We start from the raw sequence: 57,671 nt of genomic DNA on the forward strand, positions 1-57,671 counted from the left end.
TCATTGGAACCTTTTGTAGTATCTGCACGTAAATACAGACCTCAGACATTTAAAGATGTTGTTGGGCAAGAAGCCATAACAAACACGCTATTAAATGCTATTGAGAACAATCATTTAGCGCAAGCTTTATTGTTTTGTGGTCCTAGGGGTGTTGGTAAAACCACCTGTGCACGAATATTAGCAAAAAAAATTAACGAGGACGGCAGCCATCAGCAAAAAGATGAAGATTTTGCTTTTAATATTTTTGAGCTAGATGCCGCTTCTAACAATTCTGTTGATGATATTCGAAACTTAACCGATCAAGTTAGGATTCCTCCTCAAGTAGGCAAATACAAGGTATATATTATTGATGAGGTTCATATGCTATCTCAATCTGCTTTTAATGCCTTTTTAAAAACCCTAGAAGAGCCTCCTAAACACGCTATTTTTATTTTGGCGACTACAGAAAAGCACAAAATTATCCCTACTATTTTATCACGTTGTCAAATCTTTGATTTTAAACGTATTACCGTAAAAGATGCTGCTCAATATTTAAAATATATCGCGGACAACCAAGAAATTGAGGCCGATGATGATGCCTTACATATTATTGCTCAAAAAGCGGATGGAGCCATGCGCGATGCGCTTTCTATTTTTGACAGAGTTGTTAGTTTTTCAGGGAAAAAATTAACGCGAAAAGCAGTGACTGAAAATTTAAACGTATTAGATTATGACACGTATTTTTCAGCAACTGATTTTATTCTAGAACACGACATTCCATCCTTGTTAGTTTTATTTAACGATGCACTTGCAAAAGGTTTTGACGGTCACCATTTTATTGCAGGATTAGCTGCTCATTTTAGAGATTTAATGGTTTGTCAACATCCAACGACTATTGCCCTTTTAGAAGTTGGTGAAGAAGCTAAAAAGCAATACCTAGAACAATCAAAAAAGACTTCGAGTTCTTTTTTATTACAAGCTATAGACCTTGCCAATGACTGTGATATAAAATTTAAAACCAGTAAAAATCAGCGGCTTTTAGTTGAACTTACGCTCATGAAATTATCCTCTATCAATTTTGATGGAGAAAAAAAAAATCTGAATTCCTAAATAAGGTATCGCATTATATCATACCGGCTGCGACTTTTAAAAATAGACTGGTATCAAAAAACAGTGCTTCTAATGCTGAACAAGTACTAAGCAGTAAAGAGCTCCCTAACCTAGTCGAAGAAAAATTAGATGCCATTTTATCTCCGGAAGTTAAGACAGATCCTGACACAATAATTTCTACTACAGCAACAGCGCAAAAAATCATCCCTGTACTAAAAAACGACGCTGAAGTAACTGACCCCATAGCAAAGCCTGAAGACAAACCTTCTAAATTAAATATTAATAGCCCTCAAAATCGGGTCTCTGGGTTGTCCTTATCTAGTTTAAAGTTAAAAAAAGAGCATCAACTCAATAAAAAAGAAGCTATTGTTGATGAAAGTAAACTACCAAGATCAAAATTTGCAGAAGAGGATATGCAAAAACATTGGGCCGATTTTGTAAAAATAATTGATGCTGATGGTAGAAAAATATTGGCGTCAAACTTAAACACCGATATTCCAAAATTAAGAGATCAAACTACTATTTGGATAGAACTGCCGAATAGTACCATGAAGAAAGAAATTGAACGAGAACAGTTCGATTTAATGGAATATTTAAGAGCAAAATTAGACAATCACTTTATAAAAATAAAAATTACAGTAAACGAAACTACCGCTAAAAAGTTCGCTTTTACCCCCGAAGAAAAATATGAAAAGCTTAGAGAAAAAAATCCTGCTTTAGATATTTTGAGACGAGAGTTTGATTTAGATCTTTAATTTAATTGAAAATTATACGTTGAAAATGGAAAACGGTCAAGGCTAATCAGAGAAGTTCAATCCCTATTTCAAGTATTTCGTACTTTTAATTTCGAATTTTTTAATCCTTTATGATTTATTGAACTTGCGCTTGAACTTTATATTTAATACTTATTACTTAATACTTTAAAAATGTTAGGCTTAAAATTACCAACAGACCCAAGATGGGTAAATATTGTAGAAAAAAATATTGATGAAATACTAATTGACCATGCCTATTGTGAGCAAAAAGCAGCTTCCACAGCTGTTTCTTTAATTGTTTCTTTTCCTGAATATACTGATTTGGTGCAAGAAATGATAGCACTAGTTCGTGAAGAAATGGGTCATTTTAAAATGGTTCATGACCGCATTCTTGACCGTGGACAAGTCTTGGGCAGAGACCGCAAAGATTTGTATGTTATTGAGTTATTAAAATTCTTTCCAAAAGGAGGAAGTAGAACTACACAGCTGGTTCATCGGCTTTTATACGCAGCCCTCATTGAGGCTAGAAGCTGTGAACGCTTTAGGCTACTTTCGGAAGAATTACAAGATAAAGAACTAGCCGAATTTTACCATAAATTAATGATTAGCGAAGCTGGCCACTACACTATGTTTTTGAAATTTGCCAGACAATATGGTGATCGCCAAGAAGTAGATCAAAAATGGAATGACTTACTGCAATACGAAGCTACGATCATGAAAAATTTAGGTACAACAGGAAGTATTCATGGATAAATAGTTTTATTTGCCGGCATAATACAAGGTTTTAATAATCCCATCTGATAGTCCAATTTTTGGTACGTGAATTATTTTTGAACCACTCCATTTTGCTGCTTGTAAAAATATCTTTGTCGCTGGAATGATAACGTCTGCGCGATCAGGATTTAAACCTAACTCTGAAATTCGCTCCTCATAGGTTAAGCTTTCTAAAAAAGCGTATTGCGCTTTTAACCATAAATAAGAAAGTGACTCGCCTTCTTTACGGCCTGAAATTTTATGCAATTTATTGATATTACCCCCTGAGCCTATGATAGCAATATTGGGGACGTTTTTGACGTGTTCCTTAATCCAATCTTCTAATTTTTGCCAAGTACCCTCGCCGACCATGTTATTTAGCAAACGAACAGTTCCCAGTTTAAAGGATTTTGATATTTTAATTTTTCCTTCCGTAAAAAGTGTAAATTCTGTGCTACCTCCTCCTACATCAATATATAAGTACGATTTGTCTTTTTGCATCAGTTGCTTTAAATCGGTTGACGCAATGATAGCAGCCTCTTTTTTACCATCAATTAAATCTATTTGGATGCCGGCTTCATCTTGAACTCGTTGAATAATTTCTAGTCCGTTATTCGCCTCACGCATAGCTGATGTGGCACAGGCCATATAATTTTCAACACCTGCAACATCCATTAAAAGTTTAAAGGCTTTCATGGTGTCCACAATTCTATTCGCGTTTCTTTCGGATATTTCACCAACCGTAAAAGAATCTTCTCCTAAACGAACGGGCACCCTTACCAAAGCACTTTTTCTAAATTGCGTTACTTTGTTTTTTTCTTCAATAATATTATGGGTCAGTAATCGAATGGCATTAGAACCAATATCAATAGCCGCAAATTTTCTTACTTTCAAATTCTAAAATTTAAGATTCTAATTTAGCTTTGTAATATTCGTATAATGCAAATTGTGACCTTACTTCTGGCCCTTTGATTTTACGGTAGGCATTATCTTGATTTTCACAAAAAAGTCTAGCTTTTAAATTATCACTCCATGAAATCTCAAAAGTATCTATCAATTCTTGCTTTATATCTTCATCGTAAATAGGACAACCTACTTCTACGCGATAGTCGATGTTCCGCGTCATCCAATCGGCAGAAGAAATATAAATCTTTGGCTTTCCATTGTTAGCGAAAATAAATTGACGTGGATGTTCTAAAAATTTATCTACAACACTAATCGCTTCAATATTTTCACTCATTCCTTTCACGCCTGGAATTAAACAACAGATACCTCTAATGATCAATTGTATTTTTACTCCAGCCCTACTTGCAGCATATAGCTTATCTACCATTTTATAAGAAGTAAAGCTATTCATCTTAATTTTTATATAAGCTTCCTTACCTGCTTTTGCATTCGCTATTTCTGTGTCGATCAATTTTTTAAATACATTTTTTGTATAATGCGGTGATACAATTAAATGTTTGTATTTGTTGATTTTATAAGTTGTTTCAAAAAAGTCGAATACCTTATTTAACTCCTTTAAAATATTTTCATTTGCCGTAAACAGGGTAAAATCGGTATAGATTCGTGCCGTAGACTCGTTAAAGTTTCCAGTACTAATAAAACCGTATCGCTTAATATCCGCTCCCTCTTCACGCTCAATTAAACAAATTTTACTATGTACTTTTAAGCCTGGTACTCCAAATTTAAGTTTAACTCCCTCGGCTTGTAATTGTTCGGCATACTCAATATTCGCTTGTTCGTCAAAACGCGCTTGAAGTTCTATCTGAACCGTTACCTGCTTCCCATTTTTTACAGCATTAATTAAGGAAGCTGCAACCTGAGAGTTATTTGCCAAACGGTATACGGTAATTTTTATAGCACGTACTTTAGGATCTAATGCAGCTTCTCTTAGAAATTTAATGATATACGAAAATGTATGATAGGGTGTATATTGTAAGTAATCTTTCTTGGTGATACTTTCAAAAATACTACTCTCTAAACTCAAGCCTTTAACAGGTAAGGGTTTAATTTTGTCGTACAATAAATCTTGTCGGCCTAAGCTAGGAAAATTCATGTAATCACGCCTATTATGATACCTACCTCCAGGAATAACACTATCCGTATCTTCGATTAGCATTTTTTCTTTCAGAAAATTAAGCGTGTCTTTAGAGATACTTTTATCATACACAAAACGAACGGGATCACTTATTTTTCGATGTTCTACACTAGAAGATAACTTTTCGATAAAACTTTTACTTAAATCGTTGTCCATATCAAGCTCTGCATCACGCGTAATTTTAATCATGTGAGCCGAAATAGACGTGTACTCAAACATATTAAATATGTTTGCAAGGCAATAACGAATTAAGTCATCTAAAAGAATAATGTAGCTATTTTCTCCTTCTTTTGGCAATTCTACAAAACGATCAATTCCCTTTGGAATTTCAATTAAGGCATATTTGTTCTCTCCCCTAGTTTGATTATTTTCACCTTTTAAAACCATTTTTATAGCTAAATAAGCCGCAGTGTCCTTTAAATTGGGAAACTCTCTCAAATCGTTTAAAATAATCGTCATTAAAACAGGACTCACTTGATTAATGAAGTAATTCTTTACAAATTGCGCTTGAGACGTATTTAGTTCATCTTCCTTAATGATATGAATATTTTTAGTTTCAAGTTCGTTTTCAATTTCTTTCAAAATCTTTAAACTTTCCGTTTGTTGTTTTATTACGGTGTTGGTTATTTCTTCCAATAGATCTTTAGCAATCTCACCGCCTAAAACACTTTTACCCGTTTTACCAGCATCCACAATTCGCTTTACAGTAGCGTAACGTACTTTGAAAAATTCATCTAAATTGTTAGAAAAAATACCTAAAAAACGAAGTCTCTCAATTAATGGAACCTTTTTATCCGCACTTTCTTGAAGCACTCTCTTATTAAACTGTAACCAGCTAATTTCTCTATTTATGTATTTATTTTTAGTATTAATCATTATCTAAGTTGTTTTGGAACTATCACTGTTTTGGTTTTCCCGTTAGCAATTGTCCCCCAATTATCATGTTCAAAATTTAATACCACTAAACCTGCTGTAGGCAGATTATCGATGGTTTTATGACCCCATTTATTCACAATTTCAGTAAAAGCGTGATTGTGACCAAATATAAGCACGGTATTTAATTTATCATCTAATTTTTTTACAAATTCCACCACTGAATTTCCTGAAAAATCGTAGAGCTCCTTTGTAACATAAAATTTATGAAGTGGCAAGTTTAATACTTTGCTAGTAATCATTGCAGTATGTAATGCGCGATTTGCAGGGCTAGAATAACAGGCATCAATAGGCAGTTGAAGTTGATTAAACTTATGTGCCACTAAATAGGCGTCGGTAATTCCCCTTTCTTGCAAGGGTCTGTCGGCGTCATCCACAGCATAATCCCAAGAAGATTTTCCATGTCGCATTAAAATTAGTGTTTTCATTTCTTTTGTTTTTATACCTTATGAATTAATTCGCTATACGCTATAGTATTACCAAGCCAAACGATTTCAATATCACAACTACTTATTTTAATCTAAAATTCGCCAAGTTTAGTGTTGCCCTCATTTCAAAATCAAGATGAATAATCCGTTTGGAGCTCTTGTGATGCTCAATCATTAAGGGGTACATCCTATTCTTTTGAATAGCGTAGAAAACCATAATGATGAAGGTCATTTCTTAGGATAAACCTTTTAGCAAATTTAAACCGAATACTGGGCATAGCCATATAATATACGTACTTTTTAAGTAAATTTCATCATAAAAAGCACACAACGAGTACTTGAAATTATTTTTGACGCTAGCCTAAGAATCATTTGAACTCCTTTATAAAAAATAGACTATTCAGCACAAGAAACCAGGTGAAAATAATGAGCGTGGTATTTTTCAAAATAGAGTTTCACTAATAAATTTTATAATTGTGAAATTAGTAAGTACTTTTAGTCCGTAAAGTTGCATTTTTAACATTATACCTTTTTTATGGAGTCGATAAGTACTTTTGATATGCTTAAAATTGGTGTGGGACCTTCGAGTTCGCACACCTTAGGACCATGGCGAGCAGCAGAAAAATGGATCAAGGAACTGGAAGCAGCACAATTATTTGATGATGTTACACGTATAAAAATTTATATTTATGGCTCCTTGTCGTTAACAGGAAAAGGTCACGCAACAGATTATGCCATCATGTTAGGTTTGTCTGGTCAAGATCCTGAATACATCCCTATTGAAAATATTGGTCTCATAGTTTCGAGAATAAAGGAGGAAAAACAACTTGAGTTTAATGGTAAAAAAACCATTCCCTTTAATCCAGAAGAAGACATTGTTTTTAAAAGAGAATTTTTGCCCTTTCATGCGAACGGAATGATGTTTGAAGCGACCTTAAATTCTGGGAAAAAGAAGAAAGCGACCTTTTACTCAATCGGTGGTGGTTTTGTGGTCAAAGAGGAACGAAAAAGAGCTAAGAAAAATATTGAATTGTTTAAAACATTTCCGTATCCGGCAACTTCAGGGCTAGAATTACTAGCCCTGTGTGAACTTGAAAACAAGTCTATCGCTGACATTGTCCTTGAAAATGAACGTTCCTTGAGAACAGACCAAGAAATAGATCGCGAATTACATCGCATATGGGATACTATGTTAGAGTGTATGTACACAGGTTGCCATACGGAGGGAACTTTGCCCGGTGGACTTCATGTACGCAGGCGCGCTTTTGATATGCATCAAAAATTAAAAGAAAATAATCCGTATGAAAACCCAGAACAATGGTTAGCTTCCATACGAAAAACAGAAGTTAAATTTAGGCAAATTTTACAATGGGTAAGTTGTTTTGCATTAGCTGTTAATGAAGTTAATGCTTCTTTGGGGCGTGTGGTTACGGCACCTACGAATGGTAGTGCTGGTGTTATCCCCGCGGTATTAATGTATTATTTGGTTATTGAAAACCATGATGCAAATTTTGAGCACATTAAAAAATTCTTGTTGACGTCTGGAGAAATTGGCAGTCTCTTCAAAAAGGGAGCTACCATTTCCGCAGCGATGGGTGGTTGCCAAGCAGAGATCGGTGTTTCTTCCGCTATGGCAGCGGGTGCACTTACAGAATTATTAGGCGGCTCTCCTGAACAAGTGCTTATGGCGGCTGAAATTGCCATGGAACACCACCTAGGTTTAACCTGTGATCCTATTGGCGGACTCGTTCAAATTCCTTGTATTGAACGCAATTCTATGGGTGCCATAAAGGCCATTAATGCGGCAGAACTAGCTTTAGGCTCTGACCCGAAAGATGCTAAAGTACCTTTTGATAAGGTGGTAAAAACCATGTGGGAAACCGCAAAAGATATGAGCTCCAAATACAAAGAAACATCAGAAGGCGGGTTGGCTGTAGGGGTGTTTTTAAGTGACTGCTAATTAATTTAATATAAATTAAGGTCCTTGGCATCGAATTAACTGAACAAAAATGATAGGATCTTAAATTAGTTCATGGACAGGTTTAAAAAATTAACTATCTTGTTTCCTACTTATAAAAAGTATAAAAGTAAAAACTAAATATGCGTATAAAAAAGAGTCTTTCCATACCATTTAAAATTATCAGTACAAGCTTTATAGCCTTACTATCCATTGCTGGTGTAGCGCAATCCGATAAAATTCAACCTATTTTTGAAAACGGCGAAGCACAAGTTGTTGCGGCTTTCGATACGCCCGACACTTGGGTGCGTCATGACCTTTGGGTGGAAACAAGTTTTGATACCGACGGCGATGGCAAACTAGATCGAATGCACGTAGATGTTACACGTCCTGTACAAACAGATTCTGAAGGTTTAAAACTCCCTGTAATTTATGCTACTAGCCCTTATTATGCCGGTACAGCAGGAAATGTAGAGGGCCTTTTTTGGAACGTAAAGCATGAGCTAGGAGAGAAAGCCGAGCCACGTACCCAAGTTGAAGTAGTTCGCAGAGGAGAACGCCCAATTATTTCGAACTCTGAAGTCAAAAATTGGGTGCCTAGAGGCTATATTGTAGTACATTCGTCTTCTCCCGGAACGGGACTTTCACAAGGTGCACCAACCGTTGGTGGCGAAAATGAATCTCTTGCACCTAAAGCCGTAATTGATTGGCTTTGTGGTCGCGGTAAAGGCTATACCACTCCAGACGGTGATGAAGAAGTGACTGCGTATTGGTCTACAGGAAAAGTGGGCATGACAGGAACATCTTATAACGGTACGCTTCCCTTGGCTGCTGCTACTACCGGAGTTGAAGGTTTAGAAGCTATTATCCCAATTGCACCGAATACCTCCTATTACCATTATTATCGTTCCAACGGATTGGTGCGTAGTCCTGGTGGCTATTTAGGTGAAGATATCGATGTATTATATGATTTTATTCACAGTGGAGACGAAAGTAAACGCGCTTACAATAATAAAACCGTTCGGGATACCGAAATGGCTAATGGCATGGACCGAGAGTCCGGTGATTATAATGAATTTTGGGCCGGCCGTGATTATTTGAATCAAATGGGGCCCATGAAAGCAGCCCTCTTAATGTCGCACGGGTTCAACGATTGGAATGTGATGCCAGAGCATAGCTATAGCATTTATAAAGCTGCTAAAGAACAAAAAATTCCGTCACAAATCTATTACCACCAAAATGGTCATGGAGGACCGCCACCAATGAGCATGATGAATCGTTGGTTTACCCGCTATTTACATGGGGTAGATAATGGCGTAGAAAATGATAAAAGAGCTTGGATCGTACGTGAAAATGACGAACAAAGCAACCCAACGGCCTACGATGAATATCCGAACCCAGACGCTGCCCCTGTTACTTTATATGTAAAAAATGGAGCTCCAAATTTTGGAAAACTGACGACCACTGTCAATAAAAATAATAATCCAGAAACTATTTTTGACGATTATACTGTTCCTGCAAACACCATGGCCCAAACAGGAAGTTCAAAAAACAGACTTTTGTTTTTAACGCCAATACTCAAAAATTCTTTGCATATTTCTGGTGTTGCTCAACTAAGTGTAAAGTTGGCGCTTAGCAAGCCCGCTGCTAACTTTTCTGTGTATCTCGTTTCATTGCCCTGGAATACTGATAAGGATGCTAAAATAACTGATAATATCATCACACGTGGTTGGGCGGATCCTCAAAATTACACCTCTATTTCCGAAAGTGAACCTTTAGAACCTGGTAATTTTTATGATCTTTCTTTTGAATTACAACCTGATGATCAGATTATTGCACCGGGTCAACAGATTGGGCTCTTAATTTTTTCTAGCGATAGTGAGTTTACGCTATTACCAGAACCAGGTACAGCACTGACCATCGATACCAACAATACGCAATTAACGCTTCCTATTGTAGGAGGTTTAAAAGCTTTTGAAAACGCTACGAAAGATTAAATTATAATTTTCATATGTATATTTACTTTAAAAAAACAACATACTAATTCTAAACATAACAAAAATGGCAAAAAGTCAAGACGCTAAAAAGAATGTCAAAAAAGAGCCACTTAAAACGGCTAAAGAGAAAAAAGAAGAAAAAAGAGCAAAAAAAAAGAAGTAAGTTTTAAATTTTGTTACAAATCCCTAGCGCCATCGCCTAGGGATTTTTTTTGTTATTTACCTGGGGCCTGAAATTTAAAAATTATTTACTGCAGTTTTCTTTTCTCCGCGTATCGACAATATAAATTATTTTCCAGGTTTCTTGATCCTTAAATAATTGGAAGGAGTTTACCCCACAATGACTAAAAGTATCATTCCGCCAAAATTCATAAGGTGTCCAAGCATTCGCCATATTCCCGTCAATTTGAATATTATACGACATTATTTTCTCTTGAAATGTTGTTGTTTTAGGAATGCTGACGATCGATTTTAAAAATGCACCTATCTTTTGAGGTACTACAATAGCCTTACCCACCGCATCTTCTCCTATTCTTTGCATGACCGTTTCTAGGGCTAAAACACTTTTTATCATCATTGAATCTTGCGCATGAAAACCTTCAAAAAAAAGTTCTATACTAGCCTTAACAGCATCCTTTTCTTTTTGTTGTGCTATGGTAAAACAGCTAAATAAAATACATAAAACCCAAACATATCGCATCTTTTCTACTTTAAGAGTTATCAATAAACAAACTTAAATTCTAATATACCTAAAAAAAATAACAAGAGAAGAAAAAGAGAGTTCTTTAAAACAAATCAATTTCCTTACTTTTAGCATTCGAAATATACACTTCATGTCTGTAGCAAAAAAAGAATACAAAAGAGTAACTGTGAAATCTCTCATTGAGATGAAAAAAAACGGTGAAAAAATATCAATGTTAACCGCTTACGATTATTCGATGGCAAAGATTGTCGATGCGGCCAATGTGGATGTCATTTTAGTGGGGGATTCTGCCAGTAATGTTATGGCTGGCCATGAAACGACACTGCCTATAACCTTAGATCAAATGATTTATCATGCCTCTTCTGTCATAAGAGCTGTTGATAGGGCTCTCGTTGTGGTTGATATTCCTTTTGGTAGTTATCAAAGTGACCCTAAAGAAGCCCTGCGTTCAGCCATTAGAATCATGAAAGAAAGCGGCGGACATGCCGTTAAAGTTGAAGGTGGTATAGAAATTAAAGAATCTGTAAAACGTATTTTAAATGCAGGAATTCCTGTGATGGGGCATTTAGGTTTAACACCACAATCGATTTATAAGTTTGGCACCTACACCGTTAGAGCAAAAGAAGAAGAGGAAGCTAAAAAATTAAAAGCAGATGCATTATTGCTAGAAAAAGCAGGTTGTTTTGCTTTAGTTTTAGAAAAAATACCTGCAAAATTAGCCAAAGAAGTTGCTGAAATGTTAACGATTCCTGTTATTGGTATCGGTGCTGGAAATGGCGTTGACGGTCAGGTACTTGTAGTCCACGATTTAGTGGGCTTAACTCAAGAGTTTAATCCTAGATTTTTACGTAGGTATATGAACTTGTTTGAAGAAATGGAAAAAGCCATATCTGATTACGTTGCCGATGTTAAATCTAAAGATTTTCCGAGTGATGAAGAACAGTATTAATGGGGCAATGAATTCATATCATAATGTATCCATTGGTTTTTTCAAAATATCTACAAAGGATATGATGAAGGATTGTGTTTGCTACTAGTCACGAATCAAAAACCAGAAACCCATCAACGAACAAGCATTTTAATTTGGACGACAAAATAATTTCTACACCCAAAAATCTTCAAGTTATATATGAAGACAATCATTTAATTGCCATCAATAAAAGACCTGGAGATTTAGTTCAAGGGGATAAAACAGGCGATGCGCCATTAAGCGAGGTCGTTAAAGAATATATCAAAATAAAATACAATAAGCCTGGGAATGTGTATTTAGGAGTAACCCATAGGTTAGACAGACCCACTTCGGGCATTGTAATTTTCGCAAAAACCTCCAAAGCTTTACCACGTCTCAATAAATTATTTGCTGATAAAGAAGCAAAAAAAACCTATTGGGCTGTTGTTAAGAATCAACCACCAAAGGAGAAAGAGCTCTTAACCCATTGGCTAAAGCGAAATACGAGTCAAAATAAATCTTACGCTCATAAAAAAGAAGTTTCAGAAAGCAAAAAAGCCGTCTTAGCCTATACGCTTCTTAAAAAATTAGATAACTATTTTTTATTAGAAATAGATCTTCAAACAGGTCGTCATCACCAAATTCGAGCACAATTAGCTGCCATCGGATGCACTATTAAGGGCGATTTAAAATATGGTGCAGACCGCAGTAACAAGGATGGAAGTATTCATCTACATGCCCGAACGCTATCCTTTGAGCACCCTGTTAAAAAAGAACTTATTCAATTACTAGCAGCACCGCCAAACGAGGCTATTTGGAACGCTTGTTTGTGAATTTTATACGTTTAACATCCAGAATATACCAAGATCTCCTATTTTTTGAACAGAACATACCGCTGTAAACGTTTAGAAGATACCATAGCATCCATCTTTGAAAAACTATAGGATAGCTTGGAGGCTACCACCTAAAGAATTATATGGTATATCGTATTTAGCTTATACCTTAAAATTAAGATTGCAACCTCGAAGTTCTAATACTTTCAAAAATAACGGAGCCTAAAATCAAAACGCCACCAATTATTGTATTTTGGCTAGGGATTTCGCTTAAAAAAATAGCACCAATGCTAATCCCAAAAATAGGTTGAATACTACTTAATATACTTACTGTGGTAATCGAGAAGTGTTTAAAACTATTTAAAAACATCGTATGACCCACAGCGGTGGTCAGGAAGGCTAATGCCACTACTGCTTCCCATTGTGACGTAATTTCAACGATATCTGCGGTAAAAATGAACGGGAACAAGAAAACTACAACGACACCCATTTGATAACTCATCAACATGGAACCGTTATAATCAGAAACCTTAGTTTTTAAAACAATATTTCGTAAAGCATATGCTAAAGCCGAAAAAATACCAACTACTACCGCTAGGGTACCGTTATTTTTTAAATCAAAATTGGGTACTAAAAAGTAAATTCCTATTAAGACCATGAGGCCCAATACCAAATGAACCTTCTGCAATTTAGTTTTTAACAGCCAGGGCTCTAAAAAAGCGGTAAGTATTGGGTACGTAAATAACGATATCATGCCAATGGCTACATTAGAAAGCTTCAAGGCATAGAAATAACTAAGCCAATGCACGCCCATTAATAAACCACTAGTTACAACTGGTAGTATATGTCTTTTCTCTACGCGCAGTGATATTCCCTTTAACTTACAATACAAGAGTAAAAAAATCAAGGCTAATAATGCTCGCAAAGCTATTGTTACAGGTATCGGTAAATCTATGTACCTTCCTAAAGCTCCAGATGTGCTCACAAAAAGCATGGCAATATTTATCTCTAAAAGATGCCGTAAGTGATTCGAATTCTTCAAAAAAAATTATCGCATTAGTAATTTTGCTTTTTCCTTGATAATTTGTCCCACTGGTTTTCCCTCTAAATGGCTTTCAAGCCAAGACAAAATATCTAAATATAAAAAAGCCCTTTTTTCATAGGGATGATCTTCATACTTTTTTAATTGGTTATACAATTTCTGAAATTCATTTTTTAAGTCGCTTGGGTAAATATCTCCCAATCCTCTTAAAAATTTAATCATTTCTTTTTGAACCGCATGCAAATCGTTCATTTTTAATAAAAACTTATAGGTACTCTTTAATTGCACTTCTAAATGATAATCCATTCCTGCCTCGTAATGTGCTACTAGGCTTAAAACACGTGCAAAGCACATTAAGTCTTCACGCATTTTCAGGTTTTTGTTATTGATGATTTTTTTTAAATATTGAATACAGGTTTTATTATCTCCTATGCCAAAGTACAAACAAGCAATTTTGTAATAGAACAACATAATATGGTGCTCATCAAAACGATCTTTATGTTTATTGATACCGTATTCAATAATTTTTACCAAATACAAGCCTTTTTCAAACGTACCCTCCAGAAAGTGAAGATTTAACTTATTGCTATTGATGTATAAAAATGCTAGGGAAGTAACATTATCGTTTTGAGGAAAATTAGCATCGTGTATGGTTTCCTCTAACTTCTCAAGCGTTTCTTTAAATTGGGAACTATACCTGACATAAAATAGTGACTCTAATAAATAATTGTTTCCTTTTAAATAAAATACAGGATTTAAGAAAATCATTTCTCTATTATCATAGAATAAATCAGTCCATTTACTGGCATATTTATAGCAGGATAAAAAATCTTGTGTTAAAAAGCTGTACCATAAATAAGATTTATACAACCACAACTTTTCACGAAAACCAAGCTTTTCAATCTTGTATTTTGGCAAATGACTTTCAAAGTATTTTTTAACAAATTGGTAATCCTTATCGCTGCGTACATAGCCCATTTTAAGCATCTGCCCATATAATTGTAGCGATAAATTAGATAGTTTACTGGTCATAACATTCTGAGCCGAAAGCTCTTTTGCTTGAATGGCCAATTCGTCAGCTCTATCAGGGATACTTCTTGTGATGTATTGTGTTTCTATGACCTTCTCTAGTTCAACAATTTCATAAGCAATATTTTTTTCTTCATTTTCTATGGCGATAGACTTTGCCTTATCTAAAATTTTCAAGCTTTGCTTATACAATCCTTTTTGATATAAAATGGTAGCAAAGTCTAACTGTTCCCGAATCTGAACGCGTATATTTTGGTTTACAGGATTTAAACGTAAACTAACTAAAATTTGCTTGTATAAATGGGCTTTTAGATTCGAAAGTTGTGCCTTTTTTACAATTGCTGTGTCTAAAATTATTTTTTCATCATACTCTTTAACCTTGTCTAAAAGGTTAAAAAGCGCTAAAAATTTAGCATCCGTATTTACACCTAAGCGACCGACGTATAATTTAAATTGTCTCTTTTCAGACTTTGAAAGAGACTTAATCAGAACAAATAAGGAATCTTTATTAGTATTTGTCATCGTAAAAATTATTATTTAAATCCTTGTTTTTCAAATACTTAAACATCTTAAAAAGTAACTAAACGTTGTAATGATTTTTTAATGTCAATATTGAAATACTAAGCTAAGTCTATATTCGTAACAACGAGTAAAACTACGCAAATATAATGAGCAAAGATATAGTACAAATTTTTGATACCACCTTAAGAGACGGAGAACAAGTGCCTGGCTGTAAATTAGACACGAAACAAAAATTAGTCATTGCAGAAAGACTTGAATTATTGGGTGTTAATGTCATTGAGGCTGGTTTTCCTATTTCTAGTCCTGGAGATTTTAATTCTGTACAGGAAATTTCAAAAATAGTTAAAAATGCGACGGTCTGCGGTCTTACACGAGCCGTAAAAAAAGATATTGAAGTTGCCGCCGAGGCGCTAAAATTTGCAAAACATCCTAGAATTCATACCGGTATCGGCACCTCTGAATCGCATATAAAATTTAAATTCAATTCAAATAAAGAGGCCATTATTGAACGAGCCATTGAGGCTGTTAGGTATGCAAAGACTTTTGTAGAAGATGTAGAGTTTTATGCGGAAGATGCTGGTAGAACTGAAAATGAATTTTTAGCTCGCATTTGTGAAGCAGTGATTAAAGCTGGAGCTACCGTTCTTAATATCCCAGATACTACAGGCTATTGTTTGCCTGAAGAATATGGTGCGAAAATTAAATATTTGCGTGAAAATGTAAAAGGAATTGAAAAAGCTATCCTATCTTGCCATTGTCATAATGATTTAGGCTTGGCAACAGCAAATTCTATCGCGGGTGTTATTAACGGTGCGCGCCAAATAGAATGTACTATAAATGGCATTGGGGAGCGTGCTGGCAATACGGCTTTGGAAGAAGTTGTCATGATTTTAAGGCAACACCCAACATTAAACTTAGACACGACTATTAATAGTAGGTTGTTAAATGAAACAAGTCGAATGGTTTCTCAAAAAATGGGCATGCTTGTACAGCCAAATAAAGCTATAGTCGGGGCAAATGCATTTGCACATAGTTCTGGTATTCACCAAGACGGCGTGATAAAAAATAGAGAAACCTATGAAATTATAGATCCTGCGGATGTAGGTGTGAACGAGTCATCAATAGTACTAACAGCGCGCAGCGGAAGAGCTGCACTAGCCTATAGAGCTAAAATTGTAGGCTACGAACTTACAAAAGTTCAGTTAGATGCCGTTTATGATGAGTTTTTGATTTATGCCGATGTTAAGAAAGAAATTATTGACGAGGATATTCATAAAATAATTGAAACGAGTAAAATTAAAATACAAAAAGTCGCTTAATGAATATACACATAGCACTCTTACCTGGTGACGGAATTGGCCCAGAAGTTGTGGCTCAAGCTGTAAAATGCTTGCAGGCAGTAGAAGAAACTTTTCATCATCAATTTACCTATTCCACCGGACTTATAGGAGCTGCTTCTATATACAAAACTGGCGAGGCTTTAAGTCAAGAAACCATAGCATTATGCCACAAATCAGATGCGGTATTGTTTGGTTCCATCGGAGCGCTAGAATTCGACAATAACCCTGATGCGAAAGTGAGACCTGAAAATGGATTGTTTGAATTGCGAAAAGAATTAGGTGTTTTTGCAAATATTAGACCTGTTGCTGTTTTTCCGACCCTTTTAAAAAAATCTCCACTTAAAGAAGCGGTATTAAAAGGAACAGATTTTGTGATCTACAGAGAGCTTACTGGTGGCATTTATTGCGGAGATCATCAATTAAGCGATGATGGCACCACGGCTACTGATATCGCCACCTATACCGAAAGCGACATTAGTCGCGTGGCACATTTGGCATTTAAAGCATCAAGAAAACGCAAGAAAAAATTAACCCTGATTGATAAATCAAATGTTTTAGAAACCTCTAGGTTATGGCGTAGAGTCGTTAAAAAAATTAGTGAAAGTTACCCTGATGTAGCGCTGGAGTGTATTTTTTTACATAACGCCATTATGCAAATGATTTTAAACCCTAGTAAATTTGACGTGATTTTAGCACCAAACTTATTTGGTGATATTATTTCTGATCAAGCGAGTGTCATTGGCGGATCTGTTGGTTTATTACCTTCAGCATCTATTGGTGATGGTATTGCTATGTTTGAGCCGATTCACGGTTCGTATCCACAGGCAGCAGGCAAAGATATCGCTAATCCTATAGCCACTATTCTCTCCACTGCTATGCTCTTGCAACATTTTGGACTGGAAGAAGAATCAAGAGCTGTTGTATCGGCAGTAAACAAATCTTTACATAAAAATATAGTAACCCCTGACATCAATCCAAAAAGCAAACATGGAACTTCGGCGGTAGGAGATTTTATAGCCTCTAATATTGTAGATACTGATGAAAGCTTAAGTATGAATTACGAAAACATAGGTTTAGGGAAATCTACAATCATATAAAAAAATAAATAACTTATAATTGCCTAATGCCTTTTTTAAAAGGCATTTTTTATTCGCTGGCTAACATCCTTACAAATGCATCAAATTCACTTTTAAAACTCAAATATTTATCACCCGTAGCCGGACCATTAAACCCTGTTTTAATTTTTCGAACTTTACCTTGCTTATCGATGAATATAGTGGTTGGGTACGATAAAACATGGTTTAACATGGGTAGTTTTTCTTGTGCCTTTTGTTTATCAACGGACCCGTACTGGGCCAACAAAATTGGATATTCAACACCTACTCTATCTTTTAATTTTTTAATACTGGCAAATGCCTTTTCTTCTGTTTTTGCATGCTCAAAAGCCAGCCCTACTATAGCTATATCTAAAGCAGCATTCTGTTTATAAAACTCCACCAAAAATTTTGTTTCGTCGAGGCAATTTGGACACCAAGAACCCATGATTTGAACCACCAATGGCCTACCCTTAAATTGCTGATCAGAAAAAGAAATTAAGGTACCTTTTTCGTTTGGAAACGAAAAATCAAAGCCTTCGGAACCTGGTTTAAGATAGGTTAATTCATCTTCATCGGGTAATTCAAAAACTTCATTTCGTTTCGCTATAAAGGGCTTCTTAAAATCCTTACTACTATAAAAAAAACCTTCTAAAATAGTATCTTTTATTTTTGCTAAAAATAAATAAGCATGTGAACCATCAAAGGCCGATAACTTTAAAGAATCTCCGGTCACAATACCTTCTAAAAAACGATAATCACCTGTTGTAGTTCGGAATGTTCCAGTAACCTTATCCTCATTTTGAACAAATATTCCTTTACCCACATATTCCTCTGGGGAATTTAGACCAAAACGAGTTTCCCAAACCCCTGAAATTAATTGATTAGACTGTTTATTAGTAGAAAATCTATCTGTTTTACCAAAAGTAGCTTTAAAATTTAATGTCCTGTCTAGAGATTCATTATAGAAAACTCCATCTATAGTGTTAGGCGTAAAAACCCCTTTTAAATAGGCCTCAAAAACGGGTAAAAATAAGGTTATAGAATCGTTCGAAATAGCAATATCAGAAACACGAATAACTTCGCTTGCATTATAAATTTCAGCCCTGTAGTCCCCATTTTCCTTTGTTAACTTAAAATTAAAAGGTAAGCTTTCGTCATCCATAACTTGTAATTCTGCCAACCAAATACCTTCAGATATAGCGGCAGGCTCTTCACTACAGGATAGCACTGAAAAAGTTATAAAAATCGCAAAAAACCAATACCTTATCATGATTATAATTTTAATAGGGCAAATTTACAATTTTAAAAATAAAATTTATTTGAATAAAATACCTGTTGAATGTGTAAACACATTGTTTTATATTTGTCGACTGCTAAAACAATATTTTTATTGCGTTTAGCGCGGAGTACACATAGGCGCAAAACAACTATGAGCCTTTTAAGAACGCATTAGTTCACAGCAAATGCTTGGTAATGCACTGAAATAAAAAAATGCCAACAAAGGCTTTATAAAATCGAATTAATGAAAATCTCTTACAATTGGTTAAAACAATTTCTACAAATCAACTGGGAAGCTGAAAAAACTGCTGAACTATTAACGGATCTAGGCTTAGAGGTTGAGGGCGTTTTTCCTTTTGAAAGCATTAAAGGGGGCTTAAAAGGAGTTGTTGTTGGTCATGTCTTATCTTGTGAAAAACACAGTAATGCAGACAAGCTAAACCTAACCATGGTCGATATTGGTTTGGAGCAACCAGTGCAAATAGTTTGCGGCGCAACGAACATTGCTAAAGGACAAAAAGTACCCGTGGCTACTGTCGGAGCAAAGCTGTATTCATCCGAAGGTGAAGAGTGGACCATTAAAAAAAGTAAAATTCGAGGTGAAGAAAGTTTTGGAATGATTTGCGCTGAAGACGAGATTGGTTTAGGCACTAGTCATGATGGAATATTAGTTTTAAGTAGTGACCTAAAAGCGGGCACTCCTCTTGATACTGTATTTGAAGTAGAGAATGATTTAGTATTTGAAATAGGCCTAACACCTAACAGAGCAGATGCTATGAGTCATTTGGGAGTAGCACGAGATTTAAAAGCCGGTTTAAAACAAAAAGAGGTTCAGATAGAATTAATAACTCCTTCCGTTAGTAATTTTTCAGTCTCTAACAGGTCCTTAAAAATAGACGTGGCTGTAGTAGATAATAAACTTGCGCCAAGATATTGTGGATTAACTATTAGCAATTTAACAGTACAAGAATCTCCAAATTGGTTAAAAAATCGCTTAAAAGCTTTGGGTCTTAAACCCATTAATAATATAGTTGACACCACAAATTATGTCTTACATGAATTAGGACAACCCTTGCATGCTTTTGACGCCAACAAAATTAAGGATCAAAAAATTAGTGTAAAAACGCTCCCAACCGGAACTAATTTTACAACATTAGACGGCTCGGAAATTGAATTGCACGAAGATGACTTAATGATTTGTGATGCTGAAAAGCCCTTGTGTATTGCCGGTGTTTATGGTGGCTTAAATTCTGGCGTTACCCAGCAAACTACTGCCATATTTTTAGAAAGTGCTTATTTTGACCCCGTTACTATTCGCAAAACATCAAAAAGACACGGTTTTTCTACAGATGCTTCGTTTAGATTTGAAAGAGGTATCGACATAAATAATGTTGAATACGCCCTTAAAAGAGCAGCCATCCTTATCCAACAAATTGCCGGAGGCGATATTACTTCGGATATCGTTGATTTATATCCCAACAAAAAAGACGATCATCAGGTATTTTTAACCTATAAAAAAATAAATAGTCTTGTTGGACAAAAAATACCTCAAGACACTATTAAATCTATTCTTGCCTCTTTAGAAATTAAATTAAACAATGTAACTGAGTCTGGCCTTGGTTTAACTATCCCATTTTATAGGGTGGATGTTCGTCGTGAGGTTGATGTCATTGAAGAATTACTTAGAGTATACGGTTACAATAACATAACTTTTAGCACGAAATTAAATGCTTCAATTGCCAATACAAAACCTTTTGAAGATTATAAAGTGCAACGCATTATTGGCAATTTTTTAGCCGCAAAGGGTTTCTTTGAAATTATGACCAATAGTCTTTCAGCACATTCGAAACAAACACTAAGTCAAGATGTTAAAGAAGAACAACCAATCACTATACTAAATCCTTTAAGTAACGATTTAGCAGTGATGAGAACATCCTTGCTTTTTTCTGGTTTAGAAACGATAGTGTATAACAGCAACAGAAAAAAGCAAAACTTAAAATTATTTGAATTCGGAAAAACCTACCATAAGTACCATGATAAAACTATCGAAAACAAGCATTTAGGTCTTTTTATTACAGGAAATAAAAACGAAGATAATTGGACTAATACAACACAAAAAACAAGTTTTTTTACCCTAAAGGCTACTGTTGAAAGCATTTTACAAAGGTTAGGCATCCATACTGTTACCACATCACCTACAAAAGAGACTATTTTCTCAGAAGGATTGTCTCTAAAAGCCGAAACGCTTGAACTCGTAAATTTAGGTCTAGTTCATAAAAAAATATTGAAAGAATATGATTTAAAGCATGAGGTACTTTACGCTGATTTTAATTGGGATGCTATTTTGATATTGCTACAAAACAATAAAATAATATATCAAGAAATATCAAAGTTCCCGGAAGTAAAAAGAGATTTTGCACTTTTAATTGATCATGAAGTAAGTTTTAAAGCCCTTTATGATATTGCTTTTGAGACGGAGAAAAAGTATTTGAAAGAGGTAAATTTATTCGATGTATACACCGGAGATAAGCTACCTAATGGTAAAAAATCATATGCGGTTAGTTTTGCTTTAAAATCAGATGCTGCCACCTTAACAGAAGAACAAATTGAAAAGATAATGCGGAAGTTTCAAGAAAACTTTGAAAGTAAATTAGGAGCAGAATTAAGATAATACCACTATGCCTTTATGGGTTTACGAATACTATCTATGATGTGGATCACGCCATTACGCTGGTTAGCGTCTGCTTTGGTAATCACCGACTGATTTCCTTCCTTATCGGTTAAAATGATATCTAAGCCTTTTATGGTTGCCGTTAGTATATCCCCTGTTATGGTTGTAAAAACAGTTTTACCTTCTCCCCTACAAAGGGCGCTTAAAATTTTAGAAGCTGACAGATTTCCAGCAATGATATGGTAGCCTATAAGAGATTGCAATTCTTCTTCGTTTTCCACACGGACTAATTCGGATACTTTTTCTCGTGTTCCTGAATCAAAACTAATATCATTAGGAGCAAAAACGGTAAAAGGTCCAGAAGTGTCTAAAATAGTCTCCAAATTAGAAACTTTTACAGCTGCTAATAAAAAATCGTGATTACCAGAGTCTCTTGCATTTCTTATGATAGATTTTTCTGGATCCATAGAACCTTTAGCGGTTTCCACATTTTGAGCATTTAAGTTTAAAGTCAAAAAAACGATCAATAAAAAGTGGGGAGACTTTAGTAGGTTCATAATCAATACTTAGGGTTCAAATTTTTATTTAATTTTCAAGTCCTTTGTACATTTATCCGATAAAGTGCATCAAAGAATCGACAATATACATCATATATGAAGTCGTTCATCGTGTTTTTTGCACCTTTTATAACATTTAACAAATATTTAACAGTCCATTTTAACACCTTTTGGAAATCATGAAAAGATAAATTCTTTAACTTTGGAAGAAAAGCTAAAATGTTATTTAAAAGAACTAATATAGAAGTTGAACTCCAACAACTAAGGAACAACAGCTTAAATTCGGAAGCTTTAATCGAGGAATTTTATAAAGTTTTAGAAGAGGCTACTGCAAACGAGAAAAGAATAAACGACAACACCCAACGTAATTTTAGGGAGCATCAGAATAATTTTACGTTTGATTATTTAGAAACAAATAATATCTATCATGTAAGTCAAATAAAAGCAATTTGCATTAGCTATAGATTGCGATTTTTAGATGCCTCCTATTTTAAGGGTAAAATACCTGCAGAAGCCATTTCGAAAATAAAAAAATTAGAAGAACGGCATAGCACTGAGCTTAAGAACTTTAAAATTGTTGCACCGTCAAAATTATTTAGACTAGAAGATAAAGATGATCCTTTATTATTTGCTCCATTAGGGAACAATTACTATTATTTAATTCATAAATGGGGTACCGACTTGAGTCCTTTTAGAAAACTAAAAATGTGGCCTTTTAAGAGTATAGTAAATATTTTACTTCTTATTTTTGCTGCTACCTTTTTTGCCACCTACCTAAGCACTAGTATTCTTTTTTCTAGTGAAGCCTCTACTGCAAAAATTTTTATAATAGGTTTTTTTATCTTTAAAACCTTAGTCGCTATAGTCTTGTATTTTGGTATCGCAAAAGGTAAAAACTTTAGTCCCTTTATCTGGAATAGTAAATATTACAATTAATACTACCCATATACCACTAAAAAAAGGAGCTTTAAAGCTCCTTTTTTTTTATACCACAAACAAAAATTAGGCATTTACTGTATACATTTTTGCTCTTTGTTCTTTTATCGAAGGATCAGACATATAATCATCAAAAGATAAATACCTGTCTATAGCACCATTTGGAGTGAGTTCTATAATTCTATTTGCAACAGTTTCTGCAAACTCATGATCATGCGTCGTAAACAAAATAGTGCCTTTAAAGTTCTTAAGAGAATTGTTAAATGCTGTAATACTCTCCAAGTCTAAATGGTTCGTAGGTTCGTCTAACATTAAAACATTAGCCCTTAACATCATCATTCTGCTTAACATACAGCGCACCTTTTCGCCACCAGACAAAACAGAACACTTTTTTAAAGCTTCTTCACCACTAAAAAGCATTTTCCCTAAGAAACCTCTAACGTATACCTCTTCACGTTCTTCTTCTGTTTTGGCCCATTGACGTAACCAATCAACTAGACTTTCACTCGTTTCAAAAAAACTATGATTATCCGCAGGTAAATACGATTGATTTGTGGTTATTCCCCATTGAAATTCTCCAGTATCTGCTTTTCTATTGCCATTTATTATTTCATAAAAAGCACTAGTTGCTCTTGAGTCTTTAGAAAAAACAGCAACTTTATCTCCCTTAGCTAAATTGATGTTGACATCTTTAAATAATAAATCTCCATCTTCAGAGCTTGCAGATAACTTTTCAATGTTCAAGATTTGATCTCCCGCTTCGCGTTCTCTTTCAAAAATAATTGCAGGATAGCGTCTACTTGATGGTTTAATGTCATCAATTTTTAACTTAGACAGCATTTTTTTTCGAGAAGTAGCTTGTTTACTTTTGGCTACGTTGGCACTAAAACGCATGATAAACTCTTGTAATTCTTTTGCTTTTTCCTCTGACTTTTTGTTTTGTTGCGCTCGTTGTCTTGCCGCTAATTGGCTACTTTCGTACCAAAAAGTGTAATTACCAGAATACAGATTCAATTTTCCAAAATCGATATCGGCCACATGCGTACACACAGAATCTAAAAAGTGACGGTCATGCGATACCACAATTACAGTATTCTCATAGTTGGCAAGAAAATTTTCTAACCAGCTAATGGTTTCATAATCTAAATCGTTCGTAGGCTCATCCATGATTAAAACATCAGGATTACCAAACAGCGCTTGTGCTAATAAAACCCGAACTTTAAGCTTACTATCTAAATCACTCATTAACGAATAATGAAATTCTTCAGGAATTCCCAGGTTTGATAATAAAGACGCCGCATTGCTATCCGCATTCCAGCCGTTCATTTCTTCAAATTGAACTTGGAGCTCCCCTATTCTATCGGCATTTTTATCGTCATAATCGGCATAAAGGGCATCCATTTCTTTTTTAATAGCAGCAAGGGGTTTGTTCCCCATAACCACAGTTTCTAAAACCGTACTTTCATCATGTGCATTATGGTTCTGTTCCAGGATAGACATACGTTTCCCTGGCTCTAAACTTACATGCCCAGAGGTTGGGTCAATTTGACCAGCAATAATTCTTAAAAATGTGGATTTTCCAGCTCCATTTGCTCCAATCACGCCGTAACAGTTGCCTTGTGTGAAAGACACATTAACATCGTCAAACAGCACTCGTTTTCCAAATTGTACCGATAAATTAGATACAGATAACATACAAAGTATTTTAAAATTCGGGCAAAAATAAGCAAAAATACCCCTTGAAACTAACAAAGAAGGCGTTGAATATCACTAAGGTTTTTGTGAAACTCATTTTTTAACGGTGCATTAACACCTAGTAGCATAGGTGTTTAGTAAATTCGCTTGACGATACAACTGTTTAACTCTATGAATAGATATTTACTTTGCCTATTTTTTGTGTCTTTTACAGCATGTAATTTAGAACAGAAAAATGCTCCTACCATATTCGCCGGAGAAATTGTCAATCCGACTAGTGAAACCGTTATTTTATATAAAGATGATATCGCTGTAGATTCAGCTTATTTGGATATGCACAACAGGTTTTCTTTCAATTTAGACGAATTAGAAGCAGGACTGTATAATTTTCATCACTCACCACAATACCAATATGTTTATTTGTCGAAAGGCGATAGCTTATTATTACGTCTCAATACTATTTATTTTGATGAATCATTAGTTTTTTCTGGTAAAGGAGAAGAAATAAATAATTTTTTAATTGAAGTTTTTTTAAATAGTGAAGAAGAGGATAAGCTTGTTGAAACCTACTATACTCTAGAACCAGAAGAATTTAGTCACAAAATTGATTCATTGCGCCAAATGAAAGTTAATTTACTTGGTGAGTTACAAACAGAGTCAAAACTTTCTCCACAATCATTAGCCATGGCTAATGCCACCATAAATTATACAAGCTATATCAATAAAGAAAAATATCCTTTTAAAAATTCTAAAAAATCCAAAAAAAGTACCTTAGAAAAAATTAATGACGATTTTTATGAATACCGAAAGGATTTAGATTTTGATGACAAAGAACTCACCTATTTTACACCGTATTACGATTTCATGAAACGCTATTTTGACAACCTAGCCTTTGCGGGTTGTGCAACAGATTGCGACGAAGAAAACAAAACCATTAAAAATCAACTTCATTTTAATAGTCATAAACTGGTGTTAATTGACAGTATTGTGAAAGAAAAAAAATTGAGAGACAATTTATTCAGAAACGTTGCGATAACCTACTTTTTAAAAGTGCACGACAATGTGGAAAATAACAAAATATTTTTTGACGAATTCCAAAAGCTTTCGGGAAACAATATGCACATTAAAGAAATTCATAATTTGTATGAAAGTGTGTTAAAAATGCAGCCTAATCATGAACTCCCTGATGTTAAAGTTTTAGATAGTTTAGGAAATCAGGTTTCTATAAAAGAAATTGCCTTGCAAAATGAAAATGTTGTATTTTACTTTTGGACACCTAAGAACAACCGACATTTTAAAAATATTACCAATCAAGCGAAACTTTTAGCGACACAATATCCTGATATTTCATTTGTAGCCATAAGCTTAAGCAGCGATGAAGAAAGTTGGAAGAATACCATTAAAGAAAGTAATCAAACATTTAAAAACGAATACAAAGCAGTTCACATTGATAGCCTCAGAAATACCTTAATCATTGATGGTCTTAATAAAGCCATTTTAACTAAAAACGGGGTTATTGTTGATGCTTATAGAGACATATATACTTTAATTAAGTAAGTAAAACTATTTAAAAAAACAAAAAAACCGTTGCATTAAGCAACGGTTTTTTTGTTATTAGTTTTAGCTCGAAACCTTAGTTTCCCTTTTTATAATCCTCCAAAAACTTTGCTAAACCACTGTCGGTTAAAGGATGTCTTAACAAACCTTCAATCGAAGACAAAGGACCTGTCATCACATCTGCACCTAATTTTGCACAATCAATGACGTGCATCGTGTGGCGCACTGAAGCTGCTAAGATTTGAGTTTCAAAATTGTAGTTGTCATAGATATGACGTATTTCTGCTATGAGGTTTAAACCATCTGTAGAAATATCATCTAAACGACCTATAAACGGTGATACGTAAGTTGCACCCGCTTTAGCGGCCAATAAAGCCTGACCAGGTGAAAAAACCAAAGTAACGTTGGTTCTAATTCCCTTGTTACTAAAATAGCGACAAGCTTTTATACCGTCTTTTATCATGGGTACTTTTACGACAATTTGTTGGTGTAATTCAGCTAATTCTTCCCCTTCTTTAATAATTTCATCATAGGTAGTAGCAATAACTTCTGCGGAAACATCACCATCAACTATGTTACAGATATCTACGTAATGTTTTAAAATATTATTACGTCCAGTTATGCCTTCTTTTGCCATTAAAGATGGGTTTGTGGTTACACCATCTAAAACACCCAATGCTTGAGCTTCTTTAATATCTGCTAAATTTGCGGTATCTATAAAAAATTTCATAGTAAATTCTTTGAATTAATAATCTATTTATATTTTACAAAGCTACAATTTATAATGGTTTAACAGTAATTTCTCGTACACTTTATCAGGAAGTACATTTTTTAGAATAAGTGAAAATTTCTGCATAAAATCGCCCACTTTATAGTGTATTTTTGGTTTTTTTGTTTGGATAATTTTATATATCAAATGTGCTACAGCAATAGGATCTCCTCCAGAATCTACATCAGTGTTGATAGCGTCTAAGGTATCACCATAGGGCTTTTTATAAGGAGAATCCTCTAAAATTGGCGCATGATACCTGCCTGATGCAATATTCGTAGCAAAATCACCTGGAGCTACATTGGTCATTAAAATACCAAAGTCTTTTAACTCCATTCTAAAGGCTTCGGTCACCAACTCTAAAGCGCCTTTTGTAGCAGAATAAATACCTCTGTAGGGTAAACCCATATATCCAGCAATAGAGGTTATATTGATAATTAAACCACTCCTTTGCTCACGCATTTGCGGTAAAATTGCTTTTATGACTCGAATAGGACCAAATAAATTAGTATTAAACGCTTTTTCGATTTCATCGTTAGGGGTTTCTTCGATAGGGCCAGTAATTCCAACACCCGCATTGTTAATCAATACATCTATTTTGCCTTCTAATGCTACCAGTTTAGCAACCGCCTCTTCTATGGAAGTTGCATCATGAACATCTAAGACTAATAAATTAAAATGATTGAAATCTGCATATTTCGTAAGAGTACGAGTAGTGCCGTACACTTTAAAATCTTTTGATTTTAGGTACATACCTATTGCTTTTCCTATTCCCGAAGAACCACCAGTAATTAAAACAACTTTCTGTGCCATAAGTAAAATTAGACTACAAAGAAACAAATTATTCTGTGATAAAGAATGTAGGCAACCCATCTTCTATAGAAGACCAACTAAACTAAAATGAAAAATATGGGTATTGAATATAAAAAAAGTTGTCGTATGCTTTTGAAGTAATTAAAGCATAAAAAAAATGGCAAGCTACCTACGTCGCACCGCTACGACCACATACCCTTGCTGCGTTCCCACCCTGGGGGATTCTGCAGGAGCTGGTCGCGTAGGACTTGCCGGTGCAAATATACAATGTTTTAAATTTTTCACAATCATTTTACATTGTAAATTTTAATAAATACCTTGCCAACTAAAACACATTTAGCTATCTATTTGATTGCCAATTTTTTATTTAAACCATACGAATCATGAGAACACTATTTATAAGCAGTATTGCTTTCGTAATTGCCCTATTAGGGTCTTGTGGAAGTAGTAATTCAACAACTTCCGACCTTTTTGAAATTCAACTTCAAGATAATAAAGGTGAATTTCAACAATTCGACGAAGTTAAAATTAGCCTTAAGAATAAAAAAAATACAACTATTGAAACTATTTCATATTTCATTGATGGCGAACCTATTACGCTAGCCAATGATACGTTTACCTTAGATATGCCAGAGTTAGGCGTTAAAACACTTAAAGCAGTCATTAATTACAACGGAGAAAATGGAGAAATAACTAAAGATATCAGAGTTTTAGCCAAAAATTCACCGGAAGTTTATACCTATGAAATCATCAATGAATTTCCTCATGATATTAATGCATTTACTCAGGGCTTAGAGTTTTATAAAGATACTTTATACGAAAGTACTGGAAAAAAAGGGCTGTCTTCTTTGCGAAAAATAGATTTTAAAACTGGAAAAATACTAAAGCAAATAAATTTAGAAGACACCTATTTTGGGGAGGGAATTACCATACTCAACGATAAAATTTATATGCTGACTTGGCAAAGTAATATTGGTTTTATTTACGACACCAAAACATTTGAAAAATTAGATAGTTTCAAATACGGTAAAAGTAAGGAAGGCTGGGGCTTGGCAAATGACGGTGAAAAATTATTTAAAAGTGACGGAAGCGAGAAAATTTGGTTTTTAAATCCTGAAACCTTACAGGAAGTAGGACATATTGAAACGGTCACCAACAAATCTGTCTTTAATAAAACCAACGAACTAGAATATGCAAATGGTAAAATTTACGCCAACGTATGGCAAAAAGAAAGTATGATGATTATTGACGCTAAAAGCGGCGCTATTATTGGCGTTATTAACTTTGGCGGTTTAAAAGATAAGGTGAAAAAGCACGATAATTTAGATGTATTCAACGGCATAGCGTATCATAAAGAAAGAGGTACTTTTTTTGTGACGGGTAAAAACTGGGATACATTATTTGAAGTTACTATTCTTAAAAAGCCCTAAGGGTCTTCAAAAAATAAACAAGTATCAGCTTAAATTAAGTAATTTTAGACTAAAGATTATCACAATTTTATTTTTATAAAAGTATGATCAAAGCATTTATTAAGAAAATTAAAGTACAGGAAGATGATTTAGATGATTTAAATCATGTAAATAATGTACGCTATCTGCAATGGATTCAAGATATTGCCAAAGAGCATTGGAAAGAAAAAGCACCGAAAGCTATTTTTGAAACTAGTATTTGGGTGGTTAAAAGCCATTTTATTGAATACAAAAAAGCAGCTTTTTTACATGATGTCATTGAAGTAAAAACTTATATTGAAAAGACCAAAGGAGCGCTATCAATTCGTATTGTTGAAATGTCTGATACCCAAACAAATGACCTTATTTTAAAATCAAAAACAGAATGGGTATTAATTGATGCCACATCGCAACGCCCTATTCGCATATCTAAAGATATTGTGGCAATTTTTGAATAAAAATGTATGTATTAAGTCAATTATATACTAAATCAATACAAACCTTGTTATTAAGTTCATGATTAAAAATTTCTATTTTACCTGGCGATAAACTATCAAAAAAGACAATTGATAGTCTTAAAATACCTTATTTCCAGTCTTAAGGCATACCAAAAAAGGATATTAGAGATTATAAAATTGATTAATTGTTAACCTATAATGTTGCACATCCGATCTAAATTCTACCTTCTATTTTTGGCCATGGCCATGCTGCTCGGTAGCTCATGCAGAAAAGATTTTGAATACCAAGATAGTGAAGGTAATCTAAGCTTCTCAAAAGATACTGTGTATTTAGATACCGTTTTTTCAACAATTAGTAGCCGTACCTACAGTCTTAAAGTATATAATAAAAGTAAAAGCGATGTTCAAATTCCGTCTATCACTTTAGCAAAAGGATTAGAAAGCAACTACCGCATTAATGTCGCAGGACAAGCAGGAATAAATTTTTACGATACTCCGCTCCTTGCTAAGGATAGCCTGTATATTTTTATAGAAACAACGGTTGGCGCTACAACTAACCAAGCACATGAATTCTTAGATACAGACGCTTTAGTATTTGATAGTGGGGCTAAGGAACAAAGAGTTGCCTTAGTGACATTGATAAAAGATGCCATTTTTCTATACCCCAAAAAGAACAACAACGAAATTCATGAAGTTTTAATTTTACCATCAGAAAATCAAGAAAAAAGTCTTAAAATAACAGGTTTTATTCTTGACGACAATCAGCTCAACTTTACAAACCAAAAACCTTATGTTATTTATGGGTATGCGGCCATTCCTGAAAATAAAACCTTAAATATAGACAAAGGAGCCCGTGTATATTTCCATAAAAACTCTGGCCTATGGGTACAAAAAAATAGCTCTTTGCAGGTTAATGGCGACTTAAGTACCCATCAAGAAACACTAGAAAGTGAAGTTATTTTTGAAGGAGATCGTTTAGAACCTGAGTTTTCTGATATAGCTGGCCAATGGGGAACTATCTGGTTTGATAAAGAGAGTTATAACCATCGAATTAATTATTTAACCCTAAAAAACGGCACTGTAGGGCTGTTGGTAGAAGGAACGAATACTTCAACACAACAAAACTTAAAAATCTCGAACTCCCAGATCTATAATAATTCTAGCACTAATCTTTGGGCTAAAAGCGCAAGCATTGAAGCTGAAAATGTAGTTCTAGGAAACGCAGGCGGTTCATCATTGCAGCTGACTAACGGAGGTACTTATGATTTTACCCATGTCACAGTAGCTAATTATTGGAGTGACGGCTTTAGAACTGCTGCAGCCTTGCAAATAGATAATCTAAATGAAAAAGCGCTCTATCAAGCAAATTTTACCAACTGCATTATTGATGGTTCTAAAAGTGTTGAACTAGCTATTCGCAATAGCTCAGACAGCTTATTAAATTTCTTTTTTGATCATTGTATGCTGAAAGTACAGGGTGCTTCAACGACAAGTAATAACCCGCTATATGACTTTTCAGATGCTACTAAATACCAATCTATTTTTTTAAATGAAGACGCGGCCTTTACAAGTCCAAGGCTACACAACTTTTTAATAAAGGAAAATTCATTTGCTATTGGCAAAGGAACTGTAGAAGGTGCTTTAGCAGTACCAAAAGATATAAGAGGTAAAGAAAGAACTAACTTGATTACGCTTGGAGCCTATCAGTATTAACTAATAAAACGCCATGCTATTTTTGCCTAGCGTCAATATTTTTATGAAGGTCTAATCAGGAGCCTTATAAATATAAATAAAAGGTGGAATAATAAGTGCTTGGCTAAAAATAAAATTACCAAGCCTTATAGACACCAAAATGGTATTATTCAATTTGAAGTTTTCAATTTTTTTGTGCTCAGTCCAAAACTCTTTTAGGTAAAAAATTCCTAAAAAATAGTACTTTTCTTACAAAATTGATGAATTTTGATAAAATTTAAACAAAAACCTTTAAAAGTCTAAGGTTTTCGTGCAGTTATTTGTGAAATACAAAGAGTAATTTGCAATCTCAATTTTACGACTATGGAGTACGAATATACTATTATCAATTCTGACGCTGCCTTTAGCCATGAATTACGATCTCAATTAGTAGATTTTAAAGAATTTAGGTGCTCTGGCGTTGCTACCGATTGCTCCGATGGTTTAAACCTTATTTTAAAACAAGTGCCCGACGTAGTTTTTGTTGATTTAACTAAAAATGCGTCGAATTGTTTTGCAATGGTAGTAGAACTACATCAATATGTAAAATTTATGCCCGTGATCATAGGCATTTCAAAAACAAAAACCTTTGCATTTGATGCCTTAAAAAATGGTTTTTTTGATTATTGGTTGTTGCCATTAAATGAATTCGACATTAGAAAAACTTCCCTGAAGTTACAACATAGGGAACTTAAAGAACCCTGCTCAACCACTAAGTTATGTTTAAAATCGTATAAAGACTATAGGTATATTGATACGAACGAAATTCTATACTTAAAAGCCGATAACAATACAACTGACGTGTTTTTAAAGGACGGCTCTTCAGTAAGTGCTTTTAAAACTTTAAAAACTTTTGAAAACAGATTACCTCAAAATTTCATGAGAATTCATCAAAGTTATATTTTAAATACCGACTTTATTTCAAGAATTAATTATGGTAAAGCCATATGCACCCTGAATAATGGTGATACACAACTCCCTTTTTCTAAGTCGTACAAAGACAAAATCGATACTTTAAAAAATGTACTGACCAAAAACGCCATTTCCACATTAAAATAAGTTAATTCTTACAAAAACACTACAGATACTCTCAGATGAATAGCATTCACTAAACTTTAAAAAAGTGTAAATAAAATACTACAGTACCAAATTATCTTTGTTTAAAATAAGTAACCAATTAAACAATATAATTATGAAAAAGGTAGCAGCAGTATTTGCAATGGTAGTTTTAACTTTAGGAATGGTTTCTTGCGATGCAGAGGCAAACGTACAAGATGATCAAGCGTATGACGTACAGGCGTGTGCCGAATGTGAAACTAAGACTGAAACTGGTAGAGATTAAGTAAAAAAATAAAATATATAAGCTTTTAATAATTCGTTATTAAAAGCTTTTTTTTATCTTGTATTCTTTACGAAATTAAATGAATTTTCAAGGTAAATCAATTAAATTACTGGTAGTATTAGGGATACTTTTTTATTCTTCTTGCACAGAAATTAAAAAAGAAGCACATAGCGAAACTTCACCAAACCCTAGTACTCAAAATGATAGTATTACAGGGTGGATTGCTAGCAGTCTAAATAATGCCCTAACTCCTTCAGAAAAACAAATGCTGCTTTCTAAAGCATTTGATGGCTTAAAAAAGTTTCCTGATGATTCTTCAAAGATGAAGCAATTGTCTAAAATATCCTATTACAGCCTTCAAACAAAAGATTCTTTATTTTTCAGAACAATGAACAATGAGGCAATACTGCTATCAGAAAAATTAAAGGACTCCACAGCACTTGGCGAAGCCGTATGGGATGTAGCGCTTTATTTTGATAAAACAAATACCAAAGACAGTGTTTTATTCTATTATAATAAGGCCATTACCTTATTCTCTGCTTTAAAAGAGCAATCTAATGTTGGTAAGCTTTTATTAAACCTAGGCGTAACCCAGCGAGAAGTTGGTGATTACGCCGGTGCTGAAGCTTCGACGATAAAAGCCATTGCCATTTTTAAAGCCTTAGACGATAAAAAAAGACTCTCTGATGCCTATAACAGTTTAGGTGCCATTACAACATCTTTAGGGAATCATGAACAAGCTATTGAATTTTTTGAAATAGCCAACACCCTTATTCAGGAGGTGTCGAATAATGAATATGTTAATACCCAAATCATAAACAATATTGGTGTCGCTTATAAGGCCTTGGGGCAATTTAAAAAGGCAGAAGAGAATTTTCAGAAGTTAGTTGATTTGGATAGTTTCAAAATTAAAGACCCTACTTTTTATGCTAAAACCTTAACTAACCTAGCTTCTTCAAAATTAGAACAAAGAACAACTGAAAATTTAAGCCCGCTATATCAAGAAGCGATAGCCTTACAGCACAAAAATAATAATGATTTTAGCGAGGCAACTGCAAGCAGCTATTTTGCCACATATCTAGCGTATAAAAAAGATACCCTCGCAGCAATTACCCATGCATTAGAAGCGAAAAATTTAGCCGAAACCTCTGAAAATACAGAAAGTCTTTTACGTAGCTTAGACCTGCTGACTAAGATTGACCCTAAAAACGCTACCGCATACGCGCAAGAATATTTTGAAGTAAGTACGCGATTGCAAGAAGAGGAGCGAAAATTACGAGATAAGTTTGCTAGAGTTCGTTTTCAAACCGATGAGTTTATTGAAAAAAATGAGTTATTGGAGGCACAGAATACACTTTTGGCAAGAGAAAAACAACTTTGGACCGCTTTAGCTGCAGTTGGTTTTGTAGGAATTATAGCCATTTTAATTATTGTTGTACAGCGCATAAAAAATAAAAATTTAAAGTTTGAGCGAGAACAACAAGAAGCAAATCAAGAAATTTTTAACTTACTAATGACCCAGCAAGGGAAATTAACAGAAGGAAAAAAAATAGCACAGGAAAAAATTTCTCAAGAATTGCATGATGGTATTTTAAATGATATTTTGGGGATCCGTTTAATTTTATCGAGTCTGAACAAAAAAAATGATGAAGAGACTGTAAAGTACCGCGCAGAACTCATCGAACAACTAGCTTCCGTTTCTGAAGAAATACGAACCGTATCGCATGAATTAAATAGTACTTCACATAAAAAAGTATATAATTTTATTGAGTCAGTTAAATCTTTAGTAGAAAAGTTTAAAACGGCTACACATACCATAAAGTATCAATTTACGTACCCCAAAGACTATAATTGGGACGCTATCAATGGTGATATTAAAATTAATTTATACCGAATCTTACAAGAAAGTATTCAAAACGCCGTTAAACATGCACAACCCAATCACATTTTTATTAATTTTGATGTTGTAGAAAATAGGATTGTTGCGACCATTGAAGATGATGGTAATGGCTTTGATACCAAAAAATTAAAAAAAGGTATTGGTGTAAAAAACATTGCTTCGCGTCTAAAAAAATTGAATGGGGAGTGGATCATTGAAAGTACCCTAGGAAAAGGTACCTCTACCATCATAAAAATACCCTTGCAACATCAAAAAGTTGCTTAAGATAATTATAGCTTACAAGATATGAAGACAGTACGAATTTTGGCCGTTGACGATCATAAGATGACGATCTTAGGGTATAAATTCATATTAGAGGACACCGAGTTTAATGATTTTAAAGTAGATCTTTCCATAGAAACTTCTTTTGCTACGGGTAAAGCTGAAATTGAAAATTCGGTAGCGGCGAATGAACCATATGACATTCTTTTACTAGACATACAGCTAAGTTCTAGCGAAGAAGAGTATCCGTATAGTGGTGAAGATCTTGGTATTCTTGCTCGAGCTATTTCCCCTAGTTCTAAAATTGTCTTTTTATCCTCTTTTAGCGATAATTATAGAATAAATAGCATCTTAAAAACGGTAAATCCAGATGGATATATGGTAAAAACCGAAATTAATGAAAATCGTTTAAAAGAAATGGTCGAGGTGGTCTTAACCACTACACCCTATTATACCAAAAAAGCACTCATTGCCATTCGAAATAAAATGTCGAATGATATTCATTTAGATGAAACCGATAAAAAAATTCTCTATTATATCTCCATTGGGTGTAAAACAAAAGACATGATTGAACATGTTTCGCTTTCGGTAAGTGGCATTGAAAACAGGAAGCGTGTCTTAAAGGAAATTTTTGGTGTTGAAAACGGAAATGATTACGCTTTAATCCATAATGCGAGAGAAAAAGGCTTTATTTAAGTAAAATTCATGTTTTTTGTGTTTTTTAATGATCTGATTTTTAGGTAGATAAACAAAAACCTTTAAAAGTCTAAGGTTTTCGTGCAGTCTAAGGTTAAATAATACTGTTATGTTTGTTTTGAACATTCATTAGTTAGCCATGACACCAAAAAAAAACCCACTAAACAACAATCTAAAATTTGGTTCCCAGCATGATTTAAAAAGTTTTGTGTTCCAAGATTTTAGACGCATCATCGAAAAAGAGTTCTTCTGCGATCTCGCTATTCACTATTCAGAAAAAGCAAATCATAACATTGATTTAATTTTAGAATTAAAATTAAATTTTGAGCTACAACAAGGCTTGCCCATTATAGCCGTTCGAAATACAGACGACTTAAATTTCCATTTAAATACAAATAGCGACTACCTATTTTTGAATCGGCTTCAGCAACTAGCTGAACAAAGTTCACATAAGATTGATATTGAAGAATTAACGATCGTTTTTACAGATTGTAGTTTAATTATCCATCGCATTTTTAATCAAAGTATTATTTCACAAGTAAGAAACATTATTCAAAAAATTGATGACAATCAACTGAATTTGACCAAGGGTTTTACAGAAGTTCCTTATGAAATACATATTCCAGTTTTTGAAGAAAAACCGCTGTATGGCGAAATTAATTTACTAAAATTTAAAACTGAAGAAACTAAAATTTGCGACTATTATAAATTTTGGGCTGTCTATTTTGAGCATAAAATTGATGCCTCATTCTATGATGTTGCCAATAATGAAATTTTTGATGGTGATTTAACGATGATTAACTATTAAGATCCCAGAAATAGTGTAGCTTATGTATAAATCCTATGTATTGTATTTCCTAATTATAATCAGTGTATTGGTCATGCTCTATACGATAAGAAATATTTTCAAGCAACCATCGCTGAATAAAAAAACAAAGGTATTATATACCTATAGCACTCTAGGTATTCCTTTTTTAGGTTTCTATCTAGTTCAAAATATAGGGAAAGATTAAAAAAATTTAAAAAGAGTATTTTTTCAATTAGTGTCAACCCAAAGAAAACAGCAGCAGACTTAGTGAAAGAATGCTGCCGTTTTTATTTTGTATTTAATTGTTGTATTCTCTAGCAAGCATTAAAAAGCGCTCTGCCACTCATTAGAGCATTTACTTTTTTCTTTACCCCTTCAATTAAGGCTTCATCTTCGGGATTTGAAAGTACCTCATCAATAAAGTCTACAATGACCGCCATATCCGCTTCTTTTAAGCCTCTAGTGGTAATTGCAGCCGTTCCAAAACGAATTCCTGAGGTAACAAAAGGTGATTTATCATCAAAAGGCACCATGTTTTTATTTGCCGTTATATCAGCTTTTACCAAAACAGCTTCGGCTAATTTACCAGTAATATTTTTATTTCTTAAATCAATCAACATCATATGGTTATCAGTACCCCCTGATATGATTTGATAGTCTTTCTTCATAAAAGCCTTTGCCATAGCATCAGCATTCTTTTTTACTTGTAAAATATAGGTCAAATACTCATCGGTTAAGGCTTCGCCAAAAGCGATAGCTTTTGCGGCTATAATATGTTCTAAGGGGCCACCTTGATTACCAGGAAAAACAGCTAAATCTAATAAAGCAGACATTTTACGCAGTGTTCCATTTTTTAAAGTAATCCCAAACGGGTTATCAAAATCTTCACCCATTAAGATTAAACCTCCTCTTGGTCCTCTTAAGGTTTTATGTGTAGTCGTGGTTACAATATGACAATGTGGGATTGGATCGTTTAAAATTCCTTTGGCAATTAAACCTGATGGATGCGAAATATCACCTAGCAATAAAGCGCCTACACTATCTGCTATAGCTCTAAATCGCTTAAAATCCATATCCCTAGAATAGGCAGATGCACCAGCTATAATCATTTTTGGTTTTTCTTTCTCCGCTATTTCTTGAATTTTATCGTAATTTAAAACACCTGTCTCTTTTTCAACACCGTAAAACACAGGATTGTATAATCTTCCTGAAAAATTTACCGGAGAACCGTGGGTTAAATGCCCACCGTGCGATAAGTCAAAGCCTAAAATGGTATCTCCTACCTGTAAACAAGCATGAAAAACCGATGCATTAGCCTGAGAACCTGAATGTGGTTGCACATTGGCATAGGCCGCACCAAACAACTCCTTTGCACGGTCTATCGCTATTTGCTCTACAACATCTACAACTTCACACCCCCCATAATACCGCTTTCCAGGATAACCCTCAGCATATTTATTGGTCAAAACGGAACCCGCCGCTTCCATAACTTGAGCACTTACAAAGTTCTCAGATGCAATAAGTTCTATTCCGTTAATTTGGCGCTGTTTTTCTTCAGCAATAAGTTCAAAAATTAGATTGTCGCGTTGCATAATAAAATAAACTGTTAAATTGAGATGCAAAAATACGAATTGAAGGCTTTAAATTCATAGAAAATAATATATTTGATAGCAGAATTTATTAAATATCAATTAACAATTGTCATATGCCCTTAAAAACTAATGATCCTAACAAGAAAACATGGATTCCAGTACCAATGGATTCTGATTTTCCAATTCAAAACATACCTTTTGGTGTTTTTTTGACTAGAGATGATATTATTACCATAGGAACAAGAATAGGAAATACTGCTATAGATCTTGGTGCGCTACATCAATTAGGTTATTTTGATGGTATACCACTTACCGATGATATTTTTCTTCAAGATACTTTAAATGATTTTATATCTGATGGTAAAAAAACCTGGCGTTTGGTGCGCAACAGAATTTCTGAAATTTTCGATGTAAAAAACGATAGACTCCAAAATAATGAGGACCACAAAAAGATAGTATTATTTACCATGGCAGAAATAGAAATGCAATTACCCGTGCAAATTGGGGATTACACTGATTTCTATTCCAGTAAAGAGCATGCTACTAATGTAGGCACAATGTTTAGAGATCCAGATAATGCCCTATTACCAAATTGGCTTCATATTCCGGTGGGTTATCACGGTAGAAGCTCCTCCATTGTAACTAGCGGAACTCCAATTCGCAGACCTATGGGACAAACGATGCCTGCTGATGCTGATAAGCCTGTATTTGGTCCTTCAAAATTAGTAGATTTTGAATTAGAAATGGCCTTTATCACTACAGATGCAAATGTCTTAGGAGAGCCTATTCCTGTTGATGAAGCTGAAGACTATATATTTGGAATGGTCCTGTTTAACGATTGGAGTGCACGTGATATTCAAAAATGGGAATATGTGCCTTTAGGACCATTTTTAGCGAAAAACTTTGCTTCATCCATATCGCCATGGATCGTAACTATGGATGCACTACAGCCATTTAAAATAGAAAGCACAGCACAAAATCCAGAGCCACTACCCTATTTACAGCAAAAAGAAAGAAAAACATACGATATTCAATTAGAAGTTGCCCTTGTTCCAGAAAATGGCGTATCAACGACACTGACAAAATCTAATTTTAAATACATGTATTGGACTATGGCTCAGCAATTAGCGCACCATACCATTAATGGATGTAATGTAAATAGTGGTGACATGATGGGTAGCGGAACCATTTCTGGGCCCACGGCAGATTCTTACGGCTCTATGCTTGAACTAAGCTGGGGAGGTAAAAACCCTGTAGCCTTAAATGATGGCACTACTCGTAAGTTTATTGAAGATAATGATACCATAATTTTCAAAGGCTATTGCAAAAAAGATGGCGTTAGATTGGGTTTTGGAAAAATTTCAACAAAGCTACTTCCCGTCTATCAACCTAAAAAAAATAAGCAATAAATTCATTTTTAAATACTATTTAGAAGCGTAAAACGTTCTTTATACTTATTTATGGCACGGCTATTGAAAATAGCCTACTAAAACCAAAAATTAAATTCGTATGAAAAAATTTTTACTCTCCACCGGTATATTGTTTTTTATAGCCTGTTCTGGCGTAAAAAAAACGCAAGAAGCATTGAATTCTGGCAATTATGAAAATGCCATTTACAAAGCTTTAGATAATTTGGTAGAAAACAAAACTAAAAAAGGCAATCAACCTTATGTTTTGCTGCTTGAAGAAGCTTTTAAAAAAAATACAGAACGTGAGTTAAAGGAAATTGCGTTTCTTCAAAAAAGTGGTAATCCTGCAGATTTTGAAGCTATTTATAATGGGTATTTGAGGTTAAAAACTATAGAAGAACGTATTAAACCACTTCTTCCGCTACCTATTCATGAAGAACAGCGCAATGCTAAATTTAAGTTTACAGACTACGATGCCAAAATAATTGTAGCAAAAAATGAACTTTCTGATTATTTGTATGCAAATGCTATTGGTTTACTTTTAAATGCTTTAAACAAAAGTGATTATCGGAAATCATATAACGATTTAAAATATTTGGATGAGATCAATCCAAATTACAAAGATGTTCAAAATAAAATTCAAGAAGCCCATCAAAAAGGTTTAGATTATGTTCAGGTGCAACTTGTTAATGATACAGAACAAATAATTCCAACTAGACTGGAAGATGAATTATTAAATTTTAACACCTATGGTTTAAATAATTTATGGACGGAATACCACACCAATCCGCTTCAAAATATTAACTATGATTATGAAATGAATGTGGTGTTTAAGAACATCAGTATTTCACCAGAGCAGGTAAAAGAAAGGCAAATAACCAAAGAAAAGCAGGTTGTAGACGGATTTACCTATGCGGTAGATACTAATGGAAATCAAGTAAAAGATAGTTTAGGCAACAAAATTAAGGTTGATAAATTTAAAACTATTAAAGCAGATTACTATCAGTTCACACAATTTAAGGCCGTTCAAGTTGCTGGTATCGTTAGTTTTAATGATTTAAAAACCCAGCAGCAAATAAATTCATACCCACTGGCAAGCGAATTTGTTTTTGAACATATTTACGCTAAATATGACGGTGATAAACTGGCATTAGACAACGACTTAATTTCGTTTTTGGGTTTAGCGGCAGTTCCATTCCCGAGCAATGAGACTATGGTTTATGATGCTGGAGAGGATTTAAAAGCACGACTAAAAAGTATTGTTTCACGACAACAGTTTAGGTAAAAAATACCCTAATAAAAAAGCCTTCAAAGATCTAATTTTTGAAGGCTTTTTTAATACTACTATTCAAAGTTAAGTGCTTAAATGAGTAAAGAATACACACTCAAAATTAATAAAACGCCATTCCCAGGCTTAATGTGTGTCATACTTTTTTATATAAACGTCGCTACCTGAACCTCGTTGATTTCGCCATGAGATGCATGAGCTACAGCAGTGCCATTTTTTATAACTAATAATTGTGGTGATTGATGTATCACTTGAAATTTCCGTCCAACTTCGTTGGAAACTTCTCGGTAGCTGTGTAAGTCTAAATAATACAAATCTGCTTGGTCTTTGCTTAAATCATAGGTCTGCTTAAACGTATTCATTACCATTCTACTAATACCGCAAGTAGTAGAATGCTTAAATATAAATTGAGGTTTTCCATTCGATTTTTTTCCTACTTCTTCTAATTGATCTAAGGAAGTTAGCGCAATCCAAGGTAAAGCTGCTATTTCTTTTTTCTCATCTGAATTTTTTCCACCAAAGAAACTATTAAATAATCCCATAATTTTTTATTTTTTAGCTAAGTCGCACTCTTACAAATACCTTACAGACTGCCGTAATGTCTTGCTAGTCCTGCATTTTCATGCCAAAATGACAATTATTATCTATTGGTAAGATTATTGACTTCCTCTTATCAAAAGTAATCAATAACGGAAAAATAGACCTATATGAACATCAATAATTTCACTATAAAATCGCAAGAGGCTGTTCAGCTTGCGCAGCAGATTGCCCAAGAAATCGGACATCAGCAAATTGAAAATGAACACTTATTTAAGGCCATTACTCAGGTTGATGAAAATGTTACGCCTTTTATCCTTAAAAAACTAAATGTAAATACCACATTACTTACTGAAATAGTTAGTAAAGAATTAGCAAGTTTCTCGAAAGTTACAGGTGGTGAATTAAGTTTTTCAAGAGAAGCTGGCAAAACATTGAATGAGGCGAGTATTATCGCCAAAAAAATGGAAGATGAATATGTTTCCATCGAACATCTTTTATTGGCTATATTTAATTCTAAAAGTAAAATTTCTCAAATTTTAAAAGATCAAGGGGTTACAGAGAAAGATTTTAAGCTGGCCATTGAAGAGCTGCGTAAAGGCGGTAAAGTAACCTCTCAAAGTGCAGAGGATACCTACAATTCATTAAACAAATACGCCAAAAATTTAAACGAAATGGCTGATCAGGGCAAACTAGACCCTGTTATCGGTCGTGATGAAGAAATTCGACGTGTTTTACAAATCTTAACCCGAAGAACTAAAAATAACCCTATGTTGGTAGGTGAGCCAGGAGTTGGTAAAACGGCAATCGCTGAGGGTTTGGCGCACAGAATTGTGCAAGGTGATGTACCTGAAAACCTAAAAGATAAAATAATTTATTCTTTAGATATGGGTGCCCTAATTGCAGGTGCTAAATACAAGGGAGAATTCGAAGAAAGGCTTAAAGCAGTTATCAAAGAAGTGACCACTTCGGACGGAAACATTGTACTTTTTATAGACGAAATTCATACTTTGGTTGGTGCCGGAGGCGGCCAAGGGGCTATGGATGCAGCTAATATTTTAAAACCTGCTTTAGCACGCGGGGAACTGCGGGCTATTGGTGCAACCACGCTCGATGAATATCAAAAATATTTTGAAAAAGACAAAGCCTTAGAGCGTAGGTTTCAGAAAATTATTGTCGATGAACCTGATACCGAAAGTGCTATATCTATCTTAAGAGGAATTAAAGACAAATACGAAGCACATCATAAAGTACGCATAAAAGATGAGGCTGTAATTTCGGCTGTAGAATTATCACAGCGTTATATTACGAATCGATTTTTACCCGATAAGGCTATTGACTTAATCGATGAAGCAGCAGCAAAACTTAGAATGGAGATTAATTCTAAACCTGAAGCACTTGATGTCTTAGACCGTAAAGTAATGCAGCTAGAAATTGAGGTTGAAGCTATTAAACGTGAAAATGACCATACAAAACTAAAATCGCTAAATCTAGACCTCGCCAATTTAAAAGAAGAGCGAAATGAGATTTTTGCCAAGTGGGAAAGTGAAAAAACGGTGGTCGACGATATTCAAAAAACAAAGCAAGATATCGAAGACTATAAATTAGAAGCTGAACGTGCCGAACGAAATGGCGATTATGGCAAGGTTGCTGAATTACGCTATGGCAAAATTAAAGACGCACAAGAGAAACTAGAAAAGTTGCAAATTACTCTAGACGTACAGCAGGAAGGCGACACGATGATAAAAGAAGAGGTGACTAGTGAAGACATTGCACAAGTAGTCGCTAAATGGACAGGAATTCCGGTGACTAAAATGTTGCAAAGTGAACGTGAAAAGTTATTACAACTCGAAGATGTATTGCACAAGCGTGTCGTAGGTCAAGAAGAAGCTATTCAGGCAGTTTCTGACGCTATTCGAAGAAGTAGAGCTGGCTTACAAGACACAAAACGCCCTATTGGATCCTTTTTATTTTTAGGAACTACAGGCGTCGGTAAAACAGAGCTGGCGAAAACATTAGCAAGTTATTTGTTTGACGACGAAAATGCCATGACCCGAATTGACATGAGTGAATACCAAGAACGCCACTCCGTGAGTAGATTGGTAGGAGCACCTCCAGGATATGTGGGCTATGATGAGGGAGGGCAACTTACCGAAGCCGTTCGAAGAAGACCTTATTCCGTAGTGCTTTTAGACGAAATTGAAAAAGCACATCCTGATACTTTTAATGTTTTATTACAAGTATTAGATGAAGGTAGATTAACGGATAACAAAGGAAGGGTAGCCGATTTCAAAAACACCATTATCATAATGACGAGTAATATGGGAAGCCATATTATTCAAGAGAAGTTCGAATCGAATGATGACATCTATAGCGCTACAGAAGCAGCTCGTGTTGAAGTCTTAGGTTTGTTACGCAAAACCATACGTCCTGAATTCTTAAATAGAATCGATGATATCATCATGTTTACACCTTTGAATAAAAAAGACATTAGAAAAATTGTAGGTTTACAACTAGAGCAATTAAAAATAATGTTAGCCCAACAAAATATTACTATTGATGCAACCGATGACGCCATCACTTATTTAGCAGAAAAAGGATACGATCCTCAATACGGAGCTAGACCCATAAAAAGAGTTATTCAGAAAGAAGTGCTAAACATGCTTTCTAAGGAACTTTTAAGCGGTAAAATATCGGCAGACAGTATTGTTTTAATAGATTCATTTAATGATGAATTGGTATTCAGAAATCAGACTGAAATAGCATAAGAAGGTATTGCTCGAAGACTACTATAATCATCCTTTTGAAAATTTTCGAAAGGATGATTATCTTTTTATACACTTTCTTATACCGCACAGTATAATAATTTTTTATATTCGTAGAAAATTATTGCTCCTATGACAACAAAGGCTGAAAAAACTACCGCATTTATCATTCGTACTGTAGCACCCATATTTAATAAATTAGGATATGTTGGTACAAGCATGAGCGATTTAACTGAAGCTACTGGATTAACCAAGGGTGCATTATACGGTAACTTTGAAAATAAAGAAGCTTTAGCCTTAGCAGCGTTTGAGTTTAATAGCAAAAGACTCTTAGCGGCCTTAGAAGAAAGACTAGCTATTCAAGGTAGTTCGCTAGAAAAGTTGTTTAATTTGACTAATTTTTATAGGCATTATAATGAATTTACAGAAGCTATGGGAGGGTGTCCTGTCCTAAATGTTGGTGTAGATGCAAAAAATAATAATGCCATATTACTATCCGCAGCAAAAGAAACTATTAAAATTATTGAAGGTAAAATTGCTTTAGTCCTTGAAAACGGCGTTAACAACAATGAAATTAAATTACCTGTTGCCCCTTTACAATTTGCCAAACAGATGTACACCATGATTCAGGGTGCGGTAAGTATGGCAACCATCACGGATGATCACAAATACCTTTTAAACACCATTACCTACTTAGAACATTTAATTAAATACGAAATTAAAAAGTAAAGCTTTTTCAGAGGCTGAAACTAAGACGCTTTGTTCTTTATCATTAAAAAAGGGTCTAGTATACTACTAGACCCTTTTTTAATAATTAGAAGTAAACTTAAAGCCGTTTACTTTCCTAAAAAATCAACAATTTGATCGTATACTTTTTCACCTGTAAAACCGAATTTATCGTCTAAAACAGTTGCTGGTGCAGAATAACCAAAGTGCTCCAAACCAAATACTTTTCCATTTGGCCCAGCTAAAGCTTCTAAGTTTATGGGCAAACCTGCCGTAAGTCCAAAAACGGGCTTATCTTTTAAGATAACACTATCTTGATATGCTTTGGACTGATTTCTAAATAAACCTTCCGACATCACAGAAGCGATATTCACTTTTAATCCTTTTTTATCTAACAATAATTTAGAAGCTTCTATTAAGGTTGCTACTTCTGATCCGTTAGCTAATAAGGTAATGTCAGCATTAGCTGTTTTTTGAACTAAATAACCTCCTTTTTCAGCGGCTAGGGCATCTTGATATCTTGAAGTTCCCGTTGCTGGGATATCTTTAATGCCTTGTCTAGAAAGGATTAAACCCGAAGGGACTGTATTATTTTCTAAAAGCATTTTCCAACCTACTACGGTTTCAGCAGAATCTGCAGGGCGTAGGGCTACAAAACTAGAATTACCACTGTGATTTTTTAGCTTTTCTAGCAAGCGGATTTGTGCTTCTTGCTCTACGGGTTGGTGAGTGGGACCATCTTCCCCTACTCTAAAGGCATCATGGGTCCAAACAAACTTAACAGGCAATTCTTGTATGGCACTTAAACGTATCGCTGGTTTCATGTAATCTGAAAACACAAAAAAGGTGGCTACAACCGGAATAACTCCGCCGTGTAACGCAATTCCGTTAGCGATGGCTGCCATGGTAAGTTCTGCTACCCCTGATTGTAAAAACGATCCTGTAAAATCTCCCTTTTGTAAAGAATGTGTTTTATTTAGAAACCCATCTGTTTTATCGCTATTGGATAAATCCGCTGAAGAAACAATCATGTTTTCTACCTTTCCTGCAAGGTAGCCCAATACATTAGCAGAGGCTGCCCTTGTGGCTAGTCCTGCCTTATAATCTATACTTTCAAAATCTAATTCTGGTAGTTTGCCGGCTAAAAAATTATCAAGTTTGGTAGCTAAGGCCTCATTTTCTTTTCGCCATGCTGCTATCTCTTGCTTTTTTTCTTGAGCATCTTGTATTTTTTTCTTGATGATATCTTTATATACCTTAGCAACATCCTCATAAATTGCAAATTCATCTTTAGGATTAGCCCCTAAATTCTCTAATGTTTTAACGAAATCGGCTCCTGTATCCCCAATTGGTTTACCGTGTAATTCCGTATGCCCTTCATACATTTCACCCGTAGCGGTAACACAACCTTTACCCATAATGGTTTTGCCAATAATTAAAGTTGGTTTGTCAGTTTCGGCATTAGCCTCTTTTAGCGCTTTTCTAATTTCTTCGTGATTATGCCCATCAATGGTCACTACTTTCCATCCCCAAGCCTTATACTTCATGGCCGTATCTTCCGAAGTAACTTCGTCTGTTTTTGTTGACAATTGTACGTCGTTAGAATCAAAAAACATAATAAAGTTGCTTAATCCTAAATGACCAGCAATTCTACCTGCCCCTTGTGATATTTCTTCTTGCACACCACCATCAGAAATAAAACCATACACTTTATGGTTCATCCAATTTCCAAATCGAGCTTGTAAAAATTTGGCAGCAATAGCAGCACCAACACCCATAGTATGCCCTTGACCTAAAGGCCCTGAGGTATTTTCCACACCTCTATTTACATCAACTTCTGGGTGGCCTGGTGTTACAGATCCCCATTGTCTAAAGTTTTGAAGGTCACTTTTTGAATAATTTCCTAATAAATTATATTGCGCATACATTAACGGCGATAAATGCCCTGCATCCATAAAAAAACGATCCCGAAAAGGCCATCTCATATCCGAAGGGTCGTACTTAAAAAACTCTGAATATAAAATATGCATATAGTCTGCTCCTCCCATTGGTCCACCTGGATGTCCTGAATTTGCTTTTTCAACCATCGATATGGCTAATGCTCTTATATTGTCTGCGGCTAACTGATCTATCTTTTTATTCATAGGTGTGCTGTTTTCTGCTTTAAATTAAACGGTTTTTAAGAGAGGATTACCTTTTGTAATTACAAGCTGCAAGATAAAAACCTTTATCACTATCTGCAACCTATTGTATCGCATTAAAATGATTATTTACTAACATTATGAGCTAAAGACTAAAACCTTTTAAATTTACATTCTAGGTTTTATTTCGTCAAGCGACAATTGTTTGTTCAATATTAAACCAAAATTCTATAAAAAAATACTATTTTAGTTCAATGTAAGTTCTTAAGTAGTAGAAAAACAATTTAAAACTAAAGCATAATTGACCATCAAGTTAACAACTTTGATTAAAAAATTAAAAAACCAGAGATGAAAAAAATTCAACTTTTTATTGTAACGATACTAACACTTTTTTTAGGCAGTTGTAAGGAAGATAATGCATCAGTTGCTGAAGCTGAAAATATAGATCCTGTTATTTCTACTTTTTATTTTATCCGGCATGCTGAAAAAGACCGAAGTAATCCCGAAAATTTAGATCCTGAATTAAATCAAGAAGGACTTGGTAGAGCTATTCGATGGGAACGAATCTTTAGTGAAATTCCCCTAACAACTATTTATAGTACGGATTACGAACGAACTAAAATGACTGCCGCACCTACGGCGATCAGCAAAGATTTAATAGTAAATACCTACAATCCTAATGCCATAGATATTCAAGAATTTAAAGACGCTAATCTCGGTGCGAATGTTTTAGTTGTGGGCCACAGCAATACCACTCCTGCCTTTGTGAATAAAATGATAGATGAAAATAAATATGCTGATATGGATGATTACGACAATAGCAGTCTTTTTATTGTACGTATTATTGATGGGAAAGCTACCGATATACGTTTAAAAATGGATTAATGATCCAAGATTACCGCAATATTTTCTAATTGAATATCTGATAAAAAAACCAGTTGATTCTTTTCAAATGCCTCAGCTGTTTGTAAAACAGTGATAGTCTCTTGTTCAGGTTTGTAATTTTTATAATCTACAAACCTAATCCCATTAACATACCGCTCATTGTAGGCTTCTCTGAAGCGAACACCTCCACCATCTGTGTGAAATTCATAAGCTAAATAATCTGGCTTAAAGGTTTCTGTATTTATCCAATACACATAGGTATCATCAAAATCATCACCGCCGTTTTCCTTATCAAAACCAATTTGAACCACATAGTAGTCTTTACCTTTTAGGCTTGTAGCTTTCAAAAGTTGTTTGTTTACTGCTGCATCATTTAATCGATAGGGTAATTGTGCAAAATAGTGTACCGAATTAACAGAATTACCGTAGACAGTTGCCAGGGAGTCCGATATTTCTATTTCCAAATTATCAACATAGCGCTGAAAACTATTGGTTCTTTTAATATCCATATAGCTCAAAGAGTCACTCTTGAAAATTCGCTTTAGAACGGCACCGTTTTCTTCTGATATGTACGTTTTATCTCTAAAATCAAAACGTATACTGCTATGCTTATACAGGTCGCCACCAGCTACTTCGATTGATTTATTGATGATCTCCTGCGCAGACCATTCTTTTTTAGTCGTGTTTTTACAAGCAGTCATAAAAAGCAGAAAAGATACTAAAGCGATGAACCTCATATTTTTTTATTTTAATAGTCCTACTATGATGTAAACATTACAAATTTCGACAAGAATTTTTAATTCTGTCCAAATTAGCTACTATTTATCGTTTAATTGTTATTATTTTTGTTCATGTGATACAAAAGAAGATAAATATAAAAAATAAAAGAGCCAGGTTTGACTTCGAAATTCTGGATACCTACACCGCTGGCTTAGTACTATCCGGTACTGAAATTAAATCAATACGCTTGAGCAAAGCCTCTATCTCAGAAAGTTTTTGTGAGTTTAATGATCGTGGTGAATTATTCATCATAAACATGCAGATCGATGAATACTCGCATGGCACCCATTATAACCACGCACCAAAAGCAGCACGTAAACTACTTTTAAATCGTGGAGAACTTAAAAAATTAGAGAAAGAAGTTAAAAACACAGGGCTTACGATTGTTCCACTGAATCTTTTTTTAAACGAAAGGGGTTTAGCCAAAATAAATGTTGCTCTGGCTAAAGGTAAAAAACTCTTTGATAAGCGAGAAACAATCAAAGATCGTGATAACAAAAAAAGTTTAGATCGAATTAAAAAAAGTTTTAATAATTAAGTCTACACTATTAATATAAGTAAAAGAACCAGCAACCAACACCCCATAATCCATGACCATAGCCGAACTAATCAGCAAGGTATTTTTACCCTTATCTTTAGCGATTATCATGTTAGGTATGGGGATGACCTTAATTACTGCCGATTTTACTCGAATACTGAAATATCCAAAAGCCATTTTTTTAGGCCTTACCAACCAACTTATCTTTTTACCTTTAATAGGTTTTATGCTGGCCATAGTTTTTGACCTAAACCCAGTGATGGCTGTGGGACTAATGATTTTAGCTACATGCCCAGGTGGTCCAACAAGTAATTTAATCACCCTTATTTGCAAAGGAAATATCGCTTTATCTGTTACGCTAACAGCTTTTTCTAGTATGATAAGCATTTTAACTATTCCTTTTATTCTACATTTTGCCATAGCTTATTTTGGCACTGATACCAATGTATTCATAAAATTACCCCTTGCTGATACTATGGTACAAATCATGGGAATAACAGTAATTCCAATTTCAATAGGAATGCTGGTTCGTAAATACAAGCCAAGTTTTGCCAAGCAAATGGAAAAACCTATGCGAATGGCATCGGCACTTTTATTCATTGCAGTCTTTATAGCCGTTATAGCCGCAAATTTCACAATCATTGGCCGGGGAATGAAGGAAGTAGGTTTTGTAACCTTACTCTTAAATTTACTTACGATGAGTGTAGGCTTCCTAACGGCAAAATTATTTAAGTTAAACCTCAAAAATGCTATTTCTATAACTGTAGAAAGTGGCATTCAAAACGGTACCTTAGCCTTTGTGATTGCTACCTCCATTTTAAATAATGTAGAAATGGGTATTCCGATAGGGGCCTATGCCATTTGGATGTTTATAACCGGTGGAATTTTAATGTGGTTTTGGGGTAAAAGAAAAGATATAACAACTTAAATTTGCACCATATATAAGCCACAGAGACTATAAAAATTTCAAAAGTCAACGAACAACGTGCCACTATGACCATTATCTCGAAAGATATTTCTAAGGCTATAAGCCTATTAAAAAATAATGCTATTGTAGCCATACCTACAGAAACCGTTTACGGCTTAGCTGGAAATATCTATAGTGAAAATGCAATTCGAAAAATATTTGAGGTAAAAAAAAGACCTCATTTTAATCCATTAATCGTTCATGTCGACTCCTTGAAAAAAGTAGAAGCATTGGTCAGTGAATTTCCTGAAAAAGCAAAATTGCTAGCAGAAGCCTTTTGGCCTGGTTCATTAACTTTAATCTTAAAAAAAAATAGCACTGTTCCTGATGTAGTGACCGCAGGAAAAGATACTGTAGCGATTAGAATCCCAAACCATCCTGTAACCTTAGGTTTATTACAGCAACTACCTTTTCCTTTAGCAGCGCCTAGTGCGAACCCATTTGGAAGTATTAGTCCCACTAGCGCCACTCATGTAGAAAATTATTTTAAAGATGCCATTGAAATGGTGCTAGACGGTGGTACTTGTAAAAATGGAATAGAATCGACCATTATCGGCTTTGAAAATAATGAACCTGTACTTTATCGCCTCGGATCTATTTCGATTGAAGAAATAACCAAGATCATTGGGGATATTAAAATAAAAAATAAGCAAGAAATAGCACCCAATGCCCCGGGTATGCTAGAACGCCATTATGCACCATCAACCAAAACATTTTTGGTACACGATGTAGCTCAATTTATCAAAAACTATCCTGATAAACATATAGGTGTACTAGTTTTTTCAAAAGCAATTGTGGCTCCTAACATCAAAAAGTTAGTCGTATTATCCAAGAAGAAAAATTTAAAAGAAGCAGCCTCAAAACTATACAAAAGCCTACATGACTTGGATAATTTACATCTAGATATGATTGTCACTGAGACTTTTCCGGATGTTGAACTAGGAAAATCGATTAACGACCGGCTGGAGCGCGCAACAAAAGATTAATTCTTGTCCTCTAACATCGGCACAAAACGAAAAGAACCAAATTCTTTTTTTTCAAATTCTAATTCTGATTTTCGAATAAATAAGGTCATTATTTGCTCGTCAATACCCACTGGAATTACAAGTCTACCTCCAATTTTTAATTGTGCCAGTAAGGGATTTGGGACATAAGGAGCCCCCGCAGTTACAATGATACCGTCGAATGGTGCTTCTGACTCTAAACCAATATAACCATCACCAAAAATGGTTTTTTTTGGCCTATACCCCATTTTAGTAAAGAATAACTTTGTTTTTTTAAACAGTTCTTGTTGACGCTCTATGGTAAAAACTTTAGCCTTTAAATGCAAGAGAACAGCCGTTTGGTAACCGCTTCCTGTTCCTATTTCAAGAATTTCATCATGCGGTTTCACCTGCAAAAGTTCAGATTGAAAGGCTACCGTAAAAGGCTGAGAAATAGTTTGCTCAGCACCAATAGGGAATGCTTTATCTTGATAGGCATGATCCTCAAAACTACTGTCTAAAAACAAATGACGCGGAATTGTTTTTATAGCGTCTAGTACTTTAGAATTCACAATACCCTTTTCAACTAGAATTTCAGCTAATTTATTGCGCATCCCTTTATGTTTGAGCGTATCTTTCAATGGAGTTTAAGTTTGGAAGAGCTAAGGTAAAGAAGACTTTATCAAAAAGAAAATAAAAGTTTCACATCAGGGCTATAAAACTTTATTTGATGCAAATTGGCGTTGCATATAGCCTTAAGTATCCTTATTTTTGAAAAAAATATTTTTATGCTAAAAGTTGGAGTGCTTGGTGCGGGTCATCTTGGGAAAATTCATTTACGTTTACTCAATCAATCTGAAAAATATACTTTGGTAGGTTTTTATGATCCTGATGCCATCAACGGTAAAAAAGTAGCTGACGAATTCGATTACAAGTATTTTGACAATATAAATACGCTTATTGATGCGGTTGATGTGGTCGATATTGTAACTCCAACCCTTTCTCATTTCGATTGCGCCAAAAAAGCGATGGAAAAAGGACGACATGTGTTTATCGAAAAACCAATTACCAATACCCTTGAAGAAGCAGAAGAATTACTTTTTTTAGAGAAGAAACACGCAGTAAAAGGTCAAGTTGGTCATGTAGAACGTTTTAACCCTGCTTTTTCCGCTGTAAAGGATAACATTCAAAACCCTATGTTTATTGAAACTCACCGATTGGCAGAGTTTAATCCTCGTGGAACCGATGTGCCGGTGGTATTAGATTTAATGATTCACGATATAGATGCTATTTTAAGTGTTGTTAACTCGAAAGTAAAGCAAATCAACGCTAGTGGCGTCTCTGTTTTGAGTTCTTCTCCCGACATTGCCAATGCCAGAATAGAGTTCGAAAATGGTTGTGTTGCCAATTTAACAGCCAGTAGAATTTCCTTAAAAAATATGCGTAAATCGCGCTTTTTTCAGAAAGATGCTTATATTTCTGTTGATTTTTTAGAGAAAAAAGTAGAAGTGGTTAAAATGAAAGATGCTCCAGAACATCCTGGAGATTTTGATATGATTCTTCAAAATGCAGAAGGCGTAAGAAAACAGATTTATTTTGAAAATCCTGATGTAGAAAATAACAATGCTATTTTAGATGAATTAGAAACTTTCGCGGACGCCATAAATAACAATACAACTCCAGTAGTTAGTTTGGAACAAGGCACGAATGCGTTGCGGGTAGCCTTACAGGTGATAGCTTCATTCTAGGCTGTAGGCTGTAGGCTGTAGGCTGTAGGCTGTAGGCTGTAGGCTGTAGGCAAAATAATGAAATAAGAAATTACAAGAACAACATTAGAATTAATTACAAACAAAAAAGCATAAAGCATAAAGCTTATAGCGTAAAGCACTAAAAAATGAAAAATATAGCAGTTATCGGGGCAGGAACAATGGGAAACGGAATCGCACATGTTTTTGCTCAAAACGGTTTTAAGGTCCATTTAATTGATATTTCAAGTGAGTCCTTGGAAAAAGGAATGGCAACAATCACTAAAAATTTAGATCGAATGCTCGCCAAAGAAGTAATTTCTGAAGCAGATAAAAAGACTACGCTAGCCCAAATTACCACCTTTACAGACCTTAAAGAAGGAGTCAAAACGGTTGACTTAGTGGTAGAGGCTGCGACAGAAAATATCGATTTAAAATTAAAGATTTTCAAGAATTTAGACGAGGTATGTGATGCTGATACTATTTTGGCGACCAACACCTCTTCTATTTCTATTACGCATATCGCATCCGTAACCAAACGCGCTGACAAAGTGATTGGTATGCACTTTATGAACCCAGTACCCATCATGAAATTAGTCGAAATTATTAGAGGCTACAATACCTCTGATGCTGTGACAAAAACAATTATGGAGCTTTCTGAACAATTAGGAAAAACACCTACGGAAGTTAATGATTACCCTGGCTTTGTGGCAAATAGAATTTTAATGCCTATGATTAATGAAGCTATTGAAACCTTATACAACGGTGTTGCTGGTGTTCAAGAAATTGATACGGTGATGAAATTAGGTATGGCGCACCCGATGGGACCTTTACAATTGGCTGATTTTATTGGTTTAGATGTTTGCCTATCCATCTTAAACGTTATGCACGACGGATTTAAAAACCCGAAATACGCCCCTTGTCCTCTGCTAGTCAATATGGTCATGGCACATAAATTAGGCGTTAAATCTGGTGAAGGCTTTTATGATTATACGCAGTCGAGAAAAGCAGAGCATGTGGCGAAGGCGTTTTTAAAGGGTTAAAAAAAACCTAACTCTCAAAGGGGGAACTCCTTATAGGTGTCGGTAGAAAATGTTTTGGGTTTACGCTATTTTTGGATAGTTCCAGTCTTGAAAATTGTAATGATACTTTTTCAAATAGTAAGTCTTGTTGAAAAGGATGAACATGCTTAGCTCAAAGTCAGAAGGCTTTATGAAACAGAGTGATTGAAAATGAGCGATTAAAAGAATCATCGTTGGCTTTTGAAATGAAGCACAGTATGGCCGCAGAATTCGCTACGTCATGCCACCATCACCATTGTGCTAAAAAAGTAGCTAACAAAACAATAAAATAACTTTCTCACTATAAAACCATCTAAACGATCAACCGTCAACGAACAACTTACAACAAAAAACATGTCGATTACAGAGAATCTAAATAACATAAAAAAAACAATCCCTGAAAACGTGACCCTTGTGGCCGTTTCAAAAACAAAACCGAATAGTGACTTACTAGAAGCCTACGAAGCGGGTCAGCGTATTTTTGGAGAGAACAAAGTGCAAGAAATGACCCAGAAATGGGAAGACTTACCTAAAGATATGGAGTGGCACATGATTGGTCATGTACAAACCAATAAGGTAAAATACATGGCAGAATATGTACATTTAATTCATGGCGTAGATAGCTTTAAATTATTAAAAGAGATTAACAAACAAGCGAAAAAGTACGATAGAGTAATTCCGTGTTTGTTACAAATTCACATCGCTAAAGAAGATACAAAGTTTGGTTTAGATGAAACGGAGCTTTTTGAAATATTAGCAAGTGATACTTTCCGAAATTTAAAGCATATTCAAGTAGTGGGGTTGATGGGGATGGCTACGTTTACAGACAACGAAGCTCAAGTTCGTGGCGAATTTCAATTTTTGAAATCGCTTTTTGATGCTGCTAAAAACAAAATTTCAAGCCTAAAGGTTTTATCGATGGGCATGAGCGGTGACTATAAAATTGCAATAGAAGAAGGCAGTACTATGGTTAGGATTGGCAGTAGTATTTTCGGAAGTAGATAAAAAGTTATTCTAAGTAGTTTCCTTATAAGCGAAAAAGTATCTTTACCAAAAATAACGAAACGTATTTGTTATAAATACGAATAATAGAATTCTGATTTAATTTGATGTACGCCGTATTAGATATTGAAACTACTGGAGGAAAATACAATGAAGAGGGTATTACCGAAATAGCTATTCATAAGTTTGATGGCCACGAGGTGGTTGACCAGTTCATAAGCTTAGTGAACCCTGAAAAAGATATTCAGCCTTTTGTGGTAAACCTTACGGGGATCAGCAATAAAATGCTGACTACTGCCCCGAAATTCTACGAAGTCGCCAAACGTATCATCGAAATTACCGAAGACTGTGTACTTATTGCTCACAACGCGCAGTTCGATTATCGTATTTTAAGAACCGAATTTAGGCGCTTAGGCTATAATTTTGAACGAAAAACCATTTGTACGGTCGAATTAGCTCAAAAATTACTGCCAGAAGCAGAATCGTATAGTTTAGGTAAGCTTGTACGCTCACTAGGCATTCCGGTAAGTGACCGTCATAGAGCTAATGGAGACGCTTTAGCTACTTTAAAACTATTTAAACTACTCTTATCTAAAGATTTGGATAAAACCATCATAAAAACGGTGGTAAAGGCTGAAACCCTTGGGGAACTTTCACCGAGACAACTAGATATTGTCGAAGAATTACCATCGGAAGTTGGTGTTTTTTATATGCACAATAAAGAGGCTGAAATTATTCTCTTGAACAAAAGCAGTAACATCAAAAAAAGAGTCAACCAGTATTTTACCAATAGCGGCAATAGAGCTCGTAAAATTCAAAAAGAAATGCGAAGTGTTACCTACGAAAAAACGGGTAGCGAACTTGTTGCACTTTTAAAAGAAAACGAAGAGTTGATCAGAAACAAACCAAAATACAACGCATATTACAAAAGACAGTTATTTTCTTTTGCGGTATATGCCGTACCTAATGAACAAGGGTATTTACAGTTAAAAGCCGAAAAATTAACGAATAACATTCACTTAAGGGTAACCACGTTTACGAGTTTAGAAGCTGCAGAGAATTTTCTGCACGCCATTAGAGATGAATTTCAATTGTGCAATAAATTAAACGGACTCTCACAAGCCAAAAGCAATTGTTCAAAATACGACGAGGGTACTTGTTTAGGCGCTTGTGTTCAAAAAGAAAATACAGAAGCGTACAATAAAAGAGTTCAAGAAGTCTTATTAAAGTATAGCTTAAACGATAAAAACATAGTCATTGTTGATAAAGGACGAGTTCTGGGGGAACAAAGTGTTATTTTAATTAAAAATGGTATCTTTAAGGGACTCGGTTTTTGTGATCTAAATTATCAAATCAATACGACAAAAATATTAGAAACAATTATTGCTCCTATGGACGGTAACGCAAACACCAACCATATCATAGAAACCTATTTAAGAAAAAGAAAAGTAAAACATATTCTAGACCTTAATTAAAGCCCATTGAAAAACAAAGGATCGCAAATTAAATGGAAAAGTAAAATTCATGAAATTATTTATGAAGCCGATACACCCATGGGTAAATGGTTTGATATTGCTTTATTTTTTTTAATTATCATTAGTGTTATCTTAGTAATGCTTGAAAGCATACAAGGTATTGATGCTAAATACCATAGCACTTTGTTAACCTTAGAATGGGTTGTTACCATATTTTTTACCATAGAATACATAGCCAGAGTTGTTAGTATTAAAAAACCTACTGAATATATTTTTAGTTTCTATGGGATTATAGATTTACTTTCTACGATTCCGTTATATTTATCGTATGTCTTAGCTGGATCGCAAGTGCTACTTGCCCTAAGAGCTTTTAGATTGTTGCGTGTTTTTAGAATCTTAAAATTAGTTCGTTTTTTAGGAGAAGCCTCACAATTAAAAAATGCTTTAAAAGCAAGCAGGGCTAAAATTACTGTTTTTCTATTTGCAGTGACCATTGTAGCCATCATATTGGGTACTTTAATGTATTTGGTAGAAGGCGAAGAAGCCGGCTTTACAAGTATCCCCACAAGTGTTTATTGGACCATTGTTACCCTAACGACAGTGGGGTATGGAGATATTGCTCCCATAACACCCCAAGGACAATTTCTAGCCACCATTATTATGCTTGTAGGTTATGGGGTTATTGCTGTACCGACAGGTATAGTAACGGTAGAATTTGGTAAGCATTTAAAAGGAAATTCGGCCGTTGGTGCCAAAGAAGGCACCTATGTACATGTGAATACACAAGCCTGTACTACTTGTGCCAAAGAAGGGCATCGAGACGATGCCTCCCATTGTTATAACTGCGGAAGTAAATTATAATGAAAAAAACCCTTATATCTGTTGTGGGTCCAACGGCTATTGGTAAAACTAAATTAGCTATCGATTTAGCGGTAAAATACAACACGGCCATTATTTCTGCAGATTCTAGACAGTTTTTTAAAGAAATGAAAATCGGCACTGCGGTGCCAACTTCTTCCGAATTAGCAGCAGCACAACATTATTTTATTCAACATAAAAGCGTATTAGATGCGTACTCTGTTGGCGACTTTGAACGCGAAGCCGTTGTTCTGATAGAGAAATTATTTCTAAAACATCAGATACTGGTTTTGGTTGGAGGAAGCGGATTGTATGTAAATGCTGTCACCAAAGGCTTAGATAATTTTCCTGAAGTAGCACCAGATATACGTGCAAGTTTAAATCAAAAATTAGCAACTGAAGGTATTTCTACTCTTCAAGAACTCTTAAAAAAAGAAGATCCTAGCTATTTTGAAAAAGTAGATTTACAAA

The 57,671-nt window shown here is 34.6% G+C and carries 48 protein-coding genes, 1 other RNA gene and 1 pseudogene (1 of these 50 only partly in view); 33 read left to right on the forward strand and 17 right to left on the reverse strand.

The genetic code is table 11. From position 1 onward, the window contains the following. Positions 1-3 precede the first annotated feature (3 nt). Positions 4-1,844, forward strand: a pseudogene (locus tag GQ45_RS18205) (DNA polymerase III subunit gamma/tau). A gap of 171 nt (positions 1,845-2,015) precedes the next feature. Next, the gene (locus tag GQ45_RS04270) at positions 2,016-2,597 is read left to right on the forward strand and encodes a tRNA-(ms[2]io[6]A)-hydroxylase (protein ID WP_047415400.1); all 582 of its coding nucleotides are present in this window, start codon (positions 2,016-2,018) and stop codon (positions 2,595-2,597) included. Between the two features lie 6 nt (positions 2,598-2,603). Here the strand turns inward: GQ45_RS04270 and GQ45_RS04275 are convergent, their stop codons facing one another. The 3 genes from GQ45_RS04275 to GQ45_RS04285 are packed head-to-tail and all read right to left on the reverse strand — an operon-like array spanning position 2,604 to position 6,059. Beyond that, a complete protein-coding gene (locus tag GQ45_RS04275; protein ID WP_047415402.1) occupies positions 2,604-3,491 on the reverse strand; it encodes a Ppx/GppA phosphatase family protein in 888 nt (295 codons plus the stop codon). A gap of 10 nt (positions 3,492-3,501) precedes the next feature. Beyond that, positions 3,502-5,574: a polyphosphate kinase 1 gene (gene ppk1 / locus GQ45_RS04280; protein ID WP_047415403.1), complete on the reverse strand. Its 2,073-nt coding sequence runs from the start codon at positions 5,572-5,574 to the stop codon at positions 3,502-3,504. Continuing rightward, on the reverse strand, positions 5,574-6,059 hold the full coding sequence (locus tag GQ45_RS04285) for a histidine phosphatase family protein (protein WP_047415405.1): 486 nt from the start codon (positions 6,057-6,059) through the stop codon (positions 5,574-5,576). The genes ppk1 and GQ45_RS04285 overlap by 1 nt, the downstream gene beginning before the upstream one ends. Before the next feature lie 535 nt (positions 6,060-6,594). Between GQ45_RS04285 and GQ45_RS04290 the strand changes: the two genes are divergently transcribed. Continuing rightward, on the forward strand, positions 6,595-8,019 hold the full coding sequence (locus GQ45_RS04290) for an L-serine ammonia-lyase (protein WP_047415407.1): 1,425 nt from the start codon (positions 6,595-6,597) through the stop codon (positions 8,017-8,019). Between the two features lie 140 nt (positions 8,020-8,159). Then, positions 8,160-10,013, forward strand: coding sequence for a Xaa-Pro dipeptidyl-peptidase (locus GQ45_RS04295; protein WP_081980874.1), 1,854 nt, complete (start codon positions 8,160-8,162; stop codon positions 10,011-10,013). Between the two features lie 244 nt (positions 10,014-10,257). On the opposite strand, the gene GQ45_RS04300 is transcribed toward GQ45_RS04295, so the two are convergent. Beyond that, positions 10,258-10,713, reverse strand: a complete 456-nt coding sequence (locus GQ45_RS04300; protein WP_047415409.1) for a 3-methyl-2-oxobutanoate hydroxymethyltransferase — start codon at positions 10,711-10,713, stop codon at positions 10,258-10,260. A 133-nt stretch (positions 10,714-10,846) separates the two neighbouring features. Between GQ45_RS04300 and panB the strand changes: the two genes are divergently transcribed. Together panB and GQ45_RS04310 are read left to right on the forward strand one after the other, a co-directional pair. Then, positions 10,847-11,665: a 3-methyl-2-oxobutanoate hydroxymethyltransferase gene (panB, locus tag GQ45_RS04305; RefSeq protein ID WP_047415411.1), complete on the forward strand. Its 819-nt coding sequence runs from the start codon at positions 10,847-10,849 to the stop codon at positions 11,663-11,665. A gap of 134 nt (positions 11,666-11,799) precedes the next feature. After that, the gene (locus GQ45_RS04310) at positions 11,800-12,498 is read left to right on the forward strand and encodes an RluA family pseudouridine synthase (RefSeq protein WP_047420024.1); all 699 of its coding nucleotides are present in this window, start codon (positions 11,800-11,802) and stop codon (positions 12,496-12,498) included. Between the two features lie 175 nt (positions 12,499-12,673). Here GQ45_RS04310 and GQ45_RS04315 read toward each other — a convergent pair whose 3' ends face one another. Next, positions 12,674-13,540, reverse strand: coding sequence for a DMT family transporter (locus tag GQ45_RS04315; RefSeq protein ID WP_047415413.1), 867 nt, complete (start codon positions 13,538-13,540; stop codon positions 12,674-12,676). 6 nt (positions 13,541-13,546) lie between these two features. After that, positions 13,547-15,091, reverse strand: coding sequence for a hypothetical protein (locus GQ45_RS04320; protein ID WP_047415415.1), 1,545 nt, complete (start codon positions 15,089-15,091; stop codon positions 13,547-13,549). 146 nt (positions 15,092-15,237) lie between these two features. Here GQ45_RS04320 and GQ45_RS04325 point away from each other — a divergent pair, with 146 nt between their 5' ends. Together GQ45_RS04325 and leuB are read left to right on the forward strand one after the other, a co-directional pair. Beyond that, the gene (locus GQ45_RS04325) at positions 15,238-16,410 is read left to right on the forward strand and encodes a 2-isopropylmalate synthase (RefSeq protein WP_081980876.1); all 1,173 of its coding nucleotides are present in this window, start codon (positions 15,238-15,240) and stop codon (positions 16,408-16,410) included. Next, positions 16,410-17,528, forward strand: a complete 1,119-nt coding sequence (gene leuB, locus GQ45_RS04330) for a 3-isopropylmalate dehydrogenase (RefSeq protein WP_047415416.1) — start codon at positions 16,410-16,412, stop codon at positions 17,526-17,528. Before GQ45_RS04325 ends, leuB begins: the two co-directional genes overlap by 1 nt. Before the next feature lie 49 nt (positions 17,529-17,577). Here the strand turns inward: leuB and GQ45_RS04335 are convergent, their stop codons facing one another. Next, a complete protein-coding gene (locus GQ45_RS04335; RefSeq protein ID WP_047415418.1) occupies positions 17,578-18,798 on the reverse strand; it encodes a peroxiredoxin in 1,221 nt (406 codons plus the stop codon). Positions 18,799-19,050: 252 nt separating this feature from the next. Between GQ45_RS04335 and pheT the strand changes: the two genes are divergently transcribed. Further along, positions 19,051-21,477: a phenylalanine--tRNA ligase subunit beta gene (gene pheT, locus GQ45_RS04340; protein WP_047415419.1), complete on the forward strand. Its 2,427-nt coding sequence runs from the start codon at positions 19,051-19,053 to the stop codon at positions 21,475-21,477. 5 nt (positions 21,478-21,482) lie between these two features. Here the strand turns inward: pheT and GQ45_RS04345 are convergent, their stop codons facing one another. Further along, a complete protein-coding gene (locus GQ45_RS04345; protein WP_047415420.1) occupies positions 21,483-22,034 on the reverse strand; it encodes a fasciclin domain-containing protein in 552 nt (183 codons plus the stop codon). A 219-nt stretch (positions 22,035-22,253) separates the two neighbouring features. Here GQ45_RS04345 and GQ45_RS04350 point away from each other — a divergent pair, with 219 nt between their 5' ends. Then, positions 22,254-22,970, forward strand: a complete 717-nt coding sequence (locus tag GQ45_RS04350; RefSeq protein ID WP_047415421.1) for a hypothetical protein — start codon at positions 22,254-22,256, stop codon at positions 22,968-22,970. A 66-nt stretch (positions 22,971-23,036) separates the two neighbouring features. On the opposite strand, the gene GQ45_RS04355 is transcribed toward GQ45_RS04350, so the two are convergent. Next, positions 23,037-24,665, reverse strand: a complete 1,629-nt coding sequence (locus GQ45_RS04355; protein WP_047415422.1) for an ABC-F family ATP-binding cassette domain-containing protein — start codon at positions 24,663-24,665, stop codon at positions 23,037-23,039. Between the two features lie 171 nt (positions 24,666-24,836). On the opposite strand from GQ45_RS04355, the gene GQ45_RS04360 reads away from it, so the two are divergent. Then, positions 24,837-26,222, forward strand: a complete 1,386-nt coding sequence (locus GQ45_RS04360; protein ID WP_047415423.1) for a thioredoxin-like domain-containing protein — start codon at positions 24,837-24,839, stop codon at positions 26,220-26,222. Between the two features lie 76 nt (positions 26,223-26,298). Here GQ45_RS04360 and fsa read toward each other — a convergent pair whose 3' ends face one another. The 3 genes from fsa to ffs all read right to left on the reverse strand — a co-directional run bounded on the left by fsa (position 26,299) and on the right by ffs (position 28,058). Next, positions 26,299-26,952, reverse strand: coding sequence for a fructose-6-phosphate aldolase (gene fsa / locus GQ45_RS04365; protein ID WP_047415424.1), 654 nt, complete (start codon positions 26,950-26,952; stop codon positions 26,299-26,301). A 42-nt stretch (positions 26,953-26,994) separates the two neighbouring features. Further along, positions 26,995-27,804 carry an SDR family oxidoreductase gene (locus GQ45_RS04370; RefSeq protein WP_047415425.1) on the reverse strand — a complete coding sequence of 270 codons (810 nt, stop codon included), beginning with the start codon at positions 27,802-27,804 and terminating at the stop codon, positions 26,995-26,997. 155 nt (positions 27,805-27,959) lie between these two features. Next, positions 27,960-28,058: signal recognition particle sRNA small type (gene ffs / locus GQ45_RS17765), an RNA gene on the reverse strand. 129 nt (positions 28,059-28,187) lie between these two features. On the opposite strand from ffs, the gene GQ45_RS04375 reads away from it, so the two are divergent. The 8 genes from GQ45_RS04375 (at position 28,188) to GQ45_RS04405 (ending at position 36,448) form a co-directional block, all read left to right on the forward strand. After that, positions 28,188-29,234: a glutaminyl-peptide cyclotransferase gene (locus GQ45_RS04375; RefSeq protein WP_047415426.1), complete on the forward strand. Its 1,047-nt coding sequence runs from the start codon at positions 28,188-28,190 to the stop codon at positions 29,232-29,234. Positions 29,235-29,317: 83 nt separating this feature from the next. Continuing rightward, positions 29,318-29,710 (forward strand): thioesterase family protein, encoded by a 393-nt coding sequence (locus GQ45_RS04380; protein WP_052188118.1) that lies wholly within the window; start codon positions 29,318-29,320, stop codon positions 29,708-29,710. A gap of 198 nt (positions 29,711-29,908) precedes the next feature. Continuing rightward, positions 29,909-31,423, forward strand: coding sequence for a hypothetical protein (locus tag GQ45_RS04385; protein ID WP_047415427.1), 1,515 nt, complete (start codon positions 29,909-29,911; stop codon positions 31,421-31,423). Positions 31,424-31,765: 342 nt separating this feature from the next. Then, entirely contained in the window at positions 31,766-32,500 is a 735-nt protein-coding gene (locus tag GQ45_RS04390) for a LytTR family DNA-binding domain-containing protein (RefSeq protein WP_047415428.1), read from the forward strand. Positions 32,501-32,633: 133 nt separating this feature from the next. Further along, on the forward strand, positions 32,634-32,783 hold the full coding sequence (locus tag GQ45_RS17970; RefSeq protein ID WP_156125345.1) for a hypothetical protein: 150 nt from the start codon (positions 32,634-32,636) through the stop codon (positions 32,781-32,783). A 79-nt stretch (positions 32,784-32,862) separates the two neighbouring features. After that, a complete protein-coding gene (locus GQ45_RS04395) occupies positions 32,863-34,947 on the forward strand; it encodes a tetratricopeptide repeat-containing sensor histidine kinase (protein ID WP_047415429.1) in 2,085 nt (694 codons plus the stop codon). Between the two features lie 21 nt (positions 34,948-34,968). Beyond that, positions 34,969-35,640 (forward strand): response regulator transcription factor, encoded by a 672-nt coding sequence (locus GQ45_RS04400; RefSeq protein WP_047415430.1) that lies wholly within the window; start codon positions 34,969-34,971, stop codon positions 35,638-35,640. A 139-nt stretch (positions 35,641-35,779) separates the two neighbouring features. Further along, positions 35,780-36,448 (forward strand): hypothetical protein, encoded by a 669-nt coding sequence (locus GQ45_RS04405; protein WP_047415431.1) that lies wholly within the window; start codon positions 35,780-35,782, stop codon positions 36,446-36,448. A gap of 314 nt (positions 36,449-36,762) precedes the next feature. On the opposite strand, the gene glyA is transcribed toward GQ45_RS04405, so the two are convergent. Then, positions 36,763-38,040: a serine hydroxymethyltransferase gene (gene glyA / locus GQ45_RS04410; protein ID WP_047415433.1), complete on the reverse strand. Its 1,278-nt coding sequence runs from the start codon at positions 38,038-38,040 to the stop codon at positions 36,763-36,765. A gap of 113 nt (positions 38,041-38,153) precedes the next feature. Here glyA and fahA point away from each other — a divergent pair, with 113 nt between their 5' ends. Both fahA and GQ45_RS04420 read left to right on the forward strand, forming a co-directional pair. Then, positions 38,154-39,449, forward strand: a complete 1,296-nt coding sequence (gene fahA, locus GQ45_RS04415; protein ID WP_047415434.1) for a fumarylacetoacetase — start codon at positions 38,154-38,156, stop codon at positions 39,447-39,449. 100 nt (positions 39,450-39,549) lie between these two features. Further along, positions 39,550-40,734, forward strand: a complete 1,185-nt coding sequence (locus tag GQ45_RS04420; RefSeq protein WP_047415435.1) for a hypothetical protein — start codon at positions 39,550-39,552, stop codon at positions 40,732-40,734. A gap of 149 nt (positions 40,735-40,883) precedes the next feature. On the opposite strand, the gene ytxJ is transcribed toward GQ45_RS04420, so the two are convergent. Beyond that, positions 40,884-41,279, reverse strand: coding sequence for a bacillithiol system redox-active protein YtxJ (gene ytxJ, locus GQ45_RS04425; protein WP_047415437.1), 396 nt, complete (start codon positions 41,277-41,279; stop codon positions 40,884-40,886). Positions 41,280-41,444: 165 nt separating this feature from the next. Between ytxJ and clpB the strand changes: the two genes are divergently transcribed. Together clpB and GQ45_RS04435 are read left to right on the forward strand one after the other, a co-directional pair. Continuing rightward, complete coding sequence (clpB, locus tag GQ45_RS04430) at positions 41,445-44,042, forward strand: ATP-dependent chaperone ClpB (protein ID WP_047415439.1); 2,598 nt, start codon at positions 41,445-41,447, stop codon at positions 44,040-44,042. A 129-nt stretch (positions 44,043-44,171) separates the two neighbouring features. Continuing rightward, positions 44,172-44,768 (forward strand): TetR/AcrR family transcriptional regulator, encoded by a 597-nt coding sequence (locus GQ45_RS04435; RefSeq protein ID WP_047415441.1) that lies wholly within the window; start codon positions 44,172-44,174, stop codon positions 44,766-44,768. Positions 44,769-44,875: 107 nt separating this feature from the next. Here the strand turns inward: GQ45_RS04435 and GQ45_RS04440 are convergent, their stop codons facing one another. Then, positions 44,876-46,909 carry a transketolase gene (locus GQ45_RS04440; protein WP_047415443.1) on the reverse strand — a complete coding sequence of 678 codons (2,034 nt, stop codon included), beginning with the start codon at positions 46,907-46,909 and terminating at the stop codon, positions 44,876-44,878. A gap of 345 nt (positions 46,910-47,254) precedes the next feature. Here GQ45_RS04440 and GQ45_RS04445 point away from each other — a divergent pair, with 345 nt between their 5' ends. Beyond that, the gene (locus GQ45_RS04445; protein WP_047415445.1) at positions 47,255-47,791 is read left to right on the forward strand and encodes a histidine phosphatase family protein; all 537 of its coding nucleotides are present in this window, start codon (positions 47,255-47,257) and stop codon (positions 47,789-47,791) included. Here the strand turns inward: GQ45_RS04445 and GQ45_RS04450 are convergent. Then, positions 47,788-48,528 (reverse strand): DUF6503 family protein, encoded by a 741-nt coding sequence (locus tag GQ45_RS04450; protein WP_047415447.1) that lies wholly within the window; start codon positions 48,526-48,528, stop codon positions 47,788-47,790. The genes GQ45_RS04445 and GQ45_RS04450 overlap by 4 nt on opposite strands. A gap of 119 nt (positions 48,529-48,647) precedes the next feature. Between GQ45_RS04450 and smpB the strand changes: the two genes are divergently transcribed. The 3 genes from smpB to GQ45_RS04465 all read left to right on the forward strand — a co-directional run bounded on the left by smpB (position 48,648) and on the right by GQ45_RS04465 (position 51,062). After that, positions 48,648-49,109 (forward strand): SsrA-binding protein SmpB, encoded by a 462-nt coding sequence (gene smpB, locus GQ45_RS04455; protein ID WP_047420030.1) that lies wholly within the window; start codon positions 48,648-48,650, stop codon positions 49,107-49,109. A gap of 52 nt (positions 49,110-49,161) precedes the next feature. Beyond that, positions 49,162-50,037 (forward strand): bile acid:sodium symporter family protein, encoded by an 876-nt coding sequence (locus tag GQ45_RS04460; protein ID WP_047415449.1) that lies wholly within the window; start codon positions 49,162-49,164, stop codon positions 50,035-50,037. A 65-nt stretch (positions 50,038-50,102) separates the two neighbouring features. Next, complete coding sequence (locus GQ45_RS04465; RefSeq protein ID WP_047415451.1) at positions 50,103-51,062, forward strand: L-threonylcarbamoyladenylate synthase; 960 nt, start codon at positions 50,103-50,105, stop codon at positions 51,060-51,062. Here GQ45_RS04465 and GQ45_RS04470 read toward each other — a convergent pair. Further along, the gene (locus GQ45_RS04470; RefSeq protein ID WP_047415453.1) at positions 51,059-51,700 is read right to left on the reverse strand and encodes a protein-L-isoaspartate(D-aspartate) O-methyltransferase; all 642 of its coding nucleotides are present in this window, start codon (positions 51,698-51,700) and stop codon (positions 51,059-51,061) included. The two genes, GQ45_RS04465 and GQ45_RS04470, sit on opposite strands and share 4 nt — an antisense overlap. Positions 51,701-51,847: 147 nt before the next feature. Here GQ45_RS04470 and GQ45_RS04475 point away from each other — a divergent pair, with 147 nt between their 5' ends. From GQ45_RS04475 to miaA, 6 genes are all read left to right on the forward strand, one after another. Next, positions 51,848-52,807, forward strand: a complete 960-nt coding sequence (locus GQ45_RS04475; protein ID WP_047420032.1) for a Gfo/Idh/MocA family protein — start codon at positions 51,848-51,850, stop codon at positions 52,805-52,807. Positions 52,808-52,953: 146 nt separating this feature from the next. Further along, positions 52,954-53,847 (forward strand): 3-hydroxybutyryl-CoA dehydrogenase, encoded by an 894-nt coding sequence (locus GQ45_RS04480; RefSeq protein ID WP_047415455.1) that lies wholly within the window; start codon positions 52,954-52,956, stop codon positions 53,845-53,847. 372 nt (positions 53,848-54,219) lie between these two features. After that, a complete protein-coding gene (locus GQ45_RS04485; RefSeq protein WP_047415457.1) occupies positions 54,220-54,870 on the forward strand; it encodes a YggS family pyridoxal phosphate-dependent enzyme in 651 nt (216 codons plus the stop codon). A gap of 104 nt (positions 54,871-54,974) precedes the next feature. After that, positions 54,975-56,342, forward strand: a complete 1,368-nt coding sequence (locus GQ45_RS04490) for an exonuclease domain-containing protein (RefSeq protein ID WP_047415458.1) — start codon at positions 54,975-54,977, stop codon at positions 56,340-56,342. Positions 56,343-56,348: 6 nt separating this feature from the next. Beyond that, positions 56,349-57,203: an ion transporter gene (locus tag GQ45_RS04495; protein WP_047415459.1), complete on the forward strand. Its 855-nt coding sequence runs from the start codon at positions 56,349-56,351 to the stop codon at positions 57,201-57,203. Continuing rightward, positions 57,203-57,671, forward strand: the 5' portion of a protein-coding gene (miaA, locus tag GQ45_RS04500; RefSeq protein ID WP_047415461.1) for a tRNA (adenosine(37)-N6)-dimethylallyltransferase MiaA. It continues 443 nt past the right edge of the window; the window shows 469 of its 912 coding nt (coding positions 1-469); the start codon lies at positions 57,203-57,205; its stop codon lies off the right edge, out of view. The genes GQ45_RS04495 and miaA overlap by 1 nt, the downstream gene beginning before the upstream one ends.

Source organism: Cellulophaga sp. Hel_I_12 (assembly GCF_000799565.1).
In the GTDB taxonomy this organism is placed as follows: Bacteria; Bacteroidota; Bacteroidia; order Flavobacteriales; family Flavobacteriaceae; genus Cellulophaga.

Excerpts from the sequence above, each read along its gene's own strand:
- GQ45_RS04395 (WP_047415429.1), top strand. The coding sequence starts at position 32,863 with ATGAATTTTCAAGGTAAATCAATTAAATTACTGGTAGTATTAGGGATA.
- GQ45_RS04435 (WP_047415441.1), top strand. The coding sequence starts at position 44,172 with ATGACAACAAAGGCTGAAAAAACTACCGCATTTATCATTCGTACTGTA.
- ppk1 (WP_047415403.1), bottom strand. The coding sequence starts at position 5,574 with ATGATTAATACTAAAAATAAATACATAAATAGAGAAATTAGCTGGTTA.
- fahA (WP_047415434.1), top strand. The coding sequence starts at position 38,154 with ATGCCCTTAAAAACTAATGATCCTAACAAGAAAACATGGATTCCAGTA.
- leuB (WP_047415416.1), top strand. The coding sequence starts at position 16,410 with ATGAATATACACATAGCACTCTTACCTGGTGACGGAATTGGCCCAGAA.
- pheT (WP_047415419.1), top strand. The coding sequence starts at position 19,051 with ATGAAAATCTCTTACAATTGGTTAAAACAATTTCTACAAATCAACTGG.
- ytxJ (WP_047415437.1), bottom strand. The coding sequence starts at position 41,279 with ATGGGATTATTTAATAGTTTCTTTGGTGGAAAAAATTCAGATGAGAAA.
- GQ45_RS04345 (WP_047415420.1), bottom strand. The coding sequence starts at position 22,034 with ATGAACCTACTAAAGTCTCCCCACTTTTTATTGATCGTTTTTTTGACT.
- GQ45_RS04465 (WP_047415451.1), top strand. The coding sequence starts at position 50,103 with ATGACCATTATCTCGAAAGATATTTCTAAGGCTATAAGCCTATTAAAA.
- GQ45_RS04360 (WP_047415423.1), top strand. The coding sequence starts at position 24,837 with ATGAATAGATATTTACTTTGCCTATTTTTTGTGTCTTTTACAGCATGT.
- GQ45_RS04405 (WP_047415431.1), top strand. The coding sequence starts at position 35,780 with ATGACACCAAAAAAAAACCCACTAAACAACAATCTAAAATTTGGTTCC.
- GQ45_RS04490 (WP_047415458.1), top strand. The coding sequence starts at position 54,975 with ATGTACGCCGTATTAGATATTGAAACTACTGGAGGAAAATACAATGAA.
- GQ45_RS04485 (WP_047415457.1), top strand. The coding sequence starts at position 54,220 with ATGTCGATTACAGAGAATCTAAATAACATAAAAAAAACAATCCCTGAA.
- GQ45_RS04370 (WP_047415425.1), bottom strand. The coding sequence starts at position 27,804 with ATGGCACAGAAAGTTGTTTTAATTACTGGTGGTTCTTCGGGAATAGGA.
- glyA (WP_047415433.1), bottom strand. The coding sequence starts at position 38,040 with ATGCAACGCGACAATCTAATTTTTGAACTTATTGCTGAAGAAAAACAG.
- GQ45_RS04480 (WP_047415455.1), top strand. The coding sequence starts at position 52,954 with ATGAAAAATATAGCAGTTATCGGGGCAGGAACAATGGGAAACGGAATC.
- GQ45_RS04420 (WP_047415435.1), top strand. The coding sequence starts at position 39,550 with ATGAAAAAATTTTTACTCTCCACCGGTATATTGTTTTTTATAGCCTGT.
- GQ45_RS04390 (WP_047415428.1), top strand. The coding sequence starts at position 31,766 with ATGGAGTACGAATATACTATTATCAATTCTGACGCTGCCTTTAGCCAT.
- GQ45_RS04385 (WP_047415427.1), top strand. The coding sequence starts at position 29,909 with ATGTTGCACATCCGATCTAAATTCTACCTTCTATTTTTGGCCATGGCC.
- clpB (WP_047415439.1), top strand. The coding sequence starts at position 41,445 with ATGAACATCAATAATTTCACTATAAAATCGCAAGAGGCTGTTCAGCTT.
- GQ45_RS04295 (WP_081980874.1), top strand. The coding sequence starts at position 8,160 with ATGCGTATAAAAAAGAGTCTTTCCATACCATTTAAAATTATCAGTACA.
- GQ45_RS04440 (WP_047415443.1), bottom strand. The coding sequence starts at position 46,909 with ATGAATAAAAAGATAGATCAGTTAGCCGCAGACAATATAAGAGCATTA.
- fsa (WP_047415424.1), bottom strand. The coding sequence starts at position 26,952 with ATGAAATTTTTTATAGATACCGCAAATTTAGCAGATATTAAAGAAGCT.
- GQ45_RS04450 (WP_047415447.1), bottom strand. The coding sequence starts at position 48,528 with ATGAGGTTCATCGCTTTAGTATCTTTTCTGCTTTTTATGACTGCTTGT.
- GQ45_RS04320 (WP_047415415.1), bottom strand. The coding sequence starts at position 15,091 with ATGACAAATACTAATAAAGATTCCTTATTTGTTCTGATTAAGTCTCTT.
- GQ45_RS04285 (WP_047415405.1), bottom strand. The coding sequence starts at position 6,059 with ATGAAAACACTAATTTTAATGCGACATGGAAAATCTTCTTGGGATTAT.
- GQ45_RS04325 (WP_081980876.1), top strand. The coding sequence starts at position 15,238 with ATGAGCAAAGATATAGTACAAATTTTTGATACCACCTTAAGAGACGGA.
- GQ45_RS04475 (WP_047420032.1), top strand. The coding sequence starts at position 51,848 with ATGCTAAAAGTTGGAGTGCTTGGTGCGGGTCATCTTGGGAAAATTCAT.
- GQ45_RS04335 (WP_047415418.1), bottom strand. The coding sequence starts at position 18,798 with ATGATAAGGTATTGGTTTTTTGCGATTTTTATAACTTTTTCAGTGCTA.
- panB (WP_047415411.1), top strand. The coding sequence starts at position 10,847 with ATGTCTGTAGCAAAAAAAGAATACAAAAGAGTAACTGTGAAATCTCTC.
- GQ45_RS04380 (WP_052188118.1), top strand. The coding sequence starts at position 29,318 with ATGATCAAAGCATTTATTAAGAAAATTAAAGTACAGGAAGATGATTTA.
- GQ45_RS04400 (WP_047415430.1), top strand. The coding sequence starts at position 34,969 with ATGAAGACAGTACGAATTTTGGCCGTTGACGATCATAAGATGACGATC.
- GQ45_RS04445 (WP_047415445.1), top strand. The coding sequence starts at position 47,255 with ATGAAAAAAATTCAACTTTTTATTGTAACGATACTAACACTTTTTTTA.
- GQ45_RS04350 (WP_047415421.1), top strand. The coding sequence starts at position 22,254 with ATGTTATTTAAAAGAACTAATATAGAAGTTGAACTCCAACAACTAAGG.
- GQ45_RS04290 (WP_047415407.1), top strand. The coding sequence starts at position 6,595 with ATGGAGTCGATAAGTACTTTTGATATGCTTAAAATTGGTGTGGGACCT.
- GQ45_RS17970 (WP_156125345.1), top strand. The coding sequence starts at position 32,634 with ATGAAAAAGGTAGCAGCAGTATTTGCAATGGTAGTTTTAACTTTAGGA.
- GQ45_RS04375 (WP_047415426.1), top strand. The coding sequence starts at position 28,188 with ATGAGAACACTATTTATAAGCAGTATTGCTTTCGTAATTGCCCTATTA.
- GQ45_RS04270 (WP_047415400.1), top strand. The coding sequence starts at position 2,016 with ATGTTAGGCTTAAAATTACCAACAGACCCAAGATGGGTAAATATTGTA.
- GQ45_RS04300 (WP_047415409.1), bottom strand. The coding sequence starts at position 10,713 with ATGCGATATGTTTGGGTTTTATGTATTTTATTTAGCTGTTTTACCATA.
- GQ45_RS04460 (WP_047415449.1), top strand. The coding sequence starts at position 49,162 with ATGACCATAGCCGAACTAATCAGCAAGGTATTTTTACCCTTATCTTTA.
- GQ45_RS04355 (WP_047415422.1), bottom strand. The coding sequence starts at position 24,665 with ATGTTATCTGTATCTAATTTATCGGTACAATTTGGAAAACGAGTGCTG.